We start from the raw sequence: 43,879 nt of genomic DNA on the forward strand, positions 1-43,879 counted from the left end.
GGTTGTCGGGGAGGGAGGGCAGCGGCTCAAGAGTATCCACCACCTGTCCGTAGGGGTTGCTAGGCTGAGGCCAGCTAAGAATCGATCATGCTGGAAGCCTCACGATCAGGAGTACGTGTGAAGAAGAGGATCAACGTCGTCGGGGCCGTGCTGACGGACGGGACGAAGGTACTGGCAGCTCAGCGTGGTGAGGGGATGTCACTGGCCGGTATGTGGGAATTCCCCGGGGGGAAGATCGAGGCAGGGGAGACGCCTCAAGAAGCGCTCCGCCGGGAACTCGAAGAAGAGCTTCTTTGCTCGGCAGATATCGGGGACGAAGTTGAGACCACCGAGCATGAGTATGACTTCGGGATCGTCATCCTGACGACCTTCTTCGGCACGATTGTTGGTCGAGAGCCCACCCTCACTGAGCATTCGGAAGTCCGCTGGGTGGAAGCGGCACACCTCGGTGAGCTTCCCTGGGCGCCAGCCGACATCCCCGCCGTCGACCGCGTGATCGCGCACCTCGCATCATGATGTTCGAGCGCACCCCGGTAGGTGCAGGTACGGCTCACGGTTTCCTCGACCGCGCAGTCGACTCCGAGCAGCTCTTTCACCCCAACCTCATTGCCAATCGCGGCGGCAACACGATGGTGCGTGCGATTGAAGAGGAACTGAAGCGGTCAGAGCGCTTCGATTTCTCCGTCGCTTTCATCACCCCAGGAGCGCTCGGACTTCTGAAGCAGGCTCTGCGGGACTTCTCTGGCACCGCTCGGATCGTGACGTCCACCTACCTGGATTTCAACGAGCCGGATATGTTCCGTGAGCTGTTGAACCTGGACAACGTGGAGGTCCTAGTCCATCCCGGAACCGATGGCGGTTTTCACGCGAAGGGCTACGTGTTCACTCAGGCGGACACGCTGTCGGCGATCATCGGTAGCTCGAATCTCACCCGTAATGCGTTGATCCGGAATCAGGAGTGGAACCTCCGGTTCTCGGCGCTTCCCGAGGGAGACATCACTTATCAGCTCTGTGCGGCGATCGAGGAGCAGCGGGCGGCCTCTTTCGCGCTCACTAGTGACTGGATTGATGAGTACGAACGCACGAGGCAACCGCGTGCGACTCCGATCATGGCAGAGGCGATCGAAGCAGGTGAGGTCCCTACCGGGCGTATCATCGCGAACTCCATGCAGAAGGAGGCGTTGGCAGAGATCCGAGCGGTCCGCGAACTGGGTGAGTCCAGGGCACTCGTCATCTCGGCGACTGGAACGGGCAAGACAATCTTGGCTGCACTCGCCGCCCGGGAAATGTCCCCGCAGCGGATCCTCTTCATCGTCCACAGGGAGCAGATCCTGGATAAGGCGATCGCTGAGTTCACGCGTGTCCTCGAGTGGGGGGAGGGGGAGGTCGGGCGCGTTGTTGGCAGCGTCAAGGACATCGACAAGACCCACGCCTTTGCCATGGTGCAGACGTTGTCGAAGCCTGGTTTCCTGGAGTCAATCCCGCGTGACGCCTTCGACCTGGTGATCATCGATGAAGTTCATCGGGCCGGTGCAGCTAGCTACGAACGAGTCATCGAGCACTTTGAGCCGAAGTTCCTGCTTGGTCTTACCGCGACCCCCGAGCGCACAGACGACTTCAACGTGTTCGAGCTCTTCGACCATAACGTTCCCTACGAGATCCGCCTGCAGGAAGCACTCGAAGCGGACATGCTCGCACCATTCGACTACTACGGTGTCACCGAGTACATCGATGATGCCGGCGCGCTGCAGGATGAAACCTCGCGCCTGAGCAAGCTCGTCGCCCCGGACCGAGTCGAGTACATCCTGGACATGCTGCGGACCTATGGTTTCCCGACTGAGGTGAAGGGATTGATGTTCTGTAGCAGTAAGAAGGAAGCCCACGAGCTGTCCGATCTGCTGAACCAAGAGTCACTGAACGGTCGGCGATTACGAACTCTGGCGCTCACAGGGGAATCTTCCGGGGTGGAGCGCGAGCTGGCGATGATGGCGCTAGAAAACGGGGAGCTCGACTATATCCTCACCCGCGATATCTTCAACGAAGGCATCGACATCCCCGCGGTGAATCAAGTCGTGATGTTGCGAAACACCGAGTCGAGCATCATCTTCACTCAGCAACTTGGGCGAGGCCTGCGCAAGAGTCCGGGGAAGGATCACCTGCGGGTGATCGACTTCATCGGAAACTACAAGAACAACTTTCTCATTCCTATCGCCTTGTTCGGTGATAGTAGTCTTAACAAGGATACGATCAAGGAGAAGCTGATCCGCGCCCAGGCGGCTGGGTCAATAGCCGGAGTATCAAGCGTAAATTTCGACGAGATCTCACGAAAGCGGGTCCTCGAGTCTCTCGCGAAATCCTCGCTGGATAGCATTCACAACCTTAAGTCTGCGGTGCGGGCCTTGCGTAATCGGATCGGTCGAACGCCGATGCTCATGGACTTCGCGCATTATGGGACTGTTGACCCGGTCGTGCTGGCAACCAAGAAGAAGAGTTACTGGACTCTGCTGGCAGGATTCGAGAAGGAGATTCCTTCGCCGTCCCGGGATGAAGAAGCCTTCCTGTCGCTTCTGGATAATGAGTTGCTCAACGGAAAGCGTCCACATGAACTGCTGCTGATTCAGGAACTGCTGCGGCAGCGCACGATAACCAGGGACTCCTACACGCAGATCCTTGTTGGCCAGGGGTGCGTGGCTGATGATGCAACAATCTCTTCGGTGGAGCGTATTCTCACCCTCGCCTTCTTTACGAACGAGGAGGTGAAGAAGTACGGGCCGAGCCCCGTGATCGACCATGTTGAGGGGAACTATCGACTGACACCGGATTTTCAGAGGCTGTACGACGGTAGCCAGCGCTTCGCTGATCATGTCGATGATGCGGTCGAAGCCGGTCTCTTTCTTTCCCGGCATGCCGAATCTTGGCGGGGTGCGCTCGTTGAAGGTCACCAGTACACGCGCAAGGATGTGTGCCGAATGCTTAATTTTGAGACCAATCAGTACAGCACGCTCTACGGATACAAGACTGACAGTTTCTCGAACAGCTGCCCTATCTTCATCACCTACGAAAAATCCGAGGATATTTCAGCAACCACTCGGTACGAAGATGGCTTCGACGATGAGTCGGCGATCAACTGGTTCACGAAGAGTCGCACCTCGTTGCAAAGCAAGCGGGAGAACGACATCGCGAACAATATCTACCCACTCCATGTCTTCGTGAAGAAGGATGACGTCGAAGGTTCTGACTTCTTCTACCTCGGGGAGGCTCACGCCCGAGATGCCCACGACACGCACATCCCGGATAAAAACGGCAAGGATGTCTCCATCGTCAACATGAAGCTGGACCTCGGGACTCCCGTCGACCCGGCACTGTACGGCTACTTGACTGCGCCCCTGGCTCGCTAGCCGCAGGGGTCTCGCGGCCCCGCCGTTACTTCAACTCTTCGTATGCGTCCCGAAGGACCTCTGATGCGGGAGCATCCCGCCAGACCCGGTGAGTCGAGATGTTGTTGTAGGCGGTCTGTAGATCAGTGGTGCGCAGCAGCATCTCGCCTCGCAGTGCATCCCTTGCATCACTGACCCACTCCGTCCGGTCCTCTGCGTTGAGCTCGTACATTGCATCCTCGATTCGTAGTGGCGCTTGGTTCCGTCACTCTATCGCCGGCCACGGACATGGAATTGCGCCCGTTCGAACCCCGGAACCCTCCACCCGCCACCTGACAGCTCCTGTTCACCTGCAGTCCGGGTTACGTCAACCTCCGGACTCTATCGTCGCTCCCCGTGAAGCCTCCCTACCGTAGAGCGGCCCTGGCCGTCGTCCCCGCCCTGATGCTCGCCCCACTGCCCGTCGCCTGCGCGGCGGACTCCGACGCGGGTTCCGGCTCGGGCATCACGTCCAGCATCACCCCGGTGCCCACCGACGGCACCGGCGGCAGCGGCGACACCGAATCCACCATCGTGATCAACGAGGTGGAGTCCGACGGCGACTCCGAGGGCGACTGGGTCGAACTCGCCAACACCGACCCCAACAACGCCGTCGACGTCGCCGGCTGGACCATCATCGACGACGATGACTCCCACGACCCCATCGTCCTGCCCGAGGACACCGAGATCGAGTCCGGCGGCTACCTCGTCGTCTTCACCGACGACTCCTTCGGCCTCGGTGGAACCGATTCCGTGACCCTCTCCGACGCGTCAGGCACACTCATCGACGAGACCAGCTGGTCCGGCCACGCCGACACCAGCTGGGGCCGCGTCCCCGACATGACCGGCGACTTCACCACCACCGGCGAAGCCACCAAGGGCCTGCGCAACGTCGCCTCGGACGAGACCGACGGCGCCCAGTCGGACACCGACCCGTGGCCCTTCGACCCGCAGGACGTCGCCCCGGTCACCCTGACCGACGATGACGACGGCGAGTTCACCGAGGACTTCACCGGCGAGGACATGTCCGGTGTCGACTTCGGCGCCGACAGCACCGCCTACGTGGTCAACAACGACGAGGGTGTCCTCTACGTCCTCACCCCGCAGGAGGGCAACAGCTACCACGTGGACGCCCGTCACCAGCTGCGATACCCGGACGGCGCGGGCATGCCGGACGCCGAGGGCGTCACCGTCGGCGCGGACGGGGCGGTCTACGTCGCCACCGAACGCGACAACTCCGACGACACCAAGAACACCTCACGCCCCTCCGTCCTGCGTTACGAGGTGGGGGAGGAGGACGCGGACGACGCGGACGACGAGGACGCCGAGCTCACCGCGACCGACGAGTGGAACCTCGCCGAGTTCACCGGCGACGTCGAGGCGAACGGCGGGCTGGAGACCATCGCCTGGATCTCCGACTCCCTCTTCGCCGTCGGCGTGGAGGACACCGGCGAGGTCCTCTTCGTGACCCTGGACGCCGGTCAGGACGCCATCCTCGAGCAGCGCTACGACTCGCCCTTCGACGGGGTGATGGCCAGCGACTACGACGCCGACGCCGGCGAGCTGACCATCCTGTGCGACGAGGCCTGCAACGGCGAGTCCCAGGTCCTCGTGGCCGGTGACGGTGAGAAGTTCTCTCCGAAGGACGACAGTATCAGCGCCCGGCCCGCCGGCACCGACAACCTGGCCAACGAGGGTTACGCCCGGTACGTCGGGCCGGACGGCACCGAACGCTTCCTCTGGGCCGACGACGGCGCCACCGACGGTGTCGGCCTGCGCGGCGCGGTGGGCTGAGCGGGAGAGACCGCGCGGCGACAAGGTCCGCATGATGCAGGGGCTGGTCGAATTATGACAAGTTCAGCAATCATGCCCGTCGTTGGGGTAACGGACAGGATAGGTGAGGATGCTCCTAGCGGCGTCCACGAACGCCTTTGTCCGTTCGGTCACCCGGGAAGCGGTAGGAACTAGCGAGACCACGTCCAGCGGGCCGTGGTCACACGACAGTTCAGCAGGTTTGTAGGAGATGCCTTCGTAGCTGACAGGGTGGAGGGTCCTCTGGGTGAGGAGCGAATACCCGAGCCCGCGTGCGACAAGGCCTCGGATGACTTCGAAGTCCCCAGTGCGATAGCTGACCCGTGGTTCCACACCTTCACTACGGAACAGAGACAGGAAGTATTGGTCCGCCGGCTCGAGGTCGAAGAGGATCAGCGGATCCGGTGCGAGGTCGGCGAGTGCCACCGGGCCTGTTCCCGTCAGGGCATGGTTTTCGGGGAGGAGGACGTAAGGGGGGAAAGTGCCGAGGGGGAGCAGTGTTCCCCGGTCAGGAAGGTCGTCCTTGAACGGGTAGTCGTACACGACGAGCAAGTCGTAGCGCCCCTGGGCGAACCCTTCGAGCAGTTCGCTGCGGGACCCTTCGGTGAACCGGATGGTCAGCTCGGGGTACTGATCAGCGAACTCGGCAATGATCCTCGGTAACAGGAGCGGGGCGATGGTGGAGTAGCAGCCGACAGTCAGTGTGCCCGAGACGGCGGTGCCGAGGGACGTCGCATTGACCTCGAGGTCTTCCGCGTCCCGAAGCAGGGCACGGGCCCTGCCAAGTACGGAGCGCCCTTCTCCGGTGAGGGACAGTCCACGGGCATGGCGGGTGAAAAGCCGGACGCCGAGAGAGCTCTCCAGCTCAGTGACGGTGGTCGACACTGCGGACGCGGAGAGATACAGCCGTTGAGCAGCGGCGGTGATGCTGCCTGTGTCGGCGACGGTGACGAAGTAGTCAAGCTGGCGGAGAGTGATGTTCACCGTTACACGCTACCGCGTCGGAGCGACTCGACCTTCAGCGTTCCGCGCATTGTCTTCAGCGGGAGCAGTGACATCGGCGGGGGTGACTTCCTTGTCGGCGATGAAGCCGATGCCCTTCGTCTCCGGAATCGTGGAGACGGTCACCAGGCCGATCAGTGCGACGACCATCAGCGTGAAGGCCGGGATCATGATGTTGCCTGTCCAGTCGATCAACCAGGTGTTGAGGTAGGGCAGTGTACCTGCGAAGAATGCGCCGGCGATGCTGTACGCCATTGACAGTCCGGACTGCCGTGTCCGGGTCGGGAACAGTTCGGCAACGGTGGAGGCGTGGGTACCGAGGATGAGAGCGAGAATGGCGGAGAGAACGAATGTCGCACCGAAACCGGCGACGGACGTTCCCTGGTTCATCCAGAGGAACACTGGCCATGCGAGCACGAGCAGAAGCACGCCGGCGGAGAACAAGACAGGCTTGCGGCCCCAACGATCCGATGCCTTACCTGAAAGCGGAATGATCAGCGCTGCGGTCAAGGAAGCTATCACCGACAGTCGCGCGGCGGTTCCCGCGTCGAATCCGACAGTGTCCTCCTGGTAGGTGAGCAGGTAGGTCAGCACGACGTAGAAGGTGCAGTTCATGAAGATCTCGATACCGATCGTCTGGAAGAACTGCTTCTTGTTGTATTTGAAGACTTCCTTGATTGGCGCAGTCGGCACTTCCTCGGCTTCTTCGAGTGCGCGGTAGTCCGGGGTGTCTTCGATCTTCGTGCGGATGTAGTAGCCGACGATGGCCATCGGAACGGTCATGAGGAAGGGGATACGCCATGCCCAGTCCGTAATCGTCTGGTCTTCGAACACGGCGAAGAGAATAGCTACGACACCCGAGGCCAGCAGGAACCCCATGACGGATCCGAATTCGATCCAGGAGCAGTTGAAGCCCCGCTTCGAGGGCTTCGAGTACTCGGCGAGGAACGATGCGGCTGACCCGAACTCGCCACCGGCCGCGATCCCCTGGACGATGCGACCGAGGATCAGCAGCACCGGGGCCCACACCCCGATCGAGTCGTAGGACGGAGTGAGGCCGAGCATCAGCGTTCCGATCGCCATCAGAATAATGACCAGGGAAAGCGTCTTCTTTCGCCCCAGAGTGTCACCAAGGTGGCCGAAGATCACGGAGCCTACTGGGCGGAAGAAGAAGGCGATGGCGAAGACACCGAAGACGGCCAACAGGCCGGTGGCCCCGCCGGACTCCGGGAAGAACACATCGGAAATGGTGGTGGCCAGGTAGGCATACACGGCCCAGTCGAACCAGTGCACCAGGACACCGACTGAGCCGGCGACGACGCTTCTGCGCAGAGTTCTCTCGTCTATGTCGTGGGGGTCTTGGACAGTTGTCGTGGCACCGGGCATGAGGTCCTCCTCGAAAGTGGTCCGGACAATTCCTGTTCGTCCGACTTCTTGGAGGACAATGCTAATACCCTCGGACTGTGTTGGCTATCACAATAAACCGAACGAGGTTTCGGATAATATGAAGACACATTCCGGAAACAATGAATATCTATTCTTGCAACAGGGCATTACGGCATGCCTTGAGAAACTCCTGCCCCTTCGTGGACAGAGGCTCGCCGGAGCGGTAGGCGACACCGGTCTGCAGGTGAGAGCGTACGCCGGCGATGGGCAGGCGGGTTAGGCAACGCCCGTCGTTGGTGAGGTCGTGTGACGGGCGCTGGTTCAGGATCGTATAGCCGTGGCCTCGGGCCACCATGGAGCGGACCACCTCCATCGACTCGAACTTCTGGTGGATCACCGGTCTTAGGTGTGCGTCCCGGAAGAGGGACAGGAAGTAGTTCGTGGATTTGTCCATGTCCAGCAGGATCAGGGGGAGGCGGGAAAGTTCACTGAGGCTCACGGATTGGCGTTGTGCCAACGGGTCGTCCGCTGCGACGGCGGCGTAGATAGGTGCTTCGGTAATTCGCTCGAAGTCGATGTCCCGCCCGTAGTCGAAGTCGTAAGTCAGCGCCACCTCAATCTCTCGTCGCTGCAGCAGGGAAATCACCTTGTCGGCGGTGACTTCGCGAAGTTCGCAGGTCAGATCGGGTGATGAGGCATGCAGTTGTTCGAGTACCTCGGGGAGCCAGTAGGGTGCCAGAGTCGTGAAGCAGCCCGCGGCGAGGGTGCCGGTGAGCTTTCCGGGAGAAAGGGTTCCTACCGCGTCATCTACGGATTCCAAGACGCGGACTACTGCCGAGTGGAACGCCCTGCCCTGCTCCGTGAGGACCACGCCCTTGGATCTCCGACGTATGAAGAGCGTCGCGTCGAGGGACTTCTCGAGCTGGTGCATGGCTGTACTCACCCCAGACTGGGCAACAAAGAGCTCGTCTGCTGCGGCGGTTATGGATCCGAGTTCGGCGACCCGTCTGAAGTAGCGCAGCTGGGTGAGGGTGAGAGAATCGCGGGTCTTGGGCATCGTTGCCCCTTTTCGCTGGATGCGGACAGGTGATCTGTAACGTAACTGTAAATCACGCAAGGTGATGCAGAATATCATTAAACCATGGTTGCTATATCTCCTGCCGCTGCGGAGACTGAATTTCATGACAGCCACCGAAACCACCGAAGTTGTCGTCATCGGCGCCGGACAGTCGGGCATCGCGACAAGTGAGCATCTCACCACCGCGGGTATCCCGCACATCGTCCTCGAGCGTGACCGGATCGCCGAAAAGTGGCGTACCGGGCGCTGGGATTCGTTGTGTGCCAACGGGCCCGCCTGGCACGACCGGTTTCCGAATCTCACCTTCGACGAATCCGTCCCGTCGGGTGCCGAGCCGGTCAGCGGAGAGGCGTTCGCCCACCATGACCGTGTCGCGCAGTACTTCGAGGACTATGCCGCGATGATCGGCTCACCCGTGCGCAGCGGTGTAGAGGTCGTCTCGGTGTCCAAGCGTGTCAGGGATAACGGCTACATCGTCACCTGCGCCGACGGTGCGACAATTGCCGCCGACCACGTCGTGTCAGCGACGGGGCCGTTCCAGGTCCCGGTGATCCCTCCGGTGATCTCCCAGGATGTCGCCGATACCTGTGGCATCACCCAGATCCACTCCGCGGACTACGACAACCCGCAGGATTTGCCGGACGGGGGCGTGCTCGTCGTTGGTGCCGGGTCATCCGGCCTGCAGATTGCCGTGGAACTGAACAAGGCGGGACGGGACGTCACCCTCGCCGTCGGTGCCCATGACCGGCCACCGCGCCGCTACCGGGGCCGTGACAACGTCTGGTGGCTCGGTGTCCTCGGTAAATGGGACATGGCAGCTCCGCCGGTCGGTGCCGAACACGTCACCATCGCTGTCACTGGCGCCGACGGCGGTCACACCGTCGATTTCCGTGACCTCGCCGCTGACGGCATCCACCTCGTTGGACGCGCGGAGACTTGTGACGACGACGGCACGCTGCACTTCCGTGATGATCTCGGCGACCACATCCACGCCGGTGACCGGAACCTGCTCGGCCTCTTCGCCGAAGCGGATGCTTACATCGAGGCCAACGGACTTGACCTGCCGGAGGAACCCGAGGCCTGGGTCCTCGGGCCCGATCCCGAGGATGTCACCGACCCGGTGCTCAGCCTCGGCCTGGCGTCGTCCGGCGTCCGTACCGTGGTGTGGGCCACTGGTTACGGTGTCGACTACTCCTGGCTGAACGTCGACGGCGTTACCGACGACCGGGGACGCCCAGTCCACCAGCGCGGGGTGAGCCCCGCCAACGGCGTGTACTTCGTCGGCCTGCCTTGGCTGTCGCGCCGCGGCTCCAGCTTTATCTGGGGTTGCTGGCATGACGCGAAGTACGTCGTCGACGAGATCATGATCCAGCGCGGCTACGCCGCCTACACCCCCGAGAAGGAGACCTCCCGATGAAACACACTCGCATCCGTCCGTTCAATACGAAGGACACCTACCCTGAGCAAGACCTGGACAATGACCTGTGCCAGGCAGTCGTCGCCGGAGGAGTGGTGTACCTGCGCGGACAGATCGGTCAGGACCTCGACACCCGCGAGAGCGTCGGCGTCGGCGACGTCGAGGCCCAGGCCGAAAAGGCGATGGCCAACATCGCCATGCTCATGGATGAGGCTGGTGGCGGTCTCGAGGACATCGTCAAGGTCACCGTGTACCTCACCGACATTCGCTTCCGGGAAACGGTCTACCGGGTGATGGGTCGTTGGTTGAAGGGCGTCCACCCTGTTTCCACCGGCCTGGTGGTCGATGCCCTGGCGCGCCCCGAGTGGCTCGTCGAGATCGACGCGACGGCGGTGCTGTAGATGACCTTCTCCATCATCGCCCGGGACGCCGACGGTGCCCTCGGCATGGCAGTGTCCTCGTCGTCCCCGGCCGTCGCTGCCCGGTGCCTGCACCTGCGAGGCGGTGTCGGCGTGGTCGCTTCCCAGAACATCACCGATCCGCGGTTCGGGGCCTACCTGCTCGATCTGCTGGCCGAAGGCCTGAGTCCGACGGACGCCGTGGCACGGCTGCGTGAGGACGACAACACTCTCGACTACCGCCAGATCAGCGTTCTGGCCCCCACCGGAATTGGGACCGCCCGCTCCGGGCAATACACGCTGGGGACGCACGCCTCGTCCGTCGGCAACGACGCCGTCGTCGCCGGCAACATGCTCGCCGGCACTGGTGTGCCCGATGCCATGCTCGCCGAATTCGGCGACGCCGACGGTGACCTGGAGACGCGGTTGCTCGCCGCGATGCAGGCCGGCCTACGCGCCGGGGGAGAGGCCGGGCCGGTTCACTCCGCCGGACTTGCCGTGGTCCGCGATGCCGGTTGGGCAGAGACTGACCTGCGCGTTGACTGGTCTGAGGATCCGCTCGGCGACTTGGCGTCACTGCTGGAGACCTGGCTGCCGCAGCGGGACGACTACGTGACCCGCGGAAAGGATCCGGCTTCCTCGCCCGCCTATGGGGTGCCCGGCGATGAGTGATGGAGCGAAACCCAAGGATGCGCTGAAGTCGGCGTTGCGGGACGCAGTTGCGGTTGCACAGCCCGACCTGGTGGCGTTGTCCGAGTGGTTGCACGCCCACCCGGAAACCGCCTGGCAGGAGCATGACTCAGCGGCACGGTGCGCGTCCTTCCTGCGTGATCGTGGCTTCGACGTGACAGAGAAGTTCGTTGACCTTCCGACGGCCTTCCGTGCCACTTACGGCACTGGGGAGTTCCGCCTCGCCCTGATGGCGGAGTACGACGCTCTGCCGAACATCGGGCACGCCTGTGGACACAATCTCATAGCCGCGATGTCCCTCGGTGCCGCAGTCGCGCTGGCTTCGGTGGCGGATGAGCTTGGCATCACCGTGGAGGTATTCGGCACCCCGGCGGAGGAAGGCGGAGGCGGCAAGATCGAGATGCTCGATCGCGGAGCATTCGACGGCCTCGACTTCGCAATGATGGTGCACCCCGCTCCAGTGGACGTGGTCCGCGCCCGCCCCTTCGCCGTAGAACACTGGGATGTCACCTACACCGGGCAGGCGGCGCATGCGGCGTCCTACCCGACCGAGGGCGTGAACGCCGCCGATGCCTTCACCGTCGCCGAAGTCGGCATTGCCCTGTTGCGCCAGCAACTGCCGTCCAGCGTGCGGGTGCACGGCATTGTCACCCACGGAGGCGATGCCCCCAACGCGATTCCTGGGCGGACGCGCGGTCGGTGGTACGTTCGTGCCAACGACATGCAGCTGCTCAAGGAAACCGGTGAAAAGGTCAAACGCTGCTTCGAGGCCGGGGCCCTGGCCACCGGATGTGAGGTGGAGATCCGGGATGAGTCCAAGCCCTACTCTGACTTCCGCACAGCCGACCGCGCACTGAGGTTCTACGAGTCCAACGCCCTTGCGCTCGGCCGGGAGCTGCACCGCGAAGGTGAGGGGCCGGAGGCTGACATGTGTCGGGCGTCGACGGATATGGCGAACGTGTCCTGGGCCGTGCCCGCGATCCACCCGTACATCGGTGTGGGTTCCTACCCGGTGCTGAACCATCAGGCACCGTTCGCCGATGCGTGTGTGGGGCCGGTCGCCGAACAGACCCTGTCTGACGGGGCTGTCGGGCTGGCGTGGACGGCGGCGGACGTGGTGAGGGACGCCGTTCGTCCTGCGGTTGGCTGACCGTCACTCGGAGTTGATTCGGCCAGGGCAATAGAACCAAGGACGACTCCCGTCCCTCCGTCCTACGTCTGGAACTCGGAGACCTCGACGAGTTCGCCCCCGACGGTGTCGGCCTGCGCGGCGCGGTGGGCTGAGGGGGAGAAAACTACCGCCGGCCGCGTCGCCCACCCACTAGACTCTCCTGACGTGCCCCGACGCGTAGACCACGACCAACGTCGCCAGGAGATCATCGGCTCCGTCTGGCGGATCATCGCCGATGAAGGCCTCGACGCCGTCACCACCCGCCGTATCGCCGACGCCACGGGTTTCTCCAACGGCCTGCTGCGGTACTACTTCCCTGGCAAGGATGCCGTGGTCACCGCGGCATTCGAATACGTCTACGCAGCCACCAACGAGCGCGCGCAGGTGCCCGGAGGCGAGCGTGGCCGGCCCGGCCTGGAACGTCTCGCCGCCGAGATCCTTCCGTTGGACGACGTCCGACGGGCAGAGGCCCGCGTCGTCACGGCTTTCTGGCAACGCGCCGTCAACCACACCGACGAGGCGGAGGTCTTCGCCGAGCGCATGGCCACCTGGCGTCGGAGTTTCCTCGACCGCCTCGACGAGGCAGCGCAGGACGGCAAACTGCGGCCGGACGTCACTGACCGGCAGGCCAGGGGAGTGGTCGTCGACGAGCTGCTCACCATGCTCACCGGCGCGCAGGTGTGGGCCGCGCTGAACCAGGACGAGGCGTCCCCGCAGCGCCTCACCGCGCAGCTGGACGCCTTCTGCGACCGCATCTTCACGTCCTGACCACTGTTTTTCTCCAGCTGTACAAGAAGGTCACCGGTCAGCAACGGCCGTGAAACACGCGGGCTGTTCCATGGCCGACATGACAGCAACCACCACCGCAACCACCACCGCAACCACCACCGCTCCCACCAGCCCCCGTCTGGACACCCTCTACCTCAGCGAACCGGACATGGTCGCCGCCGGGGTCAGGGACATGCCCGCCTGCGTGGACACGATGGAGGAGATGTTCTCCCTTCTCGGCGTCGGCGACTACCGGATGGGCGGGGCCAACAACAACTCCCACGGCTCCATGGTCCTTTTCCCCGACGAATCCCCGCACCCACGCATGCCGAAGAACGGGCCCGACCGGCGCTTCATGGCCATGCCCGCCTACCTCGGCGGCTCCTTCCACACTGCCGGGGTGAAGTGGTACGGCTCCAACACGGAGAACCGCTGCTCCGGGCTGCCGCGCTCCATCCACACCTTCGTGCTCAACAACGCCGACTCGGGCGCACCCCTGGCGATCATGAACGGCAACCTGCTGTCGTCCTACCGCACCGGAGCGGTCTCCGGCGTCGGCGCCCGCCACCTGGCGAAGCCGGGCGCGACGGTCGCCGCGGTCGTCGGACCGGGCGTGATGGGCAAGACCGCCCTGGAGGCCTTCGCCGCCGGTGTCCCCACGCTGCACACCGTCCGGGTGAAGGGGCGCAGCCAGGCCGGCATCGACGACTTCACCGCCTGGGTACGCGAGACCCTCCCGCAGTTCACCACCGTCGAGGTCGCCGACACCGCCGAGGACGCCCTGCGCGACGCCGAGGTCGTCGCCTACACCACCACGGCACCGATCGGCGCCGACAACTACCCGGTGCTCGACCCGTCCTGGCTGGCACCGGGGGCGTTCGTGTCCCTGCCGTCGTGCATCAACATCCCCGACGCCTGGCTCGCCTCCGACGCCGCCCGTCTGGTCCTCGACAACCGCAGCCTCTACGAGTGCTGGCACGAGGAGTTCGGCGAGGACGCCTTCGAGACCGTCGGCATCATCGGCAACAAGTTCCTCGCCCTGGAGAAGACGGGCGAGATCCCGGACGGCAGCGTGGCCGACATCGCGGACGTCATCAACGGAACCACCGTGGGGCGCCGCTCGGAGAACGACATCGTGGTCTACTCCGTCGGCGGCATGCCCGTCGAGGACGTCGCCTGGGCCACCACCCTGTACCGGCGCGCCCTGGAGCGCAGCATCGGCACCTCGCTGCCCGTCTGGGACACCCCGGAGATGGCATGAGCGAACACCTCGAACATTACGACTACGTGGTCGTGGGCTGCGGATCCATCGGATCGATGGCCCTGTGGCAGCTCACCGAGCGTGCCCCGGAGGCCCGCATCCTCGGCCTCGAACGCTTCGGCCGTATCCACACCAAGGGCTCCTACTCCGGTGAGTCGCGCCTGTTCCGCGTGGCGCTGAAGGAGGGCGGTATCTACATCCCCCTGGTGCAGCGCGCCCGCGAGATGTGGCTGGAGCTCAACGAACGCACCGGACGCGACGTCTTCCTGCCCATCGGCGCGGTCAGCGTCGCCCCGGCGGACTTCGCCACCATGCGCCAGACCATGGAGGTCATCGCCGAACACGACCTCGAGCACGAGGTCCTCGACGCCACCGAACTCGCAGGACGCTACCCTGCGTTCGCCGCGCCGGCTCCCGGGGCGTCCCCCGACGTCGCCATCGTCGACCCCGCCGGCGGCGGGATCCGCCCCGAACTCGCCGTCGCCCTCTCCCAGCAGCTCGCGCTGGACGCCGGCGCCGAGCTGCGCGACCACACCCGCGTGCTCGCGATCGAGCCGGGGGAGGGGCCGGACGGCTCGACGCTCATCCGCCTCTCGCGGCAGAACGGTACCGTCGGTACCGTCGGCGCCGTCACGGCGGACAAGGTCATCGTCGCCAACGGTTCCTGGGCCGCCGACCTGTACCCCGACCTCGCCGAGCACATCAGCGTGCAGGCGATCCCCCTGACCTGGTACTTGCCGTTGGAGATCACCGACTTCCTGCCGGAGAACCTGCCGATCTTCATGCGCGACGTCACCACCTCCACCGGCGAGGTCTGGCACTGCTACGGCGCGCCCAGTCTCGACGGCTACAGCGTGAAGATCTCCCACGGAGACTTCGCCGGCGGCGCGTCCACACCCGACGGCATCGAGGAACTGCGCACCGGCGTGCTGCCCGAGATCCTCACCACCCTCTTCGCCGAACGCAGCTCCGCCTTCTTCGACGGCATGCTCGACGACCCCGTCCGGCTGACCCTCCATCACGACGGCTTCACCGCCGACCACGTCCCGGTCCTCGGCCTCGCCCCCGGCAGCGACGGCGCCGTGACCGTGGCGACGGGGATGAGCGGCAACGGCATGAAGTTCGCCCCCGTCTACGGGCGCATCGCCGCCGACCTCGCCGTCGACGGCACCTCGCCGCTACGTCCCGACTCCTTCGACTACCCCACCTCCGCCCGCACGTCCTGAGAGGACGCACCATGTCCACACCAGTCACCACAACCACCACGCAGGATGCCCCAACGCTGCGGAAGGGGTCGCTGACCACGACCTCCATCGTCTTCATGGTCATCGCCGCCGCCGCACCGTTGACCGTCATCGGCGGTGCCCTGCCCATCGGCATGGCCGCCGGAAACGGAGCCGGCTACCCCACCATGTACGCCGTAGGCGCGGTGATCCTCGTCCTGTTCTCCGTCGGTCTGACGACCATGTCGAAGTACATCTCCGAGCCAGGCGCCTTCTACTCCTACGTCGAGACCGCCTTCGGACGCCGCCTCGGCATGGGCACCGCCTACCTCGCGCTGCTGACCTACACCGCCATCCAGTTCGCCGTCTACGGCTTCCTCGGCCAGCAGCTCACCCTGCTCGTCGCCCCGGTCGCCGACGTGCCGTGGTGGGTGTTCTCCCTGGCCACCGCCGCCGTCGTCGGCTACCTCGGCTACCGCAGCATCGAACTGAGCTCCAAGGCGCTGGGTGTGCTGCTCGTCGCCGAGATCGCCATCGTCGTGCTGCTCGACGTCGTCATCGTCGGACGTGGCGGCGCCGAGGGGCTCAACGCCGACCCCTTCCTGCCGGAGAACGTCTTCTCCGGGGCGATGGGCGTGGGTCTGATGATGGCCATGGCCGGCTTCATCGGTTTCGAGTCCACCACCGTGTTCCGTTCCGAGGCGCGTGACCCCGACCGCACCGTGCCGCGCGCCACGTACATCTCCGTCGCCGTGATCGGCATCTTCTACACCGTCTCCGGCTGGGCCGTGGTCCAGGCGTGGGGCACCGACAACGTGGTCGACGCCGCGGTCTCGAACCCCGACGAGATGATCGCCACCACCGCCGTCAACTACCTCGGCGCCTGGTCCGGGCCCGTGGTCCACGTCCTCCTGCTGACCAGCCTGTTCGCCTGCGTCCTGTCCTTCCACAACGTGCTCACCCGCTACCAGCACGCCATCTCCCACAAGCGTGGACTGCCCCGACGCCTGCGCGCTGTCCACCTGACCTACCGGTCACCGCACATGTCCTCCATCGTGCAGACCGCGACCGTCGCCGTGCTCACCGTGGTGTGCGCACTGCTCGGCATGGACCCGGTGGTCGAGATCTTCACCTGGTTCTCCGGGTTGGCGACGCTGACCATCATCATCCTCATGCTGCTGGTGTCCGTGGCGGTGATCGTCTACTTCCGCTCACGGCCGACGCTGCCGGTCGGGACGTGGAAGCGGACGGTGGCCCCGGTACTCGCCTTCCTGGGCCTGGCTGCGGCCCTGTACTTCATCGGTGCGAACCTGACGATGCTGGTCGGCGGTAGTTCCGCGGTGGCCGTGGGGCTGGCATTGGCCGCTCCGGCAGCCTTCATCACCGGCGTGGTGTGCTCCACCTTCATCCCCGAGTTCGACGACAAGGTGATCACCCGCGCCATGGCGAGGAAGATGCGCTGATCGGGTCAGCCTCGCTGGAACACGAACCGTCAGCCGGCCGGTGAGACCTTGAGCATGCGGGTGGCGGTGGCCTGCCACAGTGTTCCGTCCGGGGCGATCATGCCGGTGAGCTGCATCGGCTGGTCGAACGGCAGGATGCCGACCGGGGTGCGGGAGGTCTCGCGGCCACTGTCCGCGTCGACGCCGACCACGCTCACCGTCCGGTCGTCGTCCCCGCGGGACAGCGCCCAGATGGTGCCGTCCTCCCTCGTCAGCTCCGGGAGCGTGTCCAGCGCCGTGTCGGTTTCCCACTGCCGCACGCACCGTTCGCGTCCGGAGGCGTCCTTCTGCAGGTCGACGCGGGTCAGGCCGCCGCGAAAGTCGGCGTCCTGCGGGACGGACTCGCCGTCCACGGCGAGGTCCGGGTAGTCGTAGCCGTAGGTGGAGGGGATCCACAGGGAGTCGCCGTCGGCGAGCAGGGAGTTCTCCGTGCCGGGGCCGGCCTGGTCGAACGCCGGGAGTGAGCAGACGGTGTCGCCGGTGGCGGCGTCGAGCACCAGGAGGTTGGGGGAGGCGTCGGCGTTGTCGACGATCGCCACGCGCTCGGCGCCGGTGCCGAAGAAGGTGGGCGTCGTCCCGGAGCCCCACGACAGCTGCCCGGGCTTGCGCGCGCTGCCGCGGTCGTAGGTGCGCGACCAGGCGACGGTGGGGTCACCGGCCGCGTCGGCGCGGACGTCGTGGAGACCGTGGCTGGTCAGTACGCTGACCCCGTCCCGCCGTGGTGTGAGCCCGTTGGCGATGGTCTCGCCGCCCGGTGTGTCCGTGCCCAGTGCCACGGTGCGGACAGTGGGGTCGGCTCCGGTGTCGTCGAGGTATCCGGTGACGGCGTCCTCGGTGGCGAACCAGGTCCGGCCGTTCTCGTCGGGGGAGAGCCCGGCGATCGCGGCGTCGGTGCCGAGGTCGGGTAGCTCGGTACGTTCCTCGACCTGCAGCGTCCAGCGCCCGTCCTCCAGGACGTGCGCGATACGCAGGATCGCGTGCCCCTCGGCCACGACCAGGCGGTCCTCGCCGTCCAGATACCCGTAGACCCCGCCGAGAAGCCCCGTCTTCCTCAGTTCCAACGACGCCACGGGCCGGGCGGTCGCCGGGTCGTAGAGGACGACGGACGGTGCGACCGGTGTCAGCCCGTGCTCGGTGCCGAGGTACCTGGTGCATAGTGCGACCGGCATGCCGTCGGCGCCCTGGAAGACCGTCGAGCAGGCACCACCGGGCACGGAGAAGTCCACGGACGGTGACGCGCCGGGCCCTGACCAGGGGACACTGTCGGTGGAACCGAGGTCACGGTGCATGAGTGCGGTTCCGTGCCCGCGCCGCGGGGAGCCAGGATCCTCGGACCCCACGGCGGGGGCGGACGCCAGGACGCCGACCGTTGTGACGGTGACCAGCGACGACAACACCCGACGCGCGACGGATCGGGTGCCGGGGAGAGGGGGCCGGATGCTCATGTGGACGAACCGTAGACGACGTCCCGCGCCAGGCCGGCCGGTACGGATCAGGGTGAGCCGGAGGGTTTACATTCACCGGCCCGGTGGGCTCTGCACCCGTCATGCCATCTGTGTCATTCCCCTGACGACCTCACCCATGTGCCGCGCGCCGCCAGGTGCCGTCCAACGCGTCGTGGAGGCGTCCGGTGGTGGCGTCGTCGAAGAAGGTGGTGCGCAGCTGCTCGTTGAGCCCGCCCGGGGTCTCGTGGGAACGGATGACCTCAGGCATCGGCGTCGCCGTGTCCACCAACGACGGCGCGAGGCTCGCCGCCATGCCACGGATGAACGGTTCGGCCACGTCCTGCGGCAGCCCGCGTCCCACGGTCCAGTCCACCAGCGAGGAGATGTACTGCAGCAGCCCGGTGCACGCGCCGGTGGTGGCGGAGAGCACGGCCATCTGCGACTCGTCCGGCACCACGAGCGCCCCGCCGATGCGGTCGAACAGTTCGACGGCGGCGGGGACGTCCGGGGTGACGGGCACCTCGATGCCGTGCTCGGCGACCGGCGGGAGCGGGATCGCGCGGGCGACCGGGATGTCGTCGCGTCCGACGGCGCGGCGCACTGCCTCGATGCTCACCCCGGCGAGCACGCTGACCACGGTCTGACCGTCGCGGAAGGGGGCCTCGGCCAGGGCCTCGTCGAGCTGGTCGGGGCGCACGGCCACGACGACCACGTCGGACTGGTCGACGACCTCGGCGTTGGATGCTGCGACGCTGGCCTGCGGGAACCGCTCGCGCAGCCGGGCGACGTTGGCGGAGCCCCGCGGGGACAGGACGACGGGTGTGGAGTCGTCACCGGCACCGGAGCTGCGCAGGAGCCCCTCGACCATCGAGACGGCGATGGACCCGACGCCGACGAATCCCACGGTGCCGAGCGTGCTGTTCATGGAGTTGTTCATGATGCTCACCGTGCCAGGAACCCGTCGTCGGCGCCATATGTCATCTGACTCATGCCTCAGGGCAGAAAACCGCCGGAAATTGCCCTGGGGCATGACTCAGATTGCATCGCCAGTCTGCCAGCCCAACCCAATCCACCCGCCGGGTGCCACAATGGGCCCATGTCTTCGAGCCCCTCCAGAATCACCGTCATCGGTGCCGGCGTCATCGGCCTGTCCTGCGCGCATGAACTCGCCGACGCCGGCCACGAGGTCACGGTCGTCGCCGACCACGGCCCGGGCGACACCGTCTCCGCCCTGGCCGGGGCGTTGTGGTTCCCGTACAGCACCGGGGTGTCGGACGAGGTGCTGGAGCGTTCGCTGGTGCGTTTCGCCGAGCTCGCGGCCCTCGGCGACCTCGGCGACGGGGAGGATGCGGATCCCGACGCACCGGAGGACTTCGACGACGACGTCCCGCCGGTGCAGATGCGCACCGGCATGCTGCACGAGCGCCTCGACCCGCCGGACCGTTCCTGGGTCGCGCCGGTGGTGAAGGTGCTGGGTGAGGACTCCGTCCGCCCGGTCGACGGTGGGGTGCAGGCGACCCTGCCGATGATCATGACCTCGGCCTACCTCGCCTGGCTGATGGACGCCTGCCGCATGGCCGGGGTCACGTTCCGGTGGCGCACGGTGGAGTCCCTGGACGAGCTGACGGACACGGCGGACGCTGTCGTCGTCGCCGGGGGACTGCGCGGCGGCGAGCTGCTCGGCGGTGACGACTCGCTCACCCCGGTGCGTGGCCAGCTGATGCTGCTGGCCAACGGCGACGGCGGGGAGGACGGCCCGCGTCTCACCGACTGGGTCGTGGACTCCGACGACCCGGACCAGCTCACCTACGTCCTCCCGCGTGAGGACGAGATCGTCGTCGGCGGGACGGCGCAGGCCGGTTCGTGGGACGAGGCCCCGGACCAGGAGACCGCCGAGGCGATCCTGGCGCGCGCGGAGGCGCTGGTCCCGGAGCTGCGGGAGCTGCCGATCCTGGGTCATGGCGTGGGGCTGCGTCCGTCACGTCCGACGGTGCGTCTGGAGCGGGTGGACGGCCTGGCCCTGCCGGTCGTCGCCGCCTACGGGCACGGCGGCGCAGGCGTGACCCTGTCGTGGGGAACCGCCGAGCGCGTGGTGGAGCTCATCGCCGAGCTGTAGCCGGCCTGCAGCCCCGACCTACAGCGCCGGGGTGAATCCGCCCGCCGCCGCCGAGCGCACCATGCCCTCGTCCGCCATCCGGTTGACCTCGGCGTAGTCGGGGCCGGACGGAGAGTCGGCAGAGGTGTCCCACACCACCTCGCCGCCGACGTACACCTGCCGCAGGTGACGAAGCCCGCAGGCCAGCACGTAGGTCGCCACCGGGTCCCACACGGGGCCGGTCGCCGGGTCGCGCGGGTCCACCACGACCAGGTCGGCGAGCTTGCCGACCTCCAGAGAACCCACCTTGTCGCCCACGCCCATGGAGCGCGCGGAGCCGAGGGTGTGCAGGCGCAGGACGTCGTCCACCGCCATGATCGATGCGTCGGAATGCACGGCACGCTGGGTGAACAGGCCGGTGCGCATGTTCTCGAAGGGGTCGGAGGTGTCGGTGCAGGACTGGTCGTCCACGCCCATTCCCACGGTCACGTCGCGCCCCAGAAGAGTCACGATGTCGGCGATACCGGAGCCCAGGCGGCCGTTGGACATGGCCTGCCACACCACGGAGGTGCCGGACTCGACGACGCGCTCGACCATCTTTTCGGTGGGGTGCACGAAGTGGCCGAAGGCGAAGTCGTCGCCGAGCACGCCGGCGGCGTCGTACCAGTCGAACTTGGACTGTTGGATGTCGATCTGTTCGGCGGTCTCCACGAAGTGTGCCTGGTTGGTGACGCCCCACTTCTCCATGAGGGTCTTCTCGCGTTCGGCGGTGACCGCGTCGGACGCCCACTGCACCGCGCCGTACACCGAGCCGCCGAGGTCGAGGCCGGGAGCGACGGTGTCGAGGTGTGTCATGGCGACCCCGAAGGCGTCGAAGGCGTCCTGCTCGGGGAGTTGTTCATCGTCGACACGCACCGAGGTGACGAAGCGGATGCCGGCGTCGGCGACACCGTCGATCTGGCGGGTCACGAAGTCCGGCTCGTGCACCTTCACGGCCTTGAGGGTGGAGGTGTCGTAGTCGAAGCGGCAGATCACGCGCGACTGGGTGAAGTTGTAGACCGACGTGATGCCGGACGCCAGGTGGTCCAGCCCGCCGGCACGGGAGAGCCAGTACATGGTCTCCGGGTCGGCGTTGGCGAGCATCGCACTGTTCTGCGTGACCCACTTGTACAGCGGTGATGAGTGCTCCACCCCGCGCATGCCGCCGGTGTAGATGTGGCTGTGCGCGGAGATGAAGCCGGGGGCGAGGAAGGCGCCGTCGAGGTTCACGGTGGAGGACGCCGCGGTGGCGGTGGATTCCGGCGGGGTTCCTTCGCCGAGGCCGCTGATGCGTCCGGAGTCGTCGACGCTGAGCCATCCGGTGAACCAGCGGGGGCTGTCGGGGTCGGCGCTGACGGGCAGGATGACGGCGTTGGTGAACAGTGTGGGCATGACGGGGTGGAACCTCCTGGTCCGGCTGGGTTGTGGTCAGTCGGCGGTGTGCAGGAATGCTCTCTTGTGCCGCGCGGGGACGTCACAGTGACGCTCGCCCGCGCGGCAACGGTCGTGCACCGCGGAACGGCCCTGAGTCTAGGGCGCGGGTGTTTCCGCGGTGTTGCTTCGGCGAGTCCGCGCGGAACGAGGGTGTGCGCGGCAGGCGAGTCGCTGCTCGCGGTCCGCGGTCCCCAGAACCCCACGCGATTGTTGGTCTGGTTGGGGCAGACCAACAACAGCGTGGGGTTTCAGGACCGGGCTATCCGGCGGGGCGGTTCATCCGGGCAGGACCTCGCGGGCCCAGCCATCTTCACAGCCCGATTCGCCCACTTCAGTCTCACTAGCTGCACCGCCCGCACCCACCGCACCCACCCTACCCACGCCAGTGGTACGGGTGTACCGCACGCGGCGGGACGGTCCGGCGTCGTCGGCGGTCCAGAACAGGTACTCGCGCGGCACCACGGCGAAACCGGCCCACGTGTCCGGTGGGTCGGAGGCCAGGTCGGGGTGCGCGGCGTCGAACTCGGCCCACACGCGGCGCCGTTCCCCGACATCCGACACCGCCAGACCCCGGTCATTCAACCAGGCCAGCAGCTGCAGGTAGCGCGACCGCCGGGCGAAGGCCTCACGTGAGCCGGCGGCGGTGTCGGCCACCACGTCGCCGACCACGGTGACCTGCCGTCGCCGGTCGGGGGTCAGCACCGTCAGTGAGGCCTTCGGGCACCCCTCCACGTCCCGTACCTTCCGCGAGCGTGAGTCGGTGTGGAAGCGCACGCGACCGTCGTCGCCGACACCGGACACCATCACGGTGCGGGTGCGCGGGTAGCCGTCGGCACCGACGGTGGCCAGCGTCATCAACGTCGGCGGTTCGGGCGGAGGCGCCAGGTGCTCGAGGAACAGACGCGCCGGGGTCACCGCCGACCTCCCGGGAGGAAGGAGGCGATCTCCGGCAGCGCGGCCACGATCTCGGCGACGCGCGCCTCGAACAGGTCGCGTCCGGCCCCGGCGGTGGCCCCGGTGGGGTCGCCCACCACCCCGGACTCCGCCAGGTCGGTGGACAGCCACCCGAAGGTCACCGGACGCCCCGGTGCGCCGAAGCCCACGTGGGAGCAGTCGGCCACACCGTCGGCGACCTGCGGGCCCAGCTCGGCGGCGGCGGACATGTCCACCAGCTCCGGGGCGACGTGCAGCATCATGGAGGTCTCCGCCCACCCGGCGTGCACCCCGATGCCGCGTTCGGTCTCCCCGGGCAGCGCCGGCCCGGACACCAGGAAGGTGTGCAGCTCGAAGCGTCGGCGCAGTTCGCGCAGGGCCACGCCGAGCAGCGCGGAGTTGCCGCCGTGGCAGTTCACGAACAGCAGCCGCTTCGCCGGGGTGGCGGCGATGGAGCGTCCCAGGTCCACCACGGTCTGCAGGAACGTCTCGGGACGCAGCCACATGGTGCCGGGCAGCAGGGCGTGCTCGTCGGACTTGGTGTACGCCAGCGACGGCAGCAGCCACACGTCGGTGCCCGCGGCGGCGGCCCGGGTCACCGCCGCACCCGCCACGGCCTCGGCCATGGTCAGGTCGGTGGACAGCGGCAGGTGCGGGCCGTGGGGTTCGATCGCCCCGGTGGGCAGCACCAGCACACTGTCCTTGGACAGTGCGGAGCCCACCTCCGCGGTGCTCAGGTCGGCGAACCGCCGGGACGCGCCGATCACATCCACCTCCCGGGGTTGAGGATGCCGGTCGGGTCGGTGCGGGCGGCCAGGGCGCGCACCCGCTCGGGCTCCAGGTCCACGTACCACTGGTGCGGGGAGTGCACGCCCACCCCCAGGGCCGTGAGTTCGGGCACCCCGGCCAGGATGCGGGCACGCAGCTCGTCGATCGTCTCGTGCTCACCGATCGGCCCGTTGAGCATGCCGAACATCATGTTGTTGCCGACCTCCAGGTGGAACAGGCCGCCACCGAACACCGCCTCGACCTCCTCGAGCCGCTCCACGACCGCGTTGCCCTGGCACTCCAGGTGGAACCAGTGGCCGGGCTGGCGGCGTTGCAGCCACCAGGTGGGGTGGTTGTAGGAGATCGTGGACAGCCGCACGGACTGCGCCGCGCCCTCGCGCACGTCCTCGACGTGCCCACCGTAGGACGCCACGAGCGCCGTGACGTCCCCCACCTCGTCGGCGTCGACGATGCCGCGCAGGCTGGCGCGCCCGCGCACCAGCGCCGGGTCGTCCGGCAGGGCGGCGACGACCTCGGGGCCGTCGGCGGACATCAGGCGGGGACGCAGCCCGGCGTCCATCACCGCACGCGCGGCGTCGAAGGCCCCGCGGGTGGTGGGGAAGGACGCGTACAGGCAACGCCAGTCCTGCAACGGTTCCACGCGCACGGTGGCGCGCACGATGACGCCGGCCACACCGTAGGTGTGCACGAACGGCTGGGCCGCCTCGCCCTCCAGGTGGATGATCTCGGCGTCGGCGGTGGCGGGGACCACGTCCACGGCGGTGACGAAACCCTGGTGGTTGCGGCCGTGCACGATGGTGCCGGCGCCGGCCGAACCGCCGCCGAGGAACCCGCCGAGGGAGGACTGCACGGTGGAGGGGTACATCCACAGCTGGTGGTCGTGTTCCCAGGCGTACTGCTCGAGGGTGAGCATGCGCGCCCCGGCGTCGGCGGTGATCTCGCCGGTGGCGGGGTCGAGGCCGTGGATCGTGGTCAGCGAGGTCATGTCCAGCACCAGGCCGCCGAAGCGGGGAAGCACCTGGCCGTAGTTGCCGGTGCCCTTGCCGCGGGTGGTGACCGGCACGCCGTGGCGCACCGCGGCGCGCACGATCTGCGGGACCTCCTCGACGTGGCGCGGGTAGCAGACCACGTCGGGGGTGCCGAGTTCACCGGCGGCGAGCTGGGCCGAGAGCACCGGGCTCATGCCGGAGCCGTCGCGTGAGGCCCGCCCGATCGCGCGGGGCAGCTGGCTCACGCCGCGGGGGCCGAGGACACCGATGAGGTCGTCGACCAGGGCGTCGACGTCGGCGGCGGTGAAGTCGGGGCGGGCGTCCTGCGTGGCGGTGGCGAAGACGTGGGCGACGTCGGTGTCCACGCGCACGCCGAGTTGCTGGGCAGGGGCGGCGGGGGCAGACGGAGCCGTCACAGCGCGACGCTCTCGTCGAGGAACTCGTTGGTGGCGAGCTCGTCGGTGGCCACGCCGTCCTTCACCGGGGTGTTCTGCTCGGCGAAGATGGGGGTCACGATGTCGAGGACCTCGCTGACGCGTGCCTCGTCGAAGGAGCCGAGCACACCGTCGGAGCCGTTGGCGAGGAGCTCCTCGTCGCGCATCCGGGCGTGGCCGAACTCGGCGTTGCCGTCGCCGTAGACCCAGCCGGCGTTGAAGTCCTCGACGGCCTGAACGATCAGGTCGTTGGCGGCCGAGGGGTCCTCCATGTAGTCCTTCTCGCCGCGCTGCAGCACCGGGACCAGCTCGGACAGGCAGTCGGTGGTCGCACTGTCCTCGAGGTCCCCGCTGCGGGCGGCGAGTGCCGACTTGTAGGTGGGGAAGCCGGCGTCGTGGATGAGCTGGTAGTCCACCGGCTTCATCCAGCCCTGGACCTCGTTCTCGTAGTTGTAGGGCTCGGAGGAGGAGTAGCCCTGCTGGGCGTTGGCACCGTCGGCGGCGACGAAGGTGGACGGTGAGCCGTCGTAGCTCTCGTCGATCTGGGACTCGTCGAGGATGCCGGCACCGGTGAGGTACTTGATGTAGGACATGTCGGAGAAGGTCAGCACGGTGGCGTCCTCGTCCTTGAGGTCGGCGATCTCGTGGACGTCGGGGTAGGTCTCGGGGTCCCACATGATCATCTGCGGGCTCTTGTCCAGGGTGGACAGCACGCCGGTGGTGGGCATGGTGTCGGAGTTCTGGATGGACTGGTCGGTGTCGACGTAGCCGAGGAGGATGTCGGGGTCCTGGTACAGCTGGGAGGTCACGTTCTGGTTGCCGATGGCCGGGCCGCCGGAGCGGATCTCCAGGTCGACGCCGGTGTAGCCGTTGTCGCCGTCGAACAGGGGGCCGCTGACGACCTTGCCGTCGGCGTCGATGCTCACCGCGTCGCGTCCCTCCCCGTCGTAGTCGAGTTGTTCGTAGAGGTGGCCGTGCTCGGCCTCGGGGAACCAGTCGGTCTGCACGACCACGGTCTCCGGGCAGACCGACGAGAGGTCGGTGGAGCCGATGTCGCCGTCGTAGTCGGACGCCGTGGCGCCGTTTCCGTCGCCGCAGGCGGCGAGGGCGAGGAGGGTGGCCAGGGAGGTGGACGCGGCCAGTACGGTACGGGCGGTGCTGTTGGTGCTGTTCATGGGGGTCTCCGGGGTGGTGTGAAGGTAAGAGGAGGGGGTCAGGCGTTGTACCAGCGGCCGACGACGCGCCTGCCGATCCAGCCGAAGATCAGGAACACGACCACGCCCAGCAGGGAGGCGAGGATGATCGCGGCGAAGAGTTCGGGGGACTGCAGGCGGGAGCGGTAGTTGTCGAGCAGCACGCCGATGCCGGGCGTGCCCTGCTTGAAGAAGAAGTCGCCGACGATCGCGCCGACCACGGACAGTCCGGCGGAGGTGCGCAGGCCGACGAAGATGGACGGCATCGCCGCGGGCAGTTCGAGTTTGCGCAGCACGGTCAGCCGGGAGGGCTTGTGCAGGGCGAAGAGGTCGCGCATGCCCGGGTCCACGGACTTCAGGCCGAACAGGGTGTTGGACACCAGGGGGAACAGGGCGATGAGCACGCACACGAAGACGCGGGCGGAGAAGCCGAAGCCGAACCAGAAGCCCACGAGCGGCACCAGGGCCAGCACGGGGATGCACTGCAGGAACACGGCGTAGGGGAACAGTGCGGCCTCGGCCCGCTTTGACTGGGACATCACGATCGCCCAGGTGATGCCGACGACCGCGGCGATGGCCAGGCCGGTCAGTGCCACGGTGGTGGTCTGCATGAGTCCCTGCCACATCTCCGGGGCGGAGGCACCGAGCAGTCCCTCGGTGATGACCTCGTGCGGCGGGGGCATGAGGAAGCGGCGCGACTCGTCGAGCAGCAGGTAGCTCACGGCGTACCAGGCGGCGATGACCGCGCCGAACACGAGGAGGGGCAGGACGACGCCGGCGAAGGGCATGCCGCGTCGCGTCCTCCGCGGCGGGGAGGACGTGCCGGACGCGCCGGACGTTGCGGCGGGTGCCGCGGTACCGGAGGTACCGGACGTGCCGGACGGCCCGGCGGCCGTCGCCGCGGCGGCGCCCGTGGCGTCCTGCGCGGTGGTCTTTCCGGTGCTCTTCTCGGCGGTGGTCGGTGCGGTCATGAGTGGGCCTCCATCAGTGAGGTCGAGACGCGTTCGGTCAGGGCGGTGAACTCCGGGGAGAACCGCAGCTTCGGGTCGCGGGGGAAGGGGAAGGGGACGTCGACCTCGTCGACGACGGTGCCGGGGCGCCCGGACATCACGGACACGGTGGTGGACAGGAACACCGCCTCGGTGACGGAGTGGGTGATGAACAGGCCACCGAAGCGTTTCTCGGCGAAGAGTTCGGTGAGTTCCACGCCGAGGCGTTCGCGGGTGATCTCGTCGAGGGCGGCGAAGGGTTCGTCGAACAGGAAGAGCTCCGGTTCGATGGTCAGGGCGCGGGCCAGGGAGACGCGCATGCGCATGCCGCCGGACAGCTGGTGGGGGAGGTGGTCCTCGAAGCCGTCGAGACCGACGGTGGCCAGGGAGTCGGCGCAGCGGGCCTGCCGGTCGGCTTTGGACAGGCCGTCGAGTTCGCCGAGGAGCATCACGTTCTCCCGTACGGTGCGCCACGGCAGCAGTGTGGCGTCCTGGAAGACGTAGGCGATGCGGTCGGTGGAGGTGCTCATCGTGCCCTCGGTGGAGGTCTCGAGGCCGGACGCCAGGCGCAGCAGGGTGGACTTGCCGCAGCCGGACGGGCCGACGACGCTGATGAACTCGCCCGGTTCGACGTCGAAGGACACGCCGTGCAGGGCGGTGGTGGCGCCGTCGGTGCCGGTGTTGAAGGTCATGCCGGTGTCGTTGAAGCTCACCAGCGGGGTGGTTGTGGGTGCAGTCGGTGAAGTCGGTGCAGTGGTGGTCACGGTGTTCTCCGGAGATGGGGGAAGGTTGTCGTGGACGTGGTATGCGCGACGAGGCGGCCGGCGGTGATGACGACGCGGTCGCTCGGCGCGGCGGCGATGAGGGAGGTGGTGGATGGTGCGGTGGTGGTGGGTGCGGTGGGGTTGGCGGGATTTCTGACGCAGAGCAGGTCGGCGACCGCTCCGGTGGTGGGTCCGGCCGGTGGTAGGCCCATGACGTTCCTGGCGTCGCTGGTGACCAGGTCGAGGGCTTCGGTGGGGGTCTGGTGGGCGGCGGTGACGAGCAGTGCCGCGGTCTCCAGGGCGTCGCCGCGTCCGGTGGGGTTGAACGGGTCGGCGACGTTGTCGCCGCCGGCGGCGACGCGCACACCCTTCGCCCGCAGGACGGAGAGGGGTGCGATCGCGCGTGAGGCGGCGTCCTGCAGGTAGAGGTTGGTGGCGGGCAGGGCGATGACCGGCATGTCCGCGGCGACCAGTTCGTCGGTGGTGGCGGTGAGTTCGCTCGGGTCGGCTAGTTCTGCGAGGTCGGCGAGGTGGCAGCAGTGCCCGGCGGCGCGGTCGCGCCCGGCGGGCCAGCCGGTGACCCGTTCGGCGTAGCGGTGGATCGTGGCGGTGCGGTGGTGGCCGGTGTTGCTGCCGGTGTACTCGTCGACGTGCAGGTCGCAGCCGAGGTGGTGGGTCTCGGCGGCGTCGACGAGCGCGTCGGTCTGCGCCAGCGGGTCCCCTGCGAGGTGCGGGGCACCGCCGACGAGGTCCGCCCCCGCCTCGAGCGCCCCGGCGACCAGGTCGCCGACGGCCGTGACCGGGGTGGACGGCGGGACGAGCGCGACGATCTGCAGCGCCATCACGCCGGAGAGTTCCCAGCGCAGACGGTGCAGCGCCCGCACGCCCCGGAAGGCGTCCGGTGTGGCGCCGGTCGGGCCGGTGCTGCCCGATGTGGTGTCGGGGTAGACGTCGACGTGGGTGCGCACGGCGGTGGTGCCGGCGGCGAGCATGCTCAGGGCGGTGTCGCGAGCGCGGGCGAGGATGTCGTCCTCGGTGAAGCCGGACGCCGCGGCCGCCCACGCCGCCACCGCGCCGGGCAGGTCGCCGACCGGCGGGTTGACGAGGTCCCAGGAACGGGACTTGTCCAGGTGGGCGTGCGGGTCGGCGGTGGCGGGCAGGACCGTGTAGCCACGCAGGTCGACATGCCCCACCGGGACGGTGCCGTCCACGTGGGGGCGGACGTCGTCGACCAGGGGGCCGTCGAAGGTGATGTCGACGGGGGCGCCGTCGAGCAGCACGCCGGCGATGCCGGCGATGCCGGCGGTCTGTGTCTTCGTCGTCTTCGTCGTCATCTTCGTCACGGTCATCTGGAGCCTCCTCTCTCTTCGTCAGGGTCGTGACCGCTGCGTGAGGGATGTCATCGCCGGCGCGCAGCAGTCGGGTGTGCCCCGGCGTGCGGGGACAGGGGAACTGTCGGTCGGCGGTGTGCAGGAGTGCTCTCTTGTGTTCCGTTCCGTGGGGAGTACCTCGCCGGGCTGGGGCCAGGTGGGGGATCGGGACATCGGTCGTGCACCGCGGGTATTCGGTATTTTTGTCGTGCACCAATGGAGGTTATGGGGCGGGTGTTTCCCCGCTGTTTCTCCCCAGGATCACTTCGGTGACGCCTCACGCCCCTGCGGAGCCCCTGGGTACGGCCATGTTTCGGGCCGGTGAAAGATCGTGTGAATTTCTGCGTTCCGCCCCGCCGGACGCTGCGCGTGGGGTCGGCGGTGCACTACGGTGGGCCGCGTACGCGCCGGGCTGGGGTACGTCACGACGGAGGTATCCCCGCATGATGAATAAATTGACCGTGGTCGCCCGGCGGTCCCTGACCCCGCGGGTCGACGAGTTCACCCTGGCGTTGCCGGACGGCGCGCCGTTGCCCGGTTGGACGCCCGGGTCGCACGTGGACGTCAGCGTCCCGGGCTCCGGGCTGACCCGCCAGTACTCCCTGTGCTCCCGGCCGTCCGACCCCTCGAGCTACACCGTCGCCGTCGACCGGCAGGACGTCGCCAGCGGCGGCCGCGGCGGTTCGGCGGGCCTGCACCGCGACGCGGGCGTCGGCACACCAGTGCTGGTCGGCGCGCCACGTAACCACTTCCCGCTGACCCGCGCGCTGAACTACGTCTTCGTCGCCGGCGGGGTCGGCGTCACGCCGATGGTGTCGCTCGTCGCCGAGGCGCAGCGTTCGGGACGCCCGTGGCGCATGCTGTGCCTGGCGCGCACCGAGGCGGACATGCCGTACCTCGCGCAACTGCGTGACGAATACGACGACTGCGACGATCACGGCCCGGCAGGTTCCGGGCGCATCCGTTTCCACGGCTCGGCGCAGGCCGGACGCCTCGACCTCGCGGCGGCACTGGCCGACCTGCCGCGTGGTACGGCCGTATACGTGTGCGGGCCGGGCCACCTGGCCGACGACGTCGCCACGGCGGTGGCCGACCAGCCGGCCGTCGACGTCTTCGCCGAGCAGTTCACCGCCCCCGACCTGTCGGACGGCACCGCGGCGTCCTTCGACGTCACCCTCGCCACCAGCGGCGAGACCGTCACCGTCGCGCCGGACGCCTCGCTGCTCGACACCCTGGAGGCCCACGGGGCGCTGCTGGCGTCGTCCTGCCGCGAGGGGGTGTGCGGCACCTGCGAGGTCGGCGTGGTCTCCGGGGAGGTCGACCACCGCGACAATGTGCTGACCCCGGAGGAACGCTCGGAGAACGAGTCGATGATGGTGTGCGTCTCACGCTGCCGCTCCGGGCGTCTGGTACTCGACCTGTGAGCGCCACGCTGCTGAGCGGCGCCCTGGCGGGGCCGGACGTCCTGGTGGTCGACGGCATGATCGCCGAAACCGCCGAGCGTGCCGCGCCGGCACCGGAGACCGTCGACGTCTCCGGCTGTCTGGTCACCCCGGGCCTGGTCAACGCCCACCACCACCTGCTGCAGTCGGCGTTCCGCACCCTGCCCGGCACCCGCAACGTGCCCATGGCCCGCTGGCTGCAGGTCATGGCCGCGGCCTACCGCGACTACGCCGTCGACCCCGACCTCACCCACCGGGCGGCCTCGGTGGGGCTGTCGGAGTCCCTGCTCTGCGGGGTGACCACCGTCGCCGACCACCACCTGACCTGGCCCGCCGGTGTCGACCCTGTCGAGATGGCGCTGGCCACCGCCCGCGCCGCCGACGACCTCGGCGCCCGGCTGTGCTTCGTGCGCGGCACCGCCGGGGACTCCCCGGACGCCGCCGCCGACTCCGTGCGCGCGATCCACCGCGCGTTCAGCGCGTCCGGTGCGTCCGGTGCGTCCGGCGCCTACGGGGAAGGACGCCTGCAGCTCGCCGTCGGACCGTCCGGCGTGCACGCCGACGGCCCCGAGACCTTCGCCGCCCTCGCCGAGGTCGCCCGTGACCTCGGGCTGCGGCGGCGCACCCAGGCCAATGAACAGGTCGACGTCGCCGTCGCCGCGCAGAAGTACGGCCGCCGGCCCCTCGAACTGCTCGCCGGGTGGGGCTGGCTGGAACCCGGCGTGACCGTGGCGCACCTCTGCGACGTCACCGCCGACGAGATCGCCGCGGTCATCGCCTCCGGGGCTGCCGTGACCCACGCGCCCGGCTGCGACGTGCCCATGGGCTGGGGCGTCGCCCCCGTCGCCGAGCTGCTGGCCGGCGGGGTCGACGTCGGGCTCGGGACGTCCGGCGGCGGCGGCAACGACGGCGGCCACCTGCTCGCCGACGCCCGCCTCGCCGTCCAGGTATCCGGACTGGTCGGTGCGCCCGTCACCGCGTCCGACGCGGTCACCATGGCCACCGCCGGTTCCGCCGCCGGCCTGGGGCGTCCCGAACTCGGCACGCTGGCCCCCGGCACACCCGCGGACCTGTGCGTCTGGGACATGGGCGACGTCGCCGACGCCGGCGTCCACGACCCGCAGGGCGGGCTGATCTGGGCCTCTCCCGGACGACGCCCCCGCGACGTGATGGTCGCCGGACGCTGGGTCGTGCGCGACGGCGTGCTGCTCACCGCCGACTCCCGCGGCCTCGCCATCGAGCTCACCGACACACTCACCCGAAGGAGAACACCGTGAACGACTTCCACGTACCCGTCATCGACATCAGCGCATATACCGGGGCCTACACCGGGGACTCCGGGGAGGGGGAACGCGACGCGGTCGCCCGGCAGATCGACGACGCCGCCCGCGACGTCGGTTTCATCCAGCTCACCGGCCACGGTATCGCCACCGACACGTGGGACGGGCTCGCCGATGCGCTCGACGCCTTCTTCCTGCGCGACCTGGAGACCAAGAAACGCGTGATCACCCCGCCCGAGGTCAACCGCGGCTACTCGCCGCCGAAGTCCGAACGGTTGTCACTGTCCCTCGGCGTGGAGTCCGCCACCGGCATGAACGACTTCTTCGAGGCCTTCAACATCGGTGCGCAGGCCAGCGACTTCCCGTCCCTGTCGTTGCCGGAGGCGGACTACCCGCAGAACGTCTGGCCGGAGGAGACACAGGATCCGCAGGACGCCATGGCGTCCTTCCGCGGCAACCTGGAACGCTGGTTCGCCGAGGCGCAACGCGTCGCCGAGACCCTCACCGTGATCTTCGAGGACGCCCTGGACGTGCCGCGCGGCACCATCACCGGCCTCGCCGACCACTCCATCGACGTGCTGCGCACCATCAACTACGCCCTCGACCCCGGCCAGACCGTGGAACTCGACGGGGAGCTGACCGGCATGGGCGAGCACACCGACTACGGCATCGTCACCGTGCTGTGGGCCGACCGCGTGGCCGGGCTGCAGGTCCTCGGCGAGGACGGCGGCTGGCACGACGTGCTCCCGGAGCCCGGTGCGCTGCTGGTGAACCTGGGGGACGTGACCGCCCGGCTCACCAACGACCGGTGGCGCTCCACGCTGCACCGGGTGCGTCCGCCGGTGGTGGACGGGACGATCATGCGGCGACGATCCGCGGCGTTCTTCCACGACGGCAACGTCGACGCCGTCGTCGGCCCCCTGCCCGGCATGGTCGACGAGGACCATCCCGCACGCTACGAACCGATGACCGTCGGCGAGCACGTGGCCCGCAAACTCGGCGGCTCGCGCTCGCTGGAGTCCAACTCCGCCGACACCGCGCGCGAGTCCGGGCGGGTGCTCGCGTCGCGCAGGTGAGAACCGTTGTGGGTGCCGTGGCACCGTGCTTGCTAGCATTCCCCACGTGAACTCCCCCGAATCCGACAGAGGTGGGCTACCGGTACGCCGGTAGCCCCGATGCCACCAGTTTCCGCGCATCCGAGGCGCCGGTAGTGCCGCTCCGCAGCGTCCACTACCCCCTGTTCTTCGGAAGGCTCGTTCATGCCTGTCTTGTTCTATCTCCTTGCCCTGGCCGTGTTCGCCCAGGGCACCTCCGAATTCGTCCTCGCCGGGCTGTTGCCCGGCATTGCCGGTGACCTCGACGTCTCCCTGGGCCAGGCCGGCCTCCTGACCGCGGCGTTCGCGGTCGGGATGATCATTGGCGCACCCACCATGGCCGCGGTCACGCGTCGGTTGTCCCCACGTCGCACGCTCACCGGCTTTCTCCTCCTGTTCATCGTCATGCACGTCATCGCCGCGCTTACCGGCAGTTTCGTGGTGCTGCTGGTCACCAGGATCGTCGCCGCGGTGGCCAACGCCGGGTTCCTCGCGGTCACCCTGTCCACCGTCTCCCGGATCGTGGCACCCGGTCGGCAGGCCCGTGCCCTGTCGGTCATCCTCGGCGGCACGACGGTCGCACTGGTCGTCGGCGTTCCCGCCGGCGCATTCGTCGGTGGTGCGGTGGGCTGGCGGGTCACCCTCGCCGCCATCGCCGTGGCGTGCCTGCCGGCGCTGGTCGCCGTGCTCCTCGCGACGCCGGTGCGTCCTGCCGGTGGCGGGGACGGGGAACCCGGTACGCTGCGCGCGGAGCTGGGCGTCCTACGGCAACGGCCCGTCCAGCTGTTCGCGACGTTGGCGGTGCTCGTCAACGCCGCGACCTTCTGCTCCTTCACCTACCTCGCCGTGATCGCCGACGACTCCGCCGGGCTCAGCGGGGCTCAGGTTCCGGTGCTGCTCGCGCTCTTCGGTACCGGGGCCTTCGCCGGTGTCGCACTCACCGGTTCCCTCGCCGACGCGCACTGGCGCCTGCTCGTCGCAGTGGCGGGCCCGTTGCTCGTGGCGGGCTGGATCCTCTTCGGCGTGGGCGCCGGCTCCCCGGCTGCCGTCTGGGTGATGGCACCGGTGATGGGCGTCCTGTCGTTCACGCTGGGCAGCACGTTGATCACCCGCATCATCGCCACCGCGCAGGACGCACCGACGATGGCCGGCTCCTTCGCCACGGTCGCGCTCAACGTGGGTGCGGTGCTGGGGCCGGTGGCCGGTGGTGTGGCGGTCGACGCCGCAGGGCCGCGCGGACCGCTGGTGACCAGCGCGGTGTTCGCGCTGGCGGCCGTCCTCGTGTGGGCGGCGTTCAGCCGGGGAGGACGTCGACCTGCCAGTCGGTGACGTTGGTGGTGCTGACGTTGGTACAGGTGTACCGCACGCGGCGCGAGGGCCCCTCGTCGTCGCCCTCCCAGAACAGGTACTCGCGCGGCACCACCACGAACACCGCCCAGGCGTCCGGCGGGTCCTGCTCTGCCAGGTCGGGGTGCTCGCGGTCGTACTCGGCCCACCGCTGGCGTCGCGCCGCGCGCTCCTCCAGCGCCAGGCCCCGGTCGTTCAACCAGGCCAGCAGCTGCAGGTAGCGAGGCTGGCCTGCGTATACCGCGCGCTCGGTCTCCTCGTCGGCGCGCACCACGTCGCCGACCACGGTGACCTGGCGCGATGCGTCCTGCGTGAGCACCGTCAGCGACGCCTTCGGGCGCGCGTCAAGGTCACGCACCTTGCGTGACCTGGCGTCCGTGTGGAACAGGACGCCGCCGTCGGCGCGTACGCCGTTGACGTTCACCGTGCGGGTGCGCGGGTAGCCATCCTCGCCCATCGTGGCGAGCGTCATGAGCGTAGGCGAGTCCTCGAGATGGTCGATGAAGGTGCGGACCGGGTCAGTCATCGGCGTCCCCGACAGCGCGGACGTCGTACTTGAGCTGCACCATTCCGTTGCTGAAACTGCGTGAGGAGCGCAACGAGAGGTCCATCGCGAGATCCGGCAGCATCGCCAACCCGCCACCCACCGTGACCGGGCAGACCAGCATGTGGACCTGGTCGACGACGCCGAGGCGCAGCGCCTCGGCGGCCAACGTCGGACCGTCGACGGTGATGTCGCCGTCGCCGTCCTTCAGCGCCAGGACGTCCTGCGCGCGGAGCTCGCGTTCCAGGCAGGTGCGGCCCGTCCACACCTCGTCCAGGGTGGTGGAGAAGACGACCTTCTGCGCCGCGCACCACAGCCGCGCCCACTCCGCCGAACGCGGTGACTGCCCGGCGGCCGCCGGATCGGTCTCCCAGACGTGCATCATCTCGTACATCTTGCGGCCGTAGAGGTAGGTGGTGACGTTGGCGGTGTCGGCGTTGATCGCGGCGAGGACCTCCTCGTCCGGCACCGCCCAGTCGAAGTTGCCGTCCCGGTCGGCGACGAAACCGTCGACGGAGACGAGCATCGAGTAGATCAGTTGTCCCATGGCGGGTCTCCCTGGTTTCTCACGGTGGTGTCTCGAGGTGGTGTCTCGCGTGACCTCGAGCGTACGGGAGGGCGCGGCGGCCAGGAAGGATCCATGCCCGCGTGCCGGATACGGTGTTTTCGTGGCAGCGCAGGCACGAATCCGGCACGCGGCGCGGGGTCAGGGAAGAAGGCGGGCCGAAAGGCGGACGGTACCGCCCCCTACCGCGCGAGGTAGCGTTCCCAGCCGGGGGTCAGCAGGTCGAAGGCGGCGTCGGTGAGGGAGGTGGACTCGCCGGACTCGGCGTTGAGGAGCTGGACCTGCAGGACGAAGCGGCAGAAGGCGCGGATGGTGTCGTCCGGCCCGTCGAGGCCGAGGTCGGCGGTGATGGCGTCGGCGAGGGCGTCCTCGTGGCGCAGCCACATCCGCTGGGCGTACTCGCTGAGGGAGGGGGAGTCGTCGATGAGTTTGATGAAACGTTCGTGGGAGCCGGCGGGTGCGTCGTCGTGCCAGGCGTCGTCGCGGTAGAACTGTCGCAACGCGTCGGGGATGCTCGTGCCGTCCGGCCGGTCGGTGACGGCGGCGATGAGGCTCTCGCGCATCTCGTCGTCCTCGTCGACGGCGATGGCCTCCTTGCAGGAGAAGTGGGCGAAGACGGTGGTGGGGGAGACGTCGGCGGCGTCGGCGATCTCGCGGACGCTGACGTTGTCGAAGCCGCGGGCGAGGAAGAGCTCCAGGGCGGCGTCGGCGATGGCGCGTCGGGTGGCGGCCTTCTTGCGCTCGCGACGGGTGGGGGCGGTACCTCTGCTGTCTTCTGCCATGGGCACCACACTAGCGCCGGAAGTGTAATTGATACAACACTGGATTGACTTCGAAACTGTACCGAGTACAGTTTCGAACCATGACAACCAATGACACCGCGGCGACCTCCCGCTGGGCCTGGCCCATGCTCGTCACCGTCACCATGCTCAACGTGATCGGCATGACCATCGTGCTGCCGATCCTCCCCTTCGTCGTGCGCGACGCCATGCCGTCCTTCGGCACCCTGGCCCTGTGGGTCGGCCTGCTCGAGGCGGTGAACGCGTTGTGCGCCTTCCTCGCCGCCCCCGTCCTCGGCGGGATATCGGACCGGTGGGGACGCCGCCCCGTCATCGTGATCGGGGCCTTCGGCGCCGCCGCCGGATTCCTCATCTTCGCACTCGGCGGGTTCCTCGCCGGCTCACTCAGCGGGGCGATCTGGCTGCTGCTGCTCGGACGCGTGGTCCAGGGCGTCACCGCCGGTGACATGCCCGCCCTGTTCGCCTACGTCGCCGACATCACCCCGGCCGAGGAGCGCGCGAAGCGTTACGGGATGCTCGGCGCCCTCACCGGCATCGGCTTCATGATCGGGCCGGCCCTCGGCGGTCTGCTCGCCGCGCACAGCGTGGACCTGCCCGTCCTCGCCACCGCCGCGGTGGCGTTGACCGTCGGCGTGGTCACCCTCGTCGCCCTGCCCGAGAGCCACGCCCCGGAGAACAGGGCGGACCGGCTCACCGTGGAGCAGATCCACCCGCTGCGCGTCTTCCGGCAGGCCTTCGCCCGTCCGTCGCTGCGTATGCTGCTGACCGGGCTGCTGCTCGTGGCGATCCCGTTCAGCTTCTTCGTCAACAACTACAGCGTGCTGGCGATGGACACGGTCGACTGGTCGCCCACGCAGATCGGACTGCTGAACTCCTGCATCGGGGTGCTCGACATCGTGATCCAGGGCGTGCTGCTCGGCATACTGCTCAAGTGGGTCGGTGAGCGCGGGGTGATCCTCGGCGGCATCGTGGTGCAGGCCCTCGGCGTGCTGGCCCTGGCGCTGCTGGCGTCGGTGCTGCAGCAGCCGTGGCTGCTGATCACCGGCACCCTGATGCTGGGTGCGGGCGAGGGCCCGATGACCGCCACGCTCAATGGCGTGCTCTCCACCTCCGTCGGCGACGACGAACAGGGCTGGCTCGCCGGGGTGACGCAGGGGATGCAGAACGCCGTCGGCGTGGTCGTCCCCCTGGCCGTCGGTGTGCTCTACGGCATCGGCGCCGGCGTGCCCTACTGGATCGCGCTGGTGCTACTGTGCGCGGCGTTCGTGATCCTGTCGCGCGCCTCCTTCGCCAGCCCGTCCCGCGTGACCCCCGCTGACCCCGCCGGGTCTGCAGCATCCTCGGACGCGGCGGAAGCGGGGACGCTGAGCGGGGCCGCGACTACCGCGTAGTGAGGGGTGAGAGGAGTTCCCCGCCGCGCATGACCGTGGACACCTGGAGGGTGGTGTCGAGCACGACGAGGTCGGCGCGTCCGCCGACGTGCAGGCCGACGGTGGGGAAACCGACGGCGCGGGCGGGGTTGACCGAGGTCTGCCGGACGGCCTGCAGCAGCGCTGCATCGCGGTCTCCGTCGGCCCCGTGCTCCACGGCGAAGCGGAACAGCTGGTCCATCGTCGCGGTGCTGCCGGCGATGGTGTCGGTCCCGGCGACGTGCGCCACGCCGCCGGTCACGTCCACCCCGAGGGTGCCGAGACGGTAGGAGCCGTCCGGCATGCCCGCGGCGGCCATGGCGTCGGTGACCAGGGTGACTCGGTCCGGCCCAACGAGGTCGCAGACGCCGCGGTAGAGCGAGGGGTGCAGGTGGACGCCGTCGCCGATCATCTCCACGTTCACCCGTGGGTCCTCCACCAGGGCGGTGACGGGGCCGGGTTCGCGGTGGTGGACCGGGCGCATGGCGTTGAACAGGTGGGTTCCCACGCGCGCGCCGGCGTCGATGGCCGCGAGGGTCTGTTCGTAGGACGCGTCGGTGTGGCCGACGGCGGCGACCGCGCCGGCGTCGACGGTGCGTCGCACGGCGTCCAACGCCCCGTCGAGCTCGGGGGCGAAGGTGACCATGCGCACGGTGCCGCGCGCGGCGTCGAGCACACGGGTGAGCTCGCCGCCGTCGGGGTGGCCGGGGTGGCGCAGGGCGGTCGGGTCGTGCGCGCCCTTCTTCGCCGGGGAGAGCCACGGCCCCTCGAGGTGGATGCCGCCGACCAGGCCGTCGCGGACGTGGGCCGACAGGACATCGACCTCGCGCAGCAGCTCCTCGGGGTGCGCCGACACCAGCGACGCCATGATCGTGGTCGTGCCGTGGGCGGCGTGCATCGCCACGGCGGTGGCGGTCTCCTCGTCGGTGGCGACGGGGAACGCCCCGCCCCCGCCGCCGTGGACGTGCATGTCCACGAACCCGGGCACGACGGTGACCTCGCCGAGCGCCAGCACGTCCTGTGCGTCCTGCGCCGTCGCGGCGTCCTGCACGTCCTGCGGCGGCGCGCCGGCGCCGAGGGCGCTCACCGTGTCCCCGGTGACCTCGATCCAGCCGGGACGCAGGACCTCGTCGCCGGTGACCAGGACGTCGGCGGTGATGAGCGTGCTCACAGGCCCTGCCAGACGGGCTTGGCGGCGTAGGTCACGCGGTAGTAGTCGGCGAGCTGCAGGCGTCCGGCCGCGGCCTCGTCCACCAGGACGGAGACGTGCGGGTGGTGCTGCAGGATCGTCGCCGGCCACAGGGCGCTCACCCCGCCTTCGGCGAGCTGGTGCACGGCCTCGGCCTTGTTCTGGCCGGTGGCCACCAGCACGATGTGGCGGGCCTCCATGATCGTGCCGAGCCCCTGGGTGAGGCACTGGGTGGGGACCTTGGACAGGTCGTCGTCGAAGAAGCGGGCGTTGTCGACACGGGTCTGGTGGGTCAGCGTCTTGATGCGCGTGCGCGAGGCCAGCGAGGAACCCGGCTCGTTGAAACCGATGTGTCCGTCGGTGCCGATGCCGAGGATCTGCAGGTCAACGCCACCGGCGGCGCGGATGGCGTCGTCGTAGGCGAGGCAGGCCGCCGGGATGTCCTCGGCCAGCCCGTCGGGGCCGTGCACGGCGTCGTCGGCGAAGTCCACGCGGGAGGTGAACTCGCGTCGGATCACGGTGGAGTAGCGCTCCGGGTGCCCGGCGGCCAGACCCACGTACTCGTCGAGGGTGAAGGCGCGGGCGCGGGCGAAGGAGAGCTCGCCGGCGTCGTGGCGGGCGACGAGGTCGTCGTAGACGGGCAGGGGGGACGACCCGGTGGCCAGCCCGAGGACGGCGTCCGGCTTGCGCTCCAGCAGCGTCGCGACGGCCCTGCCGGCCAGCGTGCCGGCGGCGGCTGCGGCGTCCTGCGCGCTGCCGGGCAGGATGATGATCTCCATGGTGGGTTCTCCTACTTCTTCTTCTCGGTCTACTTCTTTTTGGTGACGGTGAACAGGGGACGCATCGTGGACACCGGGGCGGACGGCTCGGCGAGCTCGTCGACGGTGGCGCCGCGGGCGTCCATCACGACGACCGGCACGACGGTGGGGTACCCGGCGGCCTCGACGGAGGCGACGTCGTAGGTGATCACCGGCTGGCCCTGGACCACACGGTCACCCTTGGCGGCGTGGAGGGTGAACCCCTCGCCCTTGAGCTTCACCGTGTCCAGCCCGAGGTGGACGAGCACGGCGGTCTTGTCGTCGGTCATGATGGCGTAGGCGTGGGGCAGCAGCTGCATGAGCTTGCCGGACACCGGGGCGACGGCCTCGACGATGCCGTCGGTGGTCGTCGGCTCGATGGCCAGGCCCGGGCCGACGGTGCCGGCGGCGAAGGTCTTGTCCGGCACCTCCGACAGGGCGACCGTGCGGCCCTGGACCGGGGCGCGGACCAGCGTGGGGCCGGCGGGCTCGGCGGTTTCGGCGGGTGCAGCGGTTTCGGTCTCGACGACCGGCGCCGGGGCGGCGGTGGGTGCTGCGGCCGGCGCGGGGCCGGCGAGCGCGGCGTTGATCTCGTCCTTCAGGACGTCCGACTGGGTGCCGAAGACGGCCTGCACGTTGTTGCCGACCTCCATGACGCCGGCGGCGCCGAGGGCGCTCAGCGCGCCCTTGTCCACGCTGGACTTGTCGGCGACCTCCATGCGCAGACGGGTGATGCAGGCGTCGACGCCGACGAGGTTGTCGCGCCCGCCGAACGCGGCGATGAGCCGCTCGGCACGCTGCGTGCCGGACGCTGCGCCGGACGTTTCAGCGTCCTGCGCTTCCTGTGCGGCGAGGGACGCCTCGTACTCGTCGTCCGGCACGCGGCCGGGCAGACGCAGGTTCCAGCGGGTGATCGCGAAGCGGAACATCACGTAGTAGACCACCGCGAAGATCAGGCCCTGCGCCACCAGCAGCAGGATGTTGTGTGCCGCCGGTGCACGACCGTAGAGCAGCAGGTCGATCAGGCCCGCGGAGAAGGAGAAGCCCAGGTGGATGTCCAGCAGGTGTGCGACCGCCAGGGACAGGCCGGTGAGCACGGCGTGGATCACGTACAGCGGGAACGCCAGGAACATGAACGCGAACTCCAGCGGCTCGGTCACGCCGGTGAGGAAGGCGGTGAGGCCGGCGGCGCCGAAGATGCCCACGGCCACCGTGCGCTGACGCGGCTTGGCCACGTGGATCATGGCCAGGGCGGCTGCGGGCAGACCGAACATCAGGATCGGGTAGAAACCGGAGGTCAGCAGGCCGGCGGTCTCGTCGCCGGCGGCGAACCGGCTGAGCTCGCCGGTGACCAGGCCGTTGGCACCCTCGTAGTCGCCGTAGATGAACCAGATGAAGGTGTTGAGGATGTGGTGCAGTCCCAGCGGGATGAGCATGCGGTTGGCGAAACCGTAGACGAACGCGCCCAGTGCACCCGAGCCGGCGATGAACTGGCCGACGGAGGTCAGGCCGCTGTTGAACAGCGGGTACACGTAGGCCATCGCGAAGCTGACGAACAGCACCGTGAGCGACACGACGATCGGCACGAAGCGCCGTCCGCCGAAGAATCCCAGGTACGGGGGCAGTTCGATGTTGTGGTACCTGTCGAACAGCCAGGCGGTGATCAGGCCGACGATGATGCCTCCGAAGACGCTGTAGTCGATCATCGCCTGGTCGCCCGCGGCGTCCTCCACGCCCTCCAGGACGACGGGGGACATGGAGTCGAAGACGGAGGTCATCACCAGGTAGCCGGCGACGGCGGCCAGGGCGGTGGAACCGTCGGCCTTCTTCGCGAAGCCGATGGCCACACCGACGGCGAAGAGGATGGCGAGGTTGCCGAAGATGCCGTCACCGGCGGCGCTCATCGAGTCGAAGAACGGGCCGATGACGGGGATGTCGGTGCCGCCGAGCATGTCGTCCTGCCCGAGGCGCAACAGGATGCCGGCGGCGGGGAGCAGGGCGATCGGCAGCATGAGGCTCTTGCCGAGTCTCTGGAGTTGGGCGAACCCGGGGATGCGCAGTCCCTTGCGCTTCTTCCCGGTGTCGGTGTCTGGGGTGGTCACGGAAGACTCCTCGCATCAGGTGGGGGTCCGGGGGACCGGTGCGGGGCCGTCCTGGACCAGTACCGCCCATATTGGACTAGACCAATTCGCCGTGTCAAGGGTCACGTCCGCGGGTGGATTGCCCGGGCTACACCCGCCCCCGGTACGGTGGTCGCATGAAGGTGCCCAAGTACTACCTGGTCAAGAGTCAGATCCTCGAGCTCATCGACGACCTCGACCCGGGCACCACCGTCCCCACCGAACGTGAACTGGCCGAACGTTTCGGCACGTCACGCACCACCGTGCGCCAGGCCATCGCCGAACTCGTCTCGGACGGACGCCTGGAACGCACCCAGGGCAGCGGCACCTTCGTGGCCTCCCCGAAGATGATGCTGCTGCCGCAGGTCTCGTTCTCCAGCAACGCCGAGTCCGAGGGCTGGCGTCCCGGGCGCGTGGTGCTCTCGGCGCGCTGTGAGCAGGCGTCCGACAGCGTGGCCGAGCACCTGAGGCTCGAGGACGGTGCACTGGTCACCCGCTTCGAGGTGCTGCGCACCGTGGACGGCGAACCGCTCGCCCACGAGACCGTGCACCTGCCCGGCGACCTCACCGAACTGACCGACCGGTTGGAGGCGCAGGACTCGCTGTACCGCATGCTCGCCGAGGAGTACGAGATGGGCATCGTCGAGGTGGAGGACGTGGTGGAGACCGTGCCCTGCAACCCGGTGCGTGCCGACCTGCTCCGGGTTGCGACGGGGCTGCCGCTGCTGCTCGTCCACCGCACCGGCTTCGGCGAGGACGGCTCGCGGGTGGAGTGGACGGAGTCGGCGTTCCGCGGCGACCGCTACCAGTTCGTGTCGCGGCGGCGGCTGGGTGGTCGCTAGGAAGTATTACCACTTTTCGGCGGCCCCGTTTTCCGCGACCTGGGGTTTTACCGTCCGGCGTCCCGGAGAAGTGGTAACACTTCTGGCTGGTCAGGGGAGCTGAAGCTACTGCGCGACCTTGCCGACGTTGAAGACGCTGTCGCCGGCGATGATGCCGGCACCGAGCAGAGTCAGAGCAGTGTCGTCGGGCCCGCGCAGCTTGCGCCACACCACCCGGGTCGCCAAGGCGATGAGGACGAGCCACCAGGCCTGCGGAGTTGCCACGAGCAGTCCCGTGGCGAACAGGACGCCCATCTGACGGGTGGATCCGCCCAGCAGCTGGATCGCTGCCCCCGGGATCGCCCACATCGCCATGGTCTTCGCAATGTCCGGGTCGGAGATGCCTGCGGTGATCGTGTCGGCAAAGACGGTGGCGGACGGTGGGATGCTTCCGTCCGCGAAGAGCCCCTGCCAGGAAACTGCGACGACGCCGATTGCCACGACGATGGCGATGATTGACGCCTTGAGCTGTTCACGACGTCCCGCGAGCTCGTACTCCCGCCAGGGTCGGGTCTCCCGACGCAGAATCCAGCCGGCCTTGTAGTCGTAGCCCATGTCCGCGAAAGCAGGACCGGTGGCGGAGCAGTACGCGACGAGGATGACCAACGGGACTGTCGGAATGCCGAGGAACAGTCCGAAGATCAGGAAGATCAGGGTGACGGCGAAGGCGGGGAACCAACCGGCATGCATGGCGGCCAGGCCGACGATTAGCTCGTGGACCATGGCAGCTGCACCGGCGAAGAGAATGAACCCGAGCAATCCCCATCCGGACAGGTCGGAAGCTGCACCTCCGATGAGAGCGATGAGCAGCGC

Annotated in this window: 38 protein-coding genes; 18 read left to right on the plus strand and 20 right to left on the minus strand. The window is 68.3% G+C overall.

The window, feature by feature from the left end; genetic code table 11:
- The first annotated feature begins 117 nt into the window (after positions 1–117).
- The 3 genes from ACT3TD_RS11925 to ACT3TD_RS11935 all read left to right on the plus strand — a co-directional run bounded on the left by ACT3TD_RS11925 (position 118) and on the right by ACT3TD_RS11935 (position 5,210).
- A complete protein-coding gene (locus ACT3TD_RS11925; protein WP_444615013.1) occupies positions 118–516 on the plus strand; it encodes a (deoxy)nucleoside triphosphate pyrophosphohydrolase in 399 nt (132 codons plus the stop codon).
- Positions 513–3,398 carry a DEAD/DEAH box helicase gene (locus ACT3TD_RS11930; RefSeq protein ID WP_444615014.1) on the plus strand — a complete coding sequence of 962 codons (2,886 nt, stop codon included), beginning with the start codon at positions 513–515 and terminating at the stop codon, positions 3,396–3,398. Before ACT3TD_RS11925 ends, ACT3TD_RS11930 begins: the two co-directional genes overlap by 4 nt.
- A 375-nt stretch (positions 3,399–3,773) precedes the next feature.
- Positions 3,774–5,210 (plus strand): lamin tail domain-containing protein, encoded by a 1,437-nt coding sequence (locus tag ACT3TD_RS11935; protein ID WP_444615015.1) that lies wholly within the window; start codon positions 3,774–3,776, stop codon positions 5,208–5,210.
- Between the two features lie 63 nt (positions 5,211–5,273).
- Here the strand turns inward: ACT3TD_RS11935 and ACT3TD_RS11940 are convergent, their stop codons facing one another.
- The 3 genes from ACT3TD_RS11940 to ACT3TD_RS11950 form a co-directional block, all read right to left on the minus strand.
- The gene (locus ACT3TD_RS11940; protein WP_301442392.1) at positions 5,274–6,212 is read right to left on the minus strand and encodes a LysR substrate-binding domain-containing protein; all 939 of its coding nucleotides are present in this window, start codon (positions 6,210–6,212) and stop codon (positions 5,274–5,276) included.
- 9 nt (positions 6,213–6,221) lie between these two features.
- Positions 6,222–7,616, minus strand: a complete 1,395-nt coding sequence (locus ACT3TD_RS11945) for an MFS transporter (RefSeq protein WP_301442393.1) — start codon at positions 7,614–7,616, stop codon at positions 6,222–6,224.
- A 148-nt stretch (positions 7,617–7,764) separates the two neighbouring features.
- Complete coding sequence (locus tag ACT3TD_RS11950; RefSeq protein ID WP_301442394.1) at positions 7,765–8,673, minus strand: LysR family transcriptional regulator; 909 nt, start codon at positions 8,671–8,673, stop codon at positions 7,765–7,767.
- 124 nt (positions 8,674–8,797) lie between these two features.
- On the opposite strand from ACT3TD_RS11950, the gene ACT3TD_RS11955 reads away from it, so the two are divergent.
- From ACT3TD_RS11955 to ACT3TD_RS11990, 8 genes are all read left to right on the plus strand, one after another.
- A complete protein-coding gene (locus ACT3TD_RS11955) occupies positions 8,798–10,111 on the plus strand; it encodes a flavin-containing monooxygenase (protein WP_301442395.1) in 1,314 nt (437 codons plus the stop codon).
- Positions 10,108–10,512: a RidA family protein gene (locus tag ACT3TD_RS11960; protein WP_301442396.1), complete on the plus strand. Its 405-nt coding sequence runs from the start codon at positions 10,108–10,110 to the stop codon at positions 10,510–10,512. Before ACT3TD_RS11955 ends, ACT3TD_RS11960 begins: the two co-directional genes overlap by 4 nt.
- A complete protein-coding gene (locus tag ACT3TD_RS11965; RefSeq protein WP_301442397.1) occupies positions 10,513–11,181 on the plus strand; it encodes a DUF1028 domain-containing protein in 669 nt (222 codons plus the stop codon).
- Positions 11,174–12,349, plus strand: a complete 1,176-nt coding sequence (locus ACT3TD_RS11970) for a M20 family metallopeptidase (protein WP_301442398.1) — start codon at positions 11,174–11,176, stop codon at positions 12,347–12,349. The genes ACT3TD_RS11965 and ACT3TD_RS11970 overlap by 8 nt, the downstream gene beginning before the upstream one ends.
- 186 nt (positions 12,350–12,535) lie before the next feature.
- Positions 12,536–13,138 carry a TetR/AcrR family transcriptional regulator gene (locus ACT3TD_RS11975; RefSeq protein ID WP_301442399.1) on the plus strand — a complete coding sequence of 201 codons (603 nt, stop codon included), beginning with the start codon at positions 12,536–12,538 and terminating at the stop codon, positions 13,136–13,138.
- A 79-nt stretch (positions 13,139–13,217) separates the two neighbouring features.
- Entirely contained in the window at positions 13,218–14,399 is a 1,182-nt protein-coding gene (locus tag ACT3TD_RS11980) for a tyramine oxidase subunit B (RefSeq protein WP_301442400.1), read from the plus strand.
- Entirely contained in the window at positions 14,396–15,625 is a 1,230-nt protein-coding gene (locus ACT3TD_RS11985; protein WP_441579289.1) for an FAD-dependent oxidoreductase, read from the plus strand. Before ACT3TD_RS11980 ends, ACT3TD_RS11985 begins: the two co-directional genes overlap by 4 nt.
- 11 nt (positions 15,626–15,636) lie before the next feature.
- A complete protein-coding gene (locus ACT3TD_RS11990; protein WP_301442402.1) occupies positions 15,637–17,085 on the plus strand; it encodes an APC family permease in 1,449 nt (482 codons plus the stop codon).
- Positions 17,086–17,114: 29 nt separating this feature from the next.
- On the opposite strand, the gene ACT3TD_RS11995 is transcribed toward ACT3TD_RS11990, so the two are convergent.
- Together ACT3TD_RS11995 and ACT3TD_RS12000 are read right to left on the minus strand one after the other, a co-directional pair.
- Entirely contained in the window at positions 17,115–18,569 is a 1,455-nt protein-coding gene (locus ACT3TD_RS11995) for a hypothetical protein (protein WP_441579288.1), read from the minus strand.
- 130 nt (positions 18,570–18,699) lie between these two features.
- A complete protein-coding gene (locus ACT3TD_RS12000; RefSeq protein WP_301442404.1) occupies positions 18,700–19,506 on the minus strand; it encodes an NAD(P)-binding domain-containing protein in 807 nt (268 codons plus the stop codon).
- A gap of 159 nt (positions 19,507–19,665) precedes the next feature.
- On the opposite strand from ACT3TD_RS12000, the gene ACT3TD_RS12005 reads away from it, so the two are divergent.
- Entirely contained in the window at positions 19,666–20,685 is a 1,020-nt protein-coding gene (locus tag ACT3TD_RS12005; RefSeq protein ID WP_301442405.1) for an FAD-dependent oxidoreductase, read from the plus strand.
- A gap of 18 nt (positions 20,686–20,703) precedes the next feature.
- Here ACT3TD_RS12005 and ACT3TD_RS12010 read toward each other — a convergent pair whose 3' ends face one another.
- The 8 genes from ACT3TD_RS12010 to ACT3TD_RS12045 form a co-directional block, all read right to left on the minus strand.
- Positions 20,704–22,095, minus strand: coding sequence for an amidohydrolase family protein (locus ACT3TD_RS12010; protein ID WP_301442406.1), 1,392 nt, complete (start codon positions 22,093–22,095; stop codon positions 20,704–20,706).
- Between the two features lie 318 nt (positions 22,096–22,413).
- On the minus strand, positions 22,414–23,052 hold the full coding sequence (locus tag ACT3TD_RS12015) for a pyridoxamine 5'-phosphate oxidase family protein (protein ID WP_444615016.1): 639 nt from the start codon (positions 23,050–23,052) through the stop codon (positions 22,414–22,416).
- Positions 23,049–23,837 carry a creatininase family protein gene (locus tag ACT3TD_RS12020; RefSeq protein ID WP_441579285.1) on the minus strand — a complete coding sequence of 263 codons (789 nt, stop codon included), beginning with the start codon at positions 23,835–23,837 and terminating at the stop codon, positions 23,049–23,051. The genes ACT3TD_RS12015 and ACT3TD_RS12020 overlap by 4 nt, the downstream gene beginning before the upstream one ends.
- On the minus strand, positions 23,834–25,213 hold the full coding sequence (locus ACT3TD_RS12025) for an FAD-binding oxidoreductase (RefSeq protein ID WP_441579291.1): 1,380 nt from the start codon (positions 25,211–25,213) through the stop codon (positions 23,834–23,836). Before ACT3TD_RS12025 ends, ACT3TD_RS12020 begins: the two co-directional genes overlap by 4 nt.
- Positions 25,214–25,260: 47 nt before the next feature.
- A complete protein-coding gene (locus tag ACT3TD_RS12030) occupies positions 25,261–26,457 on the minus strand; it encodes an ABC transporter substrate-binding protein (RefSeq protein ID WP_444615018.1) in 1,197 nt (398 codons plus the stop codon).
- A gap of 38 nt (positions 26,458–26,495) precedes the next feature.
- Complete coding sequence (locus ACT3TD_RS12035) at positions 26,496–27,446, minus strand: ABC transporter permease (RefSeq protein WP_441579283.1); 951 nt, start codon at positions 27,444–27,446, stop codon at positions 26,496–26,498.
- The gene (locus ACT3TD_RS12040) at positions 27,443–28,156 is read right to left on the minus strand and encodes an ABC transporter ATP-binding protein (protein WP_441579290.1); all 714 of its coding nucleotides are present in this window, start codon (positions 28,154–28,156) and stop codon (positions 27,443–27,445) included. The genes ACT3TD_RS12035 and ACT3TD_RS12040 overlap by 4 nt, the downstream gene beginning before the upstream one ends.
- A 68-nt stretch (positions 28,157–28,224) precedes the next feature.
- The gene (locus ACT3TD_RS12045) at positions 28,225–29,577 is read right to left on the minus strand and encodes an amidohydrolase family protein (RefSeq protein ID WP_441579282.1); all 1,353 of its coding nucleotides are present in this window, start codon (positions 29,575–29,577) and stop codon (positions 28,225–28,227) included.
- A gap of 464 nt (positions 29,578–30,041) precedes the next feature.
- Here ACT3TD_RS12045 and ACT3TD_RS12050 point away from each other — a divergent pair, with 464 nt between their 5' ends.
- The 4 genes from ACT3TD_RS12050 to ACT3TD_RS12065 all read left to right on the plus strand — a co-directional run bounded on the left by ACT3TD_RS12050 (position 30,042) and on the right by ACT3TD_RS12065 (position 34,743).
- Entirely contained in the window at positions 30,042–31,022 is a 981-nt protein-coding gene (locus ACT3TD_RS12050; RefSeq protein ID WP_444615019.1) for a PDR/VanB family oxidoreductase, read from the plus strand.
- Positions 31,019–32,317: an amidohydrolase family protein gene (locus tag ACT3TD_RS12055; protein ID WP_444615020.1), complete on the plus strand. Its 1,299-nt coding sequence runs from the start codon at positions 31,019–31,021 to the stop codon at positions 32,315–32,317. Before ACT3TD_RS12050 ends, ACT3TD_RS12055 begins: the two co-directional genes overlap by 4 nt.
- Complete coding sequence (locus ACT3TD_RS12060) at positions 32,314–33,396, plus strand: isopenicillin N synthase family dioxygenase (RefSeq protein WP_444615021.1); 1,083 nt, start codon at positions 32,314–32,316, stop codon at positions 33,394–33,396. Before ACT3TD_RS12055 ends, ACT3TD_RS12060 begins: the two co-directional genes overlap by 4 nt.
- Before the next feature lie 183 nt (positions 33,397–33,579).
- Positions 33,580–34,743 carry a Cmx/CmrA family chloramphenicol efflux MFS transporter gene (locus tag ACT3TD_RS12065; protein WP_444615022.1) on the plus strand — a complete coding sequence of 388 codons (1,164 nt, stop codon included), beginning with the start codon at positions 33,580–33,582 and terminating at the stop codon, positions 34,741–34,743.
- On the opposite strand, the gene ACT3TD_RS12070 is transcribed toward ACT3TD_RS12065, so the two are convergent.
- From ACT3TD_RS12070 to ACT3TD_RS12080, 3 genes are all read right to left on the minus strand, one after another.
- Positions 34,709–35,287 (minus strand): pyridoxamine 5'-phosphate oxidase family protein, encoded by a 579-nt coding sequence (locus tag ACT3TD_RS12070; RefSeq protein ID WP_444615023.1) that lies wholly within the window; start codon positions 35,285–35,287, stop codon positions 34,709–34,711. The two genes, ACT3TD_RS12065 and ACT3TD_RS12070, sit on opposite strands and share 35 nt — an antisense overlap.
- Positions 35,280–35,852, minus strand: coding sequence for a dihydrofolate reductase family protein (locus ACT3TD_RS12075; RefSeq protein WP_444615024.1), 573 nt, complete (start codon positions 35,850–35,852; stop codon positions 35,280–35,282). Before ACT3TD_RS12075 ends, ACT3TD_RS12070 begins: the two co-directional genes overlap by 8 nt.
- Positions 35,853–36,052: 200 nt before the next feature.
- On the minus strand, positions 36,053–36,652 hold the full coding sequence (locus ACT3TD_RS12080) for a TetR/AcrR family transcriptional regulator (protein ID WP_441579907.1): 600 nt from the start codon (positions 36,650–36,652) through the stop codon (positions 36,053–36,055).
- Positions 36,653–36,732: 80 nt separating this feature from the next.
- Between ACT3TD_RS12080 and ACT3TD_RS12085 the strand changes: the two genes are divergently transcribed.
- Entirely contained in the window at positions 36,733–38,061 is a 1,329-nt protein-coding gene (locus tag ACT3TD_RS12085) for an MFS transporter (RefSeq protein WP_444615025.1), read from the plus strand.
- Here the strand turns inward: ACT3TD_RS12085 and ACT3TD_RS12090 are convergent.
- Genes ACT3TD_RS12090 through ACT3TD_RS12100 form a run of 3 tightly spaced genes read right to left on the minus strand, consistent with a single transcriptional unit; the run spans position 38,051 to position 42,167 of the window.
- A complete protein-coding gene (locus ACT3TD_RS12090) occupies positions 38,051–39,250 on the minus strand; it encodes an N-acetylglucosamine-6-phosphate deacetylase (protein WP_444615026.1) in 1,200 nt (399 codons plus the stop codon). The two genes, ACT3TD_RS12085 and ACT3TD_RS12090, sit on opposite strands and share 11 nt — an antisense overlap.
- Positions 39,247–40,047: a glucosamine-6-phosphate deaminase gene (nagB, locus tag ACT3TD_RS12095; protein ID WP_444615027.1), complete on the minus strand. Its 801-nt coding sequence runs from the start codon at positions 40,045–40,047 to the stop codon at positions 39,247–39,249. The genes ACT3TD_RS12090 and nagB overlap by 4 nt, the downstream gene beginning before the upstream one ends.
- A 29-nt stretch (positions 40,048–40,076) precedes the next feature.
- On the minus strand, positions 40,077–42,167 hold the full coding sequence (locus ACT3TD_RS12100; RefSeq protein ID WP_444615028.1) for a glucose PTS transporter subunit IIA: 2,091 nt from the start codon (positions 42,165–42,167) through the stop codon (positions 40,077–40,079).
- A 155-nt stretch (positions 42,168–42,322) separates the two neighbouring features.
- Between ACT3TD_RS12100 and ACT3TD_RS12105 the strand changes: the two genes are divergently transcribed.
- Positions 42,323–43,027 (plus strand): GntR family transcriptional regulator, encoded by a 705-nt coding sequence (locus tag ACT3TD_RS12105; protein WP_444615029.1) that lies wholly within the window; start codon positions 42,323–42,325, stop codon positions 43,025–43,027.
- A 105-nt stretch (positions 43,028–43,132) separates the two neighbouring features.
- Here ACT3TD_RS12105 and ACT3TD_RS12110 read toward each other — a convergent pair.
- On the minus strand, positions 43,133–43,879 hold a 747-nt coding region (locus ACT3TD_RS12110; RefSeq protein WP_444615030.1), incomplete at its 5' end, for a hypothetical protein.

The organism is Corynebacterium sp. AOP36-E1-14 (assembly GCF_052377495.1).
Classification (GTDB): domain Bacteria; phylum Actinomycetota; class Actinomycetes; order Mycobacteriales; family Mycobacteriaceae; genus Corynebacterium.

What these genes read in the sequence shown, in the direction of transcription:
- ACT3TD_RS11930 (WP_444615014.1), top strand. Translation starts at nt 513, where the DNA reads ATGATGTTCGAGCGCACCCCGGTAGGTGCAGGTACGGCTCACGGTTTC.
- ACT3TD_RS11945 (WP_301442393.1), bottom strand. Translation starts at nt 7,616, where the DNA reads ATGCCCGGTGCCACGACAACTGTCCAAGACCCCCACGACATAGACGAG.
- ACT3TD_RS11950 (WP_301442394.1), bottom strand. Translation starts at nt 8,673, where the DNA reads ATGCCCAAGACCCGCGATTCTCTCACCCTCACCCAGCTGCGCTACTTC.
- ACT3TD_RS11955 (WP_301442395.1), top strand. Translation starts at nt 8,798, where the DNA reads ATGACAGCCACCGAAACCACCGAAGTTGTCGTCATCGGCGCCGGACAG.
- ACT3TD_RS11960 (WP_301442396.1), top strand. Translation starts at nt 10,108, where the DNA reads ATGAAACACACTCGCATCCGTCCGTTCAATACGAAGGACACCTACCCT.
- ACT3TD_RS11965 (WP_301442397.1), top strand. Translation starts at nt 10,513, where the DNA reads ATGACCTTCTCCATCATCGCCCGGGACGCCGACGGTGCCCTCGGCATG.
- ACT3TD_RS11970 (WP_301442398.1), top strand. Translation starts at nt 11,174, where the DNA reads ATGAGTGATGGAGCGAAACCCAAGGATGCGCTGAAGTCGGCGTTGCGG.
- ACT3TD_RS11980 (WP_301442400.1), top strand. Translation starts at nt 13,218, where the DNA reads ATGACAGCAACCACCACCGCAACCACCACCGCAACCACCACCGCTCCC.
- ACT3TD_RS11985 (WP_441579289.1), top strand. Translation starts at nt 14,396, where the DNA reads ATGAGCGAACACCTCGAACATTACGACTACGTGGTCGTGGGCTGCGGA.
- ACT3TD_RS11990 (WP_301442402.1), top strand. Translation starts at nt 15,637, where the DNA reads ATGTCCACACCAGTCACCACAACCACCACGCAGGATGCCCCAACGCTG.
- ACT3TD_RS11995 (WP_441579288.1), bottom strand. Translation starts at nt 18,569, where the DNA reads ATGAGCATCCGGCCCCCTCTCCCCGGCACCCGATCCGTCGCGCGTCGG.
- ACT3TD_RS12000 (WP_301442404.1), bottom strand. Translation starts at nt 19,506, where the DNA reads ATGAACAACTCCATGAACAGCACGCTCGGCACCGTGGGATTCGTCGGC.
- ACT3TD_RS12005 (WP_301442405.1), top strand. Translation starts at nt 19,666, where the DNA reads ATGTCTTCGAGCCCCTCCAGAATCACCGTCATCGGTGCCGGCGTCATC.
- ACT3TD_RS12010 (WP_301442406.1), bottom strand. Translation starts at nt 22,095, where the DNA reads ATGCCCACACTGTTCACCAACGCCGTCATCCTGCCCGTCAGCGCCGAC.
- ACT3TD_RS12030 (WP_444615018.1), bottom strand. Translation starts at nt 26,457, where the DNA reads ATGAACAGCACCAACAGCACCGCCCGTACCGTACTGGCCGCGTCCACC.
- ACT3TD_RS12035 (WP_441579283.1), bottom strand. Translation starts at nt 27,446, where the DNA reads ATGACCGCACCGACCACCGCCGAGAAGAGCACCGGAAAGACCACCGCG.
- ACT3TD_RS12040 (WP_441579290.1), bottom strand. Translation starts at nt 28,156, where the DNA reads ATGACCTTCAACACCGGCACCGACGGCGCCACCACCGCCCTGCACGGC.
- ACT3TD_RS12045 (WP_441579282.1), bottom strand. Translation starts at nt 29,577, where the DNA reads ATGACCGTGACGAAGATGACGACGAAGACGACGAAGACACAGACCGCC.
- ACT3TD_RS12050 (WP_444615019.1), top strand. Translation starts at nt 30,042, where the DNA reads ATGATGAATAAATTGACCGTGGTCGCCCGGCGGTCCCTGACCCCGCGG.
- ACT3TD_RS12065 (WP_444615022.1), top strand. Translation starts at nt 33,580, where the DNA reads ATGCCTGTCTTGTTCTATCTCCTTGCCCTGGCCGTGTTCGCCCAGGGC.
- ACT3TD_RS12070 (WP_444615023.1), bottom strand. Translation starts at nt 35,287, where the DNA reads ATGACTGACCCGGTCCGCACCTTCATCGACCATCTCGAGGACTCGCCT.
- ACT3TD_RS12075 (WP_444615024.1), bottom strand. Translation starts at nt 35,852, where the DNA reads ATGGGACAACTGATCTACTCGATGCTCGTCTCCGTCGACGGTTTCGTC.
- ACT3TD_RS12080 (WP_441579907.1), bottom strand. Translation starts at nt 36,652, where the DNA reads ATGGCAGAAGACAGCAGAGGTACCGCCCCCACCCGTCGCGAGCGCAAG.
- ACT3TD_RS12085 (WP_444615025.1), top strand. Translation starts at nt 36,733, where the DNA reads ATGACAACCAATGACACCGCGGCGACCTCCCGCTGGGCCTGGCCCATG.
- nagB (WP_444615027.1), bottom strand. Translation starts at nt 40,047, where the DNA reads ATGGAGATCATCATCCTGCCCGGCAGCGCGCAGGACGCCGCAGCCGCC.
- ACT3TD_RS12105 (WP_444615029.1), top strand. Translation starts at nt 42,323, where the DNA reads ATGAAGGTGCCCAAGTACTACCTGGTCAAGAGTCAGATCCTCGAGCTC.